The 57,671-nt window shown below is 34.8% G+C and carries 48 protein-coding genes (2 of these 48 cut by a window edge); 42 read left to right on the top strand and 6 right to left on the bottom strand.

Features of this window, described 5'->3' with window-relative positions:
- On the top strand, positions 1-232 hold the 3' portion of the coding sequence (locus J4O15_RS11925) for a hypothetical protein (protein ID WP_208100928.1). The gene continues 281 nt to the left of window position 1, outside the view; only the last 232 of its 513 coding nucleotides appear in the window; its start codon lies beyond the left edge, outside the window; it ends in the stop codon at positions 230-232.
- A 76-nt stretch (positions 233-308) separates the two neighbouring features.
- On the opposite strand, the gene J4O15_RS11920 is transcribed toward J4O15_RS11925, so the two are convergent.
- Positions 309-1,154: a Rossmann-like domain-containing protein gene (locus J4O15_RS11920; protein WP_009218845.1), complete on the bottom strand. Its 846-nt coding sequence runs from the start codon at positions 1,152-1,154 to the stop codon at positions 309-311.
- Between the two features lie 514 nt (positions 1,155-1,668).
- On the opposite strand from J4O15_RS11920, the gene ung reads away from it, so the two are divergent.
- The 10 genes from ung (at position 1,669) to J4O15_RS11870 (ending at position 14,190) form a co-directional block, all read left to right on the top strand.
- Complete coding sequence (gene ung, locus J4O15_RS11915; RefSeq protein WP_009218844.1) at positions 1,669-2,346, top strand: uracil-DNA glycosylase; 678 nt, start codon at positions 1,669-1,671, stop codon at positions 2,344-2,346.
- A gap of 23 nt (positions 2,347-2,369) precedes the next feature.
- The gene (locus J4O15_RS11910; RefSeq protein WP_208100927.1) at positions 2,370-3,209 is read left to right on the top strand and encodes an undecaprenyl-diphosphate phosphatase; all 840 of its coding nucleotides are present in this window, start codon (positions 2,370-2,372) and stop codon (positions 3,207-3,209) included.
- Positions 3,210-3,349: 140 nt separating this feature from the next.
- Positions 3,350-5,086 carry an ABC transporter ATP-binding protein gene (locus tag J4O15_RS11905; RefSeq protein WP_208100926.1) on the top strand — a complete coding sequence of 579 codons (1,737 nt, stop codon included), beginning with the start codon at positions 3,350-3,352 and terminating at the stop codon, positions 5,084-5,086.
- Positions 5,076-6,806, top strand: coding sequence for an ABC transporter ATP-binding protein (locus J4O15_RS11900; RefSeq protein WP_208100925.1), 1,731 nt, complete (start codon positions 5,076-5,078; stop codon positions 6,804-6,806). Before J4O15_RS11905 ends, J4O15_RS11900 begins: the two co-directional genes overlap by 11 nt.
- Positions 6,807-6,820: 14 nt before the next feature.
- Positions 6,821-8,686: a TIGR03960 family B12-binding radical SAM protein gene (locus tag J4O15_RS11895; protein ID WP_208100924.1), complete on the top strand. Its 1,866-nt coding sequence runs from the start codon at positions 6,821-6,823 to the stop codon at positions 8,684-8,686.
- On the top strand, positions 8,670-9,395 hold the full coding sequence (locus J4O15_RS11890) for a TIGR03936 family radical SAM-associated protein (protein ID WP_243762061.1): 726 nt from the start codon (positions 8,670-8,672) through the stop codon (positions 9,393-9,395). The genes J4O15_RS11895 and J4O15_RS11890 overlap by 17 nt, the downstream gene beginning before the upstream one ends.
- Complete coding sequence (locus J4O15_RS11885; RefSeq protein WP_208100923.1) at positions 9,370-10,386, top strand: ribonuclease E/G; 1,017 nt, start codon at positions 9,370-9,372, stop codon at positions 10,384-10,386. Before J4O15_RS11890 ends, J4O15_RS11885 begins: the two co-directional genes overlap by 26 nt.
- 174 nt (positions 10,387-10,560) lie before the next feature.
- Complete coding sequence (locus J4O15_RS11880) at positions 10,561-12,159, top strand: MBL fold metallo-hydrolase RNA specificity domain-containing protein (protein ID WP_208100922.1); 1,599 nt, start codon at positions 10,561-10,563, stop codon at positions 12,157-12,159.
- A gap of 11 nt (positions 12,160-12,170) precedes the next feature.
- Positions 12,171-13,238 (top strand): FAD:protein FMN transferase, encoded by a 1,068-nt coding sequence (locus J4O15_RS11875; RefSeq protein ID WP_208100921.1) that lies wholly within the window; start codon positions 12,171-12,173, stop codon positions 13,236-13,238.
- A 160-nt stretch (positions 13,239-13,398) separates the two neighbouring features.
- The gene (locus tag J4O15_RS11870; RefSeq protein WP_208100920.1) at positions 13,399-14,190 is read left to right on the top strand and encodes an SseB family protein; all 792 of its coding nucleotides are present in this window, start codon (positions 13,399-13,401) and stop codon (positions 14,188-14,190) included.
- A 92-nt stretch (positions 14,191-14,282) separates the two neighbouring features.
- On the opposite strand, the gene J4O15_RS11865 is transcribed toward J4O15_RS11870, so the two are convergent.
- Complete coding sequence (locus J4O15_RS11865; RefSeq protein WP_009218834.1) at positions 14,283-15,644, bottom strand: citrate/2-methylcitrate synthase; 1,362 nt, start codon at positions 15,642-15,644, stop codon at positions 14,283-14,285.
- 375 nt (positions 15,645-16,019) lie between these two features.
- Here J4O15_RS11865 and J4O15_RS11860 point away from each other — a divergent pair, with 375 nt between their 5' ends.
- From J4O15_RS11860 to J4O15_RS11825, 8 genes are all read left to right on the top strand, one after another.
- A complete protein-coding gene (locus J4O15_RS11860) occupies positions 16,020-17,126 on the top strand; it encodes a substrate-binding domain-containing protein (RefSeq protein ID WP_009218833.1) in 1,107 nt (368 codons plus the stop codon).
- 70 nt (positions 17,127-17,196) lie between these two features.
- Positions 17,197-18,705, top strand: coding sequence for a sugar ABC transporter ATP-binding protein (locus J4O15_RS11855; protein WP_009218832.1), 1,509 nt, complete (start codon positions 17,197-17,199; stop codon positions 18,703-18,705).
- Between the two features lie 11 nt (positions 18,706-18,716).
- Positions 18,717-19,703 carry a galactose/methyl galactoside ABC transporter permease MglC gene (locus J4O15_RS11850; protein ID WP_009218831.1) on the top strand — a complete coding sequence of 329 codons (987 nt, stop codon included), beginning with the start codon at positions 18,717-18,719 and terminating at the stop codon, positions 19,701-19,703.
- A 71-nt stretch (positions 19,704-19,774) separates the two neighbouring features.
- Positions 19,775-19,933, top strand: coding sequence for a hypothetical protein (locus J4O15_RS11845; protein WP_243762059.1), 159 nt, complete (start codon positions 19,775-19,777; stop codon positions 19,931-19,933).
- Positions 19,933-20,196: a Txe/YoeB family addiction module toxin gene (locus J4O15_RS11840; protein WP_009218829.1), complete on the top strand. Its 264-nt coding sequence runs from the start codon at positions 19,933-19,935 to the stop codon at positions 20,194-20,196. Before J4O15_RS11845 ends, J4O15_RS11840 begins: the two co-directional genes overlap by 1 nt.
- Before the next feature lie 80 nt (positions 20,197-20,276).
- Positions 20,277-21,833: a DNA/RNA helicase domain-containing protein gene (locus tag J4O15_RS11835; protein WP_009218828.1), complete on the top strand. Its 1,557-nt coding sequence runs from the start codon at positions 20,277-20,279 to the stop codon at positions 21,831-21,833.
- Between the two features lie 459 nt (positions 21,834-22,292).
- On the top strand, positions 22,293-24,446 hold the full coding sequence (locus J4O15_RS11830) for a DEAD/DEAH box helicase (RefSeq protein WP_208100919.1): 2,154 nt from the start codon (positions 22,293-22,295) through the stop codon (positions 24,444-24,446).
- Between the two features lie 5 nt (positions 24,447-24,451).
- Positions 24,452-25,141 (top strand): DUF2290 domain-containing protein, encoded by a 690-nt coding sequence (locus J4O15_RS11825; protein WP_009218826.1) that lies wholly within the window; start codon positions 24,452-24,454, stop codon positions 25,139-25,141.
- A gap of 122 nt (positions 25,142-25,263) precedes the next feature.
- On the opposite strand, the gene J4O15_RS11820 is transcribed toward J4O15_RS11825, so the two are convergent.
- Positions 25,264-26,109 carry a TraX family protein gene (locus J4O15_RS11820; protein WP_208100918.1) on the bottom strand — a complete coding sequence of 282 codons (846 nt, stop codon included), beginning with the start codon at positions 26,107-26,109 and terminating at the stop codon, positions 25,264-25,266.
- A gap of 20 nt (positions 26,110-26,129) precedes the next feature.
- On the bottom strand, positions 26,130-27,077 hold the full coding sequence (locus tag J4O15_RS11815; protein WP_208100917.1) for an AraC family transcriptional regulator: 948 nt from the start codon (positions 27,075-27,077) through the stop codon (positions 26,130-26,132).
- A 320-nt stretch (positions 27,078-27,397) separates the two neighbouring features.
- Here J4O15_RS11815 and xylA point away from each other — a divergent pair, with 320 nt between their 5' ends.
- The 13 genes from xylA (at position 27,398) to J4O15_RS11750 (ending at position 43,081) form a co-directional block, all read left to right on the top strand.
- A complete protein-coding gene (gene xylA / locus J4O15_RS11810) occupies positions 27,398-28,726 on the top strand; it encodes a xylose isomerase (RefSeq protein ID WP_208100916.1) in 1,329 nt (442 codons plus the stop codon).
- A gap of 43 nt (positions 28,727-28,769) precedes the next feature.
- Complete coding sequence (locus tag J4O15_RS11805) at positions 28,770-29,969, top strand: substrate-binding domain-containing protein (protein WP_208100915.1); 1,200 nt, start codon at positions 28,770-28,772, stop codon at positions 29,967-29,969.
- A gap of 100 nt (positions 29,970-30,069) precedes the next feature.
- Positions 30,070-31,632, top strand: a complete 1,563-nt coding sequence (locus J4O15_RS11800) for an ATP-binding cassette domain-containing protein (RefSeq protein ID WP_208100914.1) — start codon at positions 30,070-30,072, stop codon at positions 31,630-31,632.
- Positions 31,633-31,635: 3 nt separating this feature from the next.
- Positions 31,636-32,793, top strand: coding sequence for a sugar ABC transporter permease (locus J4O15_RS11795; protein ID WP_208100913.1), 1,158 nt, complete (start codon positions 31,636-31,638; stop codon positions 32,791-32,793).
- Between the two features lie 54 nt (positions 32,794-32,847).
- On the top strand, positions 32,848-34,017 hold the full coding sequence (locus tag J4O15_RS11790) for a MalY/PatB family protein (protein ID WP_208100912.1): 1,170 nt from the start codon (positions 32,848-32,850) through the stop codon (positions 34,015-34,017).
- Positions 34,010-35,425: a Na+/H+ antiporter NhaC gene (gene nhaC, locus J4O15_RS11785; protein WP_208100911.1), complete on the top strand. Its 1,416-nt coding sequence runs from the start codon at positions 34,010-34,012 to the stop codon at positions 35,423-35,425. The genes J4O15_RS11790 and nhaC overlap by 8 nt, the downstream gene beginning before the upstream one ends.
- A 120-nt stretch (positions 35,426-35,545) precedes the next feature.
- Positions 35,546-35,941: an Asp23/Gls24 family envelope stress response protein gene (locus J4O15_RS11780; protein WP_009218817.1), complete on the top strand. Its 396-nt coding sequence runs from the start codon at positions 35,546-35,548 to the stop codon at positions 35,939-35,941.
- Positions 35,941-36,456 carry a Gx transporter family protein gene (locus J4O15_RS11775; protein WP_208100910.1) on the top strand — a complete coding sequence of 172 codons (516 nt, stop codon included), beginning with the start codon at positions 35,941-35,943 and terminating at the stop codon, positions 36,454-36,456. Before J4O15_RS11780 ends, J4O15_RS11775 begins: the two co-directional genes overlap by 1 nt.
- Before the next feature lie 106 nt (positions 36,457-36,562).
- Positions 36,563-37,816: a GTP-binding protein gene (locus J4O15_RS11770; RefSeq protein ID WP_208100909.1), complete on the top strand. Its 1,254-nt coding sequence runs from the start codon at positions 36,563-36,565 to the stop codon at positions 37,814-37,816.
- A gap of 14 nt (positions 37,817-37,830) precedes the next feature.
- Positions 37,831-38,772, top strand: a complete 942-nt coding sequence (locus J4O15_RS11765) for a TIGR03943 family putative permease subunit (protein ID WP_009218814.1) — start codon at positions 37,831-37,833, stop codon at positions 38,770-38,772.
- 7 nt (positions 38,773-38,779) lie between these two features.
- Positions 38,780-39,187 carry a cytidine deaminase gene (gene cdd / locus J4O15_RS11760; RefSeq protein WP_009218813.1) on the top strand — a complete coding sequence of 136 codons (408 nt, stop codon included), beginning with the start codon at positions 38,780-38,782 and terminating at the stop codon, positions 39,185-39,187.
- Between the two features lie 43 nt (positions 39,188-39,230).
- On the top strand, positions 39,231-41,276 hold the full coding sequence (locus J4O15_RS11755) for an SH3 domain-containing protein (protein WP_208100908.1): 2,046 nt from the start codon (positions 39,231-39,233) through the stop codon (positions 41,274-41,276).
- Positions 41,277-41,320: 44 nt separating this feature from the next.
- Positions 41,321-43,081 (top strand): cadherin-like beta sandwich domain-containing protein, encoded by a 1,761-nt coding sequence (locus J4O15_RS11750; protein WP_208100907.1) that lies wholly within the window; start codon positions 41,321-41,323, stop codon positions 43,079-43,081.
- A gap of 128 nt (positions 43,082-43,209) precedes the next feature.
- On the opposite strand, the gene J4O15_RS11745 is transcribed toward J4O15_RS11750, so the two are convergent.
- Positions 43,210-44,682: a DUF1846 domain-containing protein gene (locus J4O15_RS11745; protein ID WP_009218810.1), complete on the bottom strand. Its 1,473-nt coding sequence runs from the start codon at positions 44,680-44,682 to the stop codon at positions 43,210-43,212.
- Positions 44,683-44,995: 313 nt separating this feature from the next.
- Between J4O15_RS11745 and nox the strand changes: the two genes are divergently transcribed.
- Both nox and J4O15_RS11735 read left to right on the top strand, forming a co-directional pair.
- The gene (gene nox / locus J4O15_RS11740) at positions 44,996-46,330 is read left to right on the top strand and encodes a H2O-forming NADH oxidase (protein ID WP_208100906.1); all 1,335 of its coding nucleotides are present in this window, start codon (positions 44,996-44,998) and stop codon (positions 46,328-46,330) included.
- 123 nt (positions 46,331-46,453) lie between these two features.
- Positions 46,454-47,410: a DUF4300 family protein gene (locus J4O15_RS11735; protein WP_208100905.1), complete on the top strand. Its 957-nt coding sequence runs from the start codon at positions 46,454-46,456 to the stop codon at positions 47,408-47,410.
- 123 nt (positions 47,411-47,533) lie between these two features.
- Here J4O15_RS11735 and J4O15_RS11730 read toward each other — a convergent pair whose 3' ends face one another.
- Positions 47,534-48,553: a LacI family DNA-binding transcriptional regulator gene (locus J4O15_RS11730; protein ID WP_208100904.1), complete on the bottom strand. Its 1,020-nt coding sequence runs from the start codon at positions 48,551-48,553 to the stop codon at positions 47,534-47,536.
- 208 nt (positions 48,554-48,761) lie between these two features.
- On the opposite strand from J4O15_RS11730, the gene J4O15_RS11725 reads away from it, so the two are divergent.
- The 8 genes from J4O15_RS11725 to J4O15_RS11690 form a co-directional block, all read left to right on the top strand.
- On the top strand, positions 48,762-50,210 hold the full coding sequence (locus J4O15_RS11725) for a glycoside hydrolase family 32 protein (protein ID WP_208100903.1): 1,449 nt from the start codon (positions 48,762-48,764) through the stop codon (positions 50,208-50,210).
- A gap of 12 nt (positions 50,211-50,222) precedes the next feature.
- Positions 50,223-51,524 (top strand): ABC transporter substrate-binding protein, encoded by a 1,302-nt coding sequence (locus tag J4O15_RS11720; RefSeq protein ID WP_208100902.1) that lies wholly within the window; start codon positions 50,223-50,225, stop codon positions 51,522-51,524.
- Between the two features lie 65 nt (positions 51,525-51,589).
- Positions 51,590-52,459 carry a carbohydrate ABC transporter permease gene (locus tag J4O15_RS11715; protein ID WP_208100901.1) on the top strand — a complete coding sequence of 290 codons (870 nt, stop codon included), beginning with the start codon at positions 51,590-51,592 and terminating at the stop codon, positions 52,457-52,459.
- 8 nt (positions 52,460-52,467) lie between these two features.
- A complete protein-coding gene (locus J4O15_RS11710) occupies positions 52,468-53,295 on the top strand; it encodes a carbohydrate ABC transporter permease (RefSeq protein WP_208100900.1) in 828 nt (275 codons plus the stop codon).
- Positions 53,292-54,701 carry a glycoside hydrolase family 32 protein gene (locus J4O15_RS11705; protein WP_208100899.1) on the top strand — a complete coding sequence of 470 codons (1,410 nt, stop codon included), beginning with the start codon at positions 53,292-53,294 and terminating at the stop codon, positions 54,699-54,701. The genes J4O15_RS11710 and J4O15_RS11705 overlap by 4 nt, the downstream gene beginning before the upstream one ends.
- Positions 54,702-55,072: 371 nt before the next feature.
- Positions 55,073-55,666 (top strand): DUF1653 domain-containing protein, encoded by a 594-nt coding sequence (locus J4O15_RS11700; protein ID WP_208101298.1) that lies wholly within the window; start codon positions 55,073-55,075, stop codon positions 55,664-55,666.
- Complete coding sequence (gene uvrC, locus J4O15_RS11695) at positions 55,667-57,502, top strand: excinuclease ABC subunit UvrC (protein WP_208100898.1); 1,836 nt, start codon at positions 55,667-55,669, stop codon at positions 57,500-57,502.
- Positions 57,503-57,556: 54 nt separating this feature from the next.
- On the top strand, positions 57,557-57,671 hold the 5' end (the start) of the coding sequence (locus J4O15_RS11690; protein WP_009218799.1) for a Dabb family protein. Its footprint extends 179 nt past the window's final position; 115 of the gene's 294 nt are visible here — the first part of the coding sequence; it begins with the start codon at positions 57,557-57,559; its stop codon lies off the right edge, out of view.

Genomic DNA, 57,671 nt, shown 5'->3' with positions numbered 1-57,671 from the left:
TATATGGATTATCTGTATGACATGGAATATGGTTGATTTAATGGTAGTTGACTGGTTATTTATCTGCTTATTTTCATGTAAATACTTTGTTTTACCGGGAACTGAAGACTGTAAGGGGAATAAAAACTATAAGTTTCACGCTATAGGATTTGTAAAGGGAATATTTGCAATGAGTATTCTCTCAGTTATCTGCTCGCTATTTTCTTATCTTATACTAAGATTTTGTTTTTAAGTATAGAGGACTGTTGAAAAAAATGCCCATACAGCCTAAATTGCTGTATGGGCATTGAACCTTGTGAAAGAGCTTTTTAATTAATCTTTTTTAATTCATATAAATTCATCAATTCAAAGGTGTTAAAATCAGGTATCGGTGCAAATGAGCAATCGAGGTATTGTTTACTGTCCTTTGCACTCATGCTGAAAATATAATTATATCCCGCTTCAAAAAGATAATCAGGTGACAACTCGCTGCTTGGACCGTATATACCCTTAATCTTTGCATTCTTGCAGGTATTTAATATATCAAGATAGGAGTTATTAACTAAAGTGGAGCCTGTCATTATTATGATATCCAGATTTTCAAGTACATCCTTATGATTCAGTGCATCGTCTCCGAGATGGAAGTATATATTCTTCGGATAGACTTCCGTATTATTTTTTGAAATATGATAGCTTAAAATCTGCTTTTCAGGTGTCAGGTCAAATGCATGGAATTCCTTGCATTTATTAAGGAAAAACTTTAGATAAACTCCATAACCGATAAGTCCTACCTTCATATCTTTGACATCATATCTGAAATTAAGTCCCTCACTACGCTCTATACCTCTATCCTTTAAAAGTTCTACACTGTTAAGAGGCTTGCTCATTAAACTGCTGAGCACTACAAGCAATGTTCTGACTGTTTCATCCTCCATTATTAAAAGTTCACTTATACACTGATCAAGAGGCTTTCCCAAAAGATTTTTTATTATAGCTTCATATTCATTAATAGGCTTTTCCTTGCCGATTCTAAGTGCAAAACTTATATTTTTATTATTATCCAAAGCCATTGCCCATTTGAATCCGAAAACAAATTCCTCCAAATTAGGCATAGTTATATTATATTGTTTGTAAAGAGCAAGGTTGATTTCAAGTATTCTTTGTATATCCTTCATAATTCTCCTTTATACTATAAAAACAAACCAACTGTTATTTCAGCGGTTTTCAATTCTTTGTAACAAACTTATTATATGTTAAAGAATTTCATTTGTAAAATGGTAATATTGCATACAGCATGCAAAAATACCGAATAATACTTAAAATCGTATAAAATACTTGATAATATATAAGTATTTTATATAATATAAATATGAGATAGGGGATAAAATATATAATTAACCGCAAATTGCTTAAATATAAGTGAAAAACTTTGTAGAATATTTTATTTAAAAAATAAGAATAAAGATGATATATGGGGCTGTATACAATATGGACTCCATAAAATTCCTTTTAAATAATAATAATCAGATAAAATATTTAATTTGCACAATTTAGCTTACTTTAAAACCTTGTATAGGATAATTAGCTATGATAGAATAGATTATATAGTTTTGTGTATGACCTATTTTTATGAAAGTGGACATATATTTCAGATAAATCTTTCAATAAAGCAAATATAGGGGTAATTATATGAGTGAATTAACCGGGGAGTGGAAAGAAGTACTTAGTGGTGAGTTTAAAAAAGCTTATTATAGGAGCTTATATGAGTTTGTAAAAGAAGAGTACGGCAAGTATACTATATACCCTCCCGCAGATAAGATATTTGAAGCTTTACATCTTACAGCTTTATCGGATATAAAGGTAGTGATTTTGGGACAGGATCCGTATCATGGTGATAATCAAGCCCATGGTTTATCTTTTTCGGTTCCGCCGTCGCAAAAAAGGATTCCGCCGTCCCTTGTAAATATTTATAAGGAACTTCAGGATGATGTGGGTACATATATACCTAATAACGGAAATCTTTTAAAATGGACAAATCAGGGTGTATTTTTATTAAATACGATATTGACCGTAAGAGCGCATAAGGCTTTTTCGCATCAGGGGAAGGGTTGGGAAAACTTTACCGATGCCATCATAAAAATAATAAATGATACAGATAGACCTATAGTTTTTATGTTATGGGGCAGTGCAGCCATATCAAAGTCAAAGATGTTAAATAATCCTAAGCATTTGGTATTAAAGACGGTGCATCCAAGCCCACTTTCGGCATATAGAGGATTTTTCGGTTGTAAACATTTTTCAAAGGCAAATGAATTTTTGATTAAAAACAATATATCTCCCATTGATTGGCAGATAGAAAATATTTAGAAGATAAGGTAGGAAGAATCAGTATGAGTATACTAGAAATACTAAAGGTCATAATTATCGGTATTGTAGAGGGTATAACAGAATGGCTACCAATAAGCTCCACCGGACATATTATTCTGGTTGAGCAGTTGTTTATGCTTAATGCCGGTGAGGAATTTAAGGCTATGTTTGAAGTTGTAATACAGCTTGGAGCTATTTTAGCCGTGGTTGTATTGTATTTTAAAAAGCTTAATCCTTTCAGCAAGGGCATTAATACCAAAAAGATGTATCTTACCATTGAACTTTGGAAAAAAATAATTGTGGCATGTATTCCGGCGGCTATGCTTGGTCTGTTAATAGATAAATGGGTGGAGGCACATCTGCGTAACGGTTTTGTTATCTCCATGGCTCTTATTATTTACGGTATATTATTTATTATGATAGAAAATTCCAATAAAAACAGGGTGTATAGTATCAGAAGTATACATTCAATAGACTATCAGACCGCATTATTTATCGGATTTTTCCAGGTACTTGCACTTATACCGGGTACATCCAGATCCGGTGCAACCATTATAGGCGGTATGATTTTGGGGGCGACCAGATCCGTATCGGCTGAGTTTTCCTTTTTCCTGAGTATTCCTATAATGTTTGGGGCAAGTCTTTTAAAACTTGTAAAGTTCGGTTTCCACTATACTGCTGTAGAGGTGTTATATCTGATAATTGGAATGAGTGTTGCCTTTTTTGTATCACTTTTTTCTATAAGCTTTTTATTAAACTGGGTAAAGAAAAATGATTTTAAATTCTTCGGTTATTATAGAATCGGACTTGGTATTATAATAGTGGTTTGGTATCTTGTATCATCTTTGATGAGTATGAAGTAAAATAAACACTTTGACTTTTATCTTAAAATCAGGGCATATATTTATTATGAGCTTTCATTATAAATATATGCCTTTTTCTTTGACATTCGGGTAAAAAAGAATTATCATAAATAAATTGTATATAGACTGATAGGAGGAGTATGCTAAGATTAGTCAGATATTTAAAAGATTATAAAAAGGAGTCGGTTCTTGCTCCATTATTTAAATTTTTAGAGGCGGCATTTGAACTTTTGGTTCCGCTTGTAATAGCAAAAATCATAGATGTCGGCATTGCAAACAAAGATTCCGACTATATTATAAAGATGGGTATTTTGCTGGTAAGTCTGGCTGTTATAGGACTTTCATCAGCCATTGTTGCTCAGTATTTCAGTGCAAAGGCTGCTACAGGCTTTGGAACAAAACTCAGGGATGATCTATTTGCTCACATTTTGAGCTTTTCACATGCAGAAACTGATATACTTGGAAGAGATACTTTGGTAACCAGAGTGACAAATGACAGTGATCAGGTACAAAACGGTGTAAACAGATTTTTCAGATTGGTTCTCAGATCTCCGTTTATAGTGGCAGGGGCATTTATAATGTCCTTTAATATTGATGCTAAAATGTCAATAATTGCATTTACCGTTATAGTGATTTTAGCGATAATAGTGTCTGTTATAATGTCTAAAAGCATCGGTCTATATAGAAATGTACAACGAAAGCTTGATAAGGTGCTTGGAAAAACAGGAGAGAATCTTTCAGGCATCAGGGTCATTCGTGCTTTTTCAAAGGAAGAAAGTGAAGTATCAGAGTATAATGACGCTACAAAGGATTTGTATAATGATCAGGTTATGGTCGGTAATATATCCGCACTGTTAAACCCTCTTACATATGTGGTGGTTAATTTAGGTATAGTTGCCATACTGCAGGCAGGTGCAATACAGGTAAATATCGGAAACTTAAGTACAGGTCAGGTTGTCGCTCTTATAAATTATATGTCACAGATTTTGGTGGAGCTTGTAAAGCTTGCAAATCTTATAATCCTTTTAGCAAAAGCAAGTGCCTGTGCAAAGAGAATAAATGAGATATTTGATATAAAATCATCTATAAAAGGTGGAAAATTAAAACTTGAAATAAATAATTTTGAGGGAGATATTATATCATTTGAAGATGTCGGCTTTGCTTATCCTAAGTCAAAGCAGGAAGCACTTTCAGATATAAGCTTTTGTATAAAAAAAGGGGAAACGATAGGTATTATAGGAGGTACTGGCTCAGGTAAGAGTTCACTTATAAATCTTATTCCAAGATTTTATGATATCAGCAGAGGTAAAATAAAACTTGCGGGAAAGGATATTAAGGAGTACAGCATTGAGTCTATAAGAGAAAACATAGCTTTGGTGGAACAAAAATCAAGACTGTTTCGAGGCGATATAAAAAGTAATCTGCTGTGGGGAGATAATAATGCATCCGAGCAGGAATTATATGAAGCTGCGACTATCGCACAGGCTGTGGACGTTATAAATTCCAAAGAAAATAAGCTTAATTCCGAGGTTGCAATGTATGGCAATAATTTCTCGGGAGGACAAAAACAAAGACTTTCAATTGCAAGAAGCCTGGTTAAAAAAGCCGGAATACTGATACTTGATGATTCATCATCCGCACTGGATTATGCTACAGACTCAAGACTCAGAAAGGCAATAAAACAGATAAAAAATATTACAACATTGATTGTAAGCCAAAGAATCGTATCTATAAAAAATGCAGACAGGATAATTGTACTGGATGACGGAAAAATAGTAGGCATCGGTACTCATGATGAGCTTTTAGAGTCTAATTCAATATACAGGGAGATATATAATTCACAGATTATGTCAGAGGAGGATTCAAATGAAAAATAATAAAAATACATTGAAAAGAATTTTGAATCTTCTGTTTCCATATAGATTCAGGATTTTTATAAGTTTATTACTGGCTGTGGTAATTGTACTTACAACACTTTATCTGCCGATACTTACAGGTAGGGCGGTAGATACCGTTATATCAAAAGGCAATGTAGATTTTATAAGGCTTACCAAAGTTATAATAACCATGATTATAATGATGTTTATAACTTCCCTATCACAATGGTGTATGACTGCAATAAATAACGGTGTAGCATATCATATGGTAAGGGATATAAGAAATCAGGCTTTCAAAAAAATAATGAAGCTTCCTATATCCTATGTGGATTCTACAAGTCATGGTGAGATTATAAACAGGATTATAAATGATGTAGATCAGTTTTCGGAAGGTCTTTTGATGGGATTTGCACAGTTTTTTACAGGAATCCTTACTATAATACTTACTATAATTATATTGTTTACTATAAATGTGTATGTTACTTTGGTGGTGCTCTTGGTTACACCTATTGCAATGCTTGTTGCAGGTTTTATTGCAAAAAATACCTATAAACATTTTAAGTCACAATCTGAAAAAAGAGCGAAAATGACAGGAATTGTGGATGAAATGATTGCGGGACTTTCTACTGTAAAAAACTTTAATATGGAGAACAGCATAAAGGAAGAGTTTAAAGAATCGGATGAAGAGCTAAGAGTGGCAAGTCAGAATGCAATATTTATCTCAGCTATAGCTTTTCCGGCTACAAGATTTGTAAATTCACTTGTATATGCAGGGGTTGCTATTTCAGGTGCATTGCTTGCCATTACAGGTAAAATGAGTGTAGGGCAGCTTACATCGGTACTCAGCTATGCCACACAGTATACAAAACCCTTTAATGAGATATCGGGAGTAGTGACTGAACTTCAAAACTCATTTGCCTGTGCAGCCAGAGTTTTTACACTTATTGATGAGGAGGAGATTCTTCCTGATAAGGATGTAAATAATATAATAAGTGATGTAGACGGAAATGTGGAAATGGAACATGTCTATTTCTCCTATGATAAGTCAAAAAAGCTTATTGAGAATCTGAATCTAAATGTAAAAGCAGGACAGAGAATTGCAATAGTGGGACCTACAGGCAGCGGAAAGTCCACTATAATAAATCTTTTGATGCGTTTTTACGATATAGACAGCGGAAGTATAAGAATTGAAGGAAAAAATATAAATGATGTAACAAGGAAGTCTATAAGAGAAAATTTCGGCATGGTATTGCAGGAAACTTGGCTCAAAAACGCCTCTGTCAGAGATAATATTGCTTTCGGCAAACCTGATGCGGACTTTGAGGAGATAGTTGCCGCAGCAAAAGAAAGTTATGCGGACAGCTTTATAAAAAGATTACCTAAAGGTTATGATACCATAGTCAGTGAAGGCGGAGAAAATCTGTCGGCAGGACAAAGGCAGCTTTTATGCATTGCAAGAATAATGCTTGTACTTCCGCCAATGCTGATACTTGATGAGGCTACATCAAGTATTGATACAATGACCGAGGCAAGAATAAGTAAGGCATTTGATAAAATGATGACAGGAAGAACAAGCTTTGTGGTAGCACACAGACTTTCAACCATAAAAAATGCGGATATGATACTTGTACTTAAGGACGGACATATAATAGAGCAGGGAAATCATAAGGAGCTTATGGAAATGAAGGGCTTTTATTATGATTTAAACAATGCGGTATAAAGAAAGAGGAATATATGAGAAAATTGGCACTAAGCGATGATATACTGCTTAGCGTAGACAAACCGGCAAGATATATAGGCGGTGAGTTAAATTCAAGAGATAAAAAGATAGAGGATATAGATATCAGATTTGTTATGTGCTTTCCCGATGTTTATGAAATAGGGATGAGTCATATAGGTATGCAGATACTTTATGATATGTTAAATAGAAGAGAAGATACATTTTGTGAAAGACTTTTTTCTCCATGGATGGATTTGGATAAAATAATGAGAGAAAAGAACATACCTCTTTTCAGTCTGGAAAGTCAGGAGAATGTAAAGGATGCAAACTTTTTAGGCATCACTCTACAATATGAGATGTGTTATACAAATATATTGCAAATACTGGAGCTTTCACATATTCCGATATATGCAAAGGATAGAGGAGAGGAATATCCTATAGTAATAGGTGGCGGTCCTTGTTCATACAATCCCGAACCTTTGGCTGATTTCTTTGATATATTTTATATCGGAGAGGGTGAAGTGGTATATGATGAATTGCTTGATTTATACAAGGAATGTAAGAAGAATAAACTTTCTAAACATGAATTTTTACTAAAGGCATCAAATCTTGACGGTATGTATATACCGCAGTTTTATGATGTAAGTTATAAAGATGACGGTACAATAAAATCATTCATACCGAAGTATGAAAATGTACCGGATGTTGTGCACAGAGTGGTGGTACAAAATCTGGATACAGTTTCCTATCTTTCAAAACCTGTAGTACCCTTTATTAAGATTACTCAGGATAGAGTGGTGCTTGAGATAATGAGAGGATGTATAAGAGGTTGCAGATTTTGCCAGGCGGGAAATGTGTATAGACCTCAGAGAGAACATTCACTTGAGTATCTTATAAATTATGCTAAAACCATGCTTGATATCACCGGAGCGGAGGAGATATCACTCAGTTCTTTAAGCTCAAGTGATTACAGTCAGTTGGATAAATTGCTTGATTTCCTGCTTGAATATACTAAGGACAGGGGAATTAATATCTCACTTCCTTCTCTTAGAATAGATGCATTTTCACTGGATGTAATGAGTAAGGTTCAGGATGTGAAAAAAAGTTCTCTGACCTTTGCCCCTGAGGCGGGTACACAAAGACTTAGGGATGTAATAAATAAGGGAATTACCGAGGAAGATATTCTTGACGGCTCGATGGAGGCGTTTAAGGGAGGATGGAATAAGGTAAAGCTTTATTTTATGCTGGGACTTCCTACAGAAACGGATGAGGATATTAAGGGAATACCTCTTCTTTGTGAGAAAATAGCGGAGAACTATTATTCTATACCTAAGGATGAAAGGAACGGCAAGGTATCTATTACGGCAAGTTCATCATTTTTTGTACCGAAGCCTTTTACTCCGTTCCAATGGGCAAAGATGGAAACGGAGGAGGAGTATCTAAGAAGAGCGCATCTTGTAAAGGATACATTTAGAGAGCAGCTGAATCAAAAAAGTATGAAATATCAATATCATGATGCAGAGGTCACCTTACTTGAGGGGCTTATGGCAAGAGGTGACAGAAAAATTGCGGATGTAATAGTAAATGCATATAAAAACGGTGCTCTATATGATTCATGGTCTGATCAGTTTAATATTGAATACTGGCAGAAGGCATATGAGCAAAGCGGTATAGATCCGACCTTTTATACTTTGAGAGAACGAGATATTGATGAGATATTCCCATGGGATTTTATTGACTCGGGAGTAACAAAGAACTTTCTTATCAGAGAATGGGAAACCGCGCATGAAGATAAGATTTCGCCAAACTGCAGACAGCAATGTCTTGGATGCGGTGCAAGGAAATATAATGGAGGTGTTTGCTTTGAAGGTGAGAATTAAGTTTGAAAAGACGGAACAGATGCGTTTTATCGGACATCTTGATTTGATGAGATATTTTCAAAAAGCTATGCGAAGAGCAGATATTCCGATAAAATACAGCGAGGGATTTTCACCTCATCAGATAATGTCCTTTGGTGCTCCTTTAAGTATGGGAGTATCCGGACTTGGTGAATATATGGATATAGAGCTTAAAGAAGGTAGCCATATTTCCTCAAAGGAAGCTATAAAAAGGCTTAATGATATGATGTGCACGGGAATGAAGGTTACAAAATTTTTGCAGATACCGGATAATTCAAAGCCTGCAATGGCACTTATGGATACGGCTGATTTTAAGGCTGAGTTTAAATCAGAGGTAAGTGAAAATGATATAAAATCAGCCATTGATAAGCTGATGTCAAAAGAGTCTATTTTGCTTACAAAAGTTTCTAAAAAGAAAAAGAAAAATCAGTATGGAAAATTTGTAGAGGTTGAAACCACATCGGTTATAGATATAAAGCCATATATATATAAGCTTGAAGTTATAGATAATGGTGTATTTATGCATCTATCACAGGGAAGCACAAATAATATAAAGCCGGCAGCCGTAATGGATTTTTTATATGAAGAGGGTTTAACGGCTGCAAAAAAGAATGAGTATTATTTATACAGATTAGATATGTATACTGATGAGGGGAAGTCTCTGGATGAGTACGGATGTGAAATTATCTAAGCTTTTAATTACAAGGTATAAAAATAAACTTTTTGCCATATCCTATGAAAACAATAAGCCGAATGAAATAGAATATATTGAGGAAAATTCTTTACTTGGCAGTATTCATATAGGTAAAGTAAAAAAAATAGCCCCAAATATAAATGCCGCCTTTGTAGAGATAGAGTTTAATTCAGGGCGTCAAATGGTGTATTTTGATATGGCTGAATTAAAGTATTTGATATTTGCCGATGAAAAAGAGCATAGTAAATTATGTGAGGGAGATGATATTTTAATAAAGATTTCAAAACTTCCTATAAATAACAAACTGCCAGGTGCGACCGCCAATTTATCCGGTATTGAAAGTGAGATATCGGATAAAATAATGGCAAAGAAAAACTATATAAAGGCTCCGGGTATGCTCTATGCAGGTTCACAGGATTATATTGATATCATAAAGGACAGATTAAAATATTGTGAGTTTGATATAGTTACTGATATTGCAGAAGTTTATGAAGGGATAGTTGAGTTCTTTTCTGAGAATAATAAGGAGCTGTTAAAGAGAGTAAGACTTTATGAGGACAGTATGATAAGCCTAAATAAGCTGTATTCAATAGATACTCTTTTTGGTGAATTGTTAAGCAAAAAGGCATGGTTAAAGGATGGAGGTTATCTTTATATAGAATCAACGGAAGCATTGACGGTGGTTGATGTAAATACCGGAAAAAATGTTCAAAAAAAAGATGCAAATATAGTAAAGCTTAACACCAATCTTGAGGCGATAAAGGAAACGGCAAGGCAGCTCAGACTTAGAAATATTTCAGGCATTATTATTATTGATTTGATAAACACTACCGATAAATCAGAGATAGATTTGATTTATCATACAATGAAGGATTATCTAAAAGAGGACAGACTTAATACTGTAGCAATAGATATTACAAAGCTGTGTCTTTTTGAGATAACCAGAAGAAAAAGAAAACCAAGCCTTGAAGAAATAATGAAAAAATAATTATATATTCCACTTACATATTTTAAGTATTGTATAACAGTATGGATTATAAACAAATATTGTCGTATAATAATTTTAAAGTTGACTAAAAATAATTATAAAAGTTATAATAAAGTTAGGCTCGTATAACTTTTATGATCACCGGCTTGCCGGATTAAGTGTGAAGGGGAAGATATGAAACTAGAATTTATTGGTGCGGACCATGAGGTTACAGGAAGTTGCCATTATGTAGAGGTTGGGGATAAGAAGTTTTTGGTAGACTATGGTATGGAACAGGGAATAAATGTGTATGAGAATGCACCGCTCCCCGTATCGCCGGCACAGATAGATTATCTTTTTGTGACACATGCTCATATTGATCATACCGGAATGATACCACAGCTTGTGGCAAGAGGTTTTAAGGGAGAGATTTATTCTTCAAACGCAACAATGGAGCTTTGTAAAATAATGCTTAGAGATTGTGCGCATATACAGGCTGAGGAAATAAAATGGAGAAACAGAAAGGCTGAAAGAGCCGGCAGACAAAAAGAGGTGCCTATCTATGAGATGGCTGATGTTGAAGAGAGTATAAAGCTCTTTAGAGGTGTAGGCTATAATCAGAAAATAGATATTGATGAAAATATAAGTATAAGATTTATAGATGCGGGGCATATTCTTGGTTCGGCATCTATAGAGGTATGGCTTAAAGAGGGCAATGAGAGCAGAAAAATCGTATTTTCGGGAGATATAGGAAACTTTAATAAACCTTTGATTAGAGATCCGGAATATATAAAGGATGCCGATTATGTTTTGATGGAATCCACCTATGGTGACAGATTCCATGAAGCGGATGCCGACCATGTTGCAGATCTTGCAAAAATAATCGAGTATACATTGGAGCGAGGGGGAAATGTGGTGATACCTGCTTTTGCGGTAGGTAGAACACAGGAGTTGCTTTTCTTTATGAGACAGATAAAACAAAATAATCTTGTAAAGAATTTTCCGAATTTTCCGGTTTATGTGGACAGTCCTCTTGCAATAGAGGCTACGAATGTATTTAAGGACAATCTGCTTGAATGTTATGATGAGGAAACCAAGGCGTTGGTAGAAAGCGGCATAAATCCGATTGCTTTTCCAAACTTGAAAATGACTGTAAGCAGTGATGAATCCATGGCTATAAATATTGACAAATCACAGAAAGTTATTATATCGGCATCGGGTATGTGTGATGCCGGAAGAATCAGGCATCATTTAAAGCATAATTTGTGGAGAAGTGAATGCAGCGTGGTATTTGCGGGATATCAGGCATTTGGCACACTTGGAAGAGTATTGCAGGACAATGTTTCGGAAGTAAGGCTTTTTGGAGAAAATATATCCGTAAATGCACATATTGAAACTTTAAAAAGCATCAGTTCACATGCGGATAAAAACGGTCTTATACAGTGGATAAGTGCATTTGAGGAAAAACCGAAGGAAGTATTTATAGTTCACGGTGATGACAGGGTATGTGAGAGTTTTTCAAATGAACTTAAGAATAAATACGGTATAAATGCATCCGCACCATTTTCAGGATCGGTATTTGATCTGATAACAGGTGAGTGGATAAAGAAGACAAAGGGTGTACCTGTAGCTGTAAGAGAAGTAAAAGAACAGGAGAGCAGCGTTTATTTAAGATTGCTTGGAGCAGGTGAAAGACTATTAAGAATAATAAAGGATAATAAACATGGTGCCAATAAGGATTTGGCAAAATTTGCGGATCAAATAAATGATCTGGCAAAAAAATGGGAAATCTAGTAGGAGACAATGTGAAAAATTTTAGTAAAAAAACGGTAATAGCTGTTGCAGCGGTGGTTTTTGTGTTGCTTGTAATAGCGATAGTGGGAAAGCACACAAGTACAAAATCCATAGCCAATAATTTTGATCTTTCAACAGATAAAAAAAACAGTGATGAACCTTTGACCGATACAACATTTGCACTTGATACATTTATTACAGTATCCATATATAATGGCGGTGATGAGAATATATTAAAAGAGTCCTTGGAGTTTATCAGAAACTATGAGATGATTTTCTCCGCAACAAATGAAGCTTCCGAGCTTTATAAATTAAACCATAGAGAAAAAGGTACTATGAGTGTAGAGGTAAGTGATGAGTTGGCTTATCTTATTGACAAGGCTCTTTATTACAGTGAAGTGTCAAATGGAGCATTTGATATTACAACCGAGCCTTTAAAGGAATTATGGGATTTTAATGCAGAAGAACCGGAATTGCCGAGTGATGAAAGTATTGCAAAGGCTTTACCTAAAGTGGACTATAAAAAGATAAGTGTAGAGGGAAATACTGTAAACTTTATGTCTGATGATACAAGAATAGATTTGGGTTCCATTGCGAAAGGATATATAGCGGATAAAACCAAGGAATATCTTTTAAGTAAGGGTGTGGACAGTGCCATTATAAATCTTGGCGGAAATGTCCTATGTATAGGAAAAAAGCCGAATGGAAATAATTTTACAATCGGTCTGCAAAAGCCCTATGCCGACAGAAATGAAACCGTGGCACTGCTTACAGTGGATGATGAATCGGTAGTATCCTCAGGAGTTTATGAAAGACATTTTGTAATAGACGGTAAGAACTATCATCATATTTTAAATCCGAAGACAGGTTATCCCTATGACAACGGACTTGTGGAGGTAAGTATATTGACAAAATCCTCTACAGAAGCGGATGCACTCTCTACCACATGTTTTTCGCTTGGAGTGGAAGAGGGAGTAAAGCTTTTGGACAGTTTACCGGATACATACGGATATTTTATCCTTTCCGATTACAGTATAGTATATTCAGAAGGTGCTAAGGAACAGCTTGTCAATGATTAAATTATTTTAAAAATATTTTAATAAGAAATACGGATTTTTTTGCTATAATATAAAAGTTTACAAATTCTATATTTGTGCTATATCCGATAACTAAATATTTGACTTTGATAGTCAAAGAGTATATATTAGTTTGAAGATAAATAATTTTTTGGAGATTAAAATGGATAGAAGAGAAGTATTGGCAAGTATTCCAAAGGCGGTAAATCTTTATATGATTCACTCTGATTTTACTAGATTGCCATTCGTTTATTGTGATGATGAAAGTTTTGATGATGTAGCTTTTTTATTTGATATAAAGGAAAATGCAGAAAAAAAATCTAAGGAATTATCAGAAAATAAGCAAAAGAATACTGTGGTGGAACTTAATCAGGAAGGTGTATTAAGAGCCTTTACACATATGCTTATAGCAGGTGTGAATGCAATTAAATACAATTATCAGGGAGAAGATTTTATAATCCAGCTTGATGAAATTGTAAAATTATCGGATTTCAGTGAGCTGCCTCCTGAGCAAAGACCTATAGAGAACAGAACATTGCAGCTTACAATGCTTTATTTCAGCCAGGAGATAAGAGCAAATCTTGACAATCCGAATACACCTGAAATCCATGAAATGGAAGAAGAGATGATGGTGAATATTTTAAAGGCAAGATTCCTTGTACCTGTAAGAGAAACACAGGTTGACGGCGAAACTCAGATGCAGATGCTTATGTTAAAGATAGGTAATGGTGGCGGAAGTATGATACCTGTATTTACAGACAATATAGAGTTTGACAAGATGCCAAATGATGATACGGTTAAAAAGACTATAATAGATTCCAAGAATCTTATTAACTTCCCGCTTCCTCCCGAATGTGAGGGATTCCTTATAAATCCTATGGGAGTCAGCCTTCCGCTAAGCTCATCTATATTAAATAATTTAAGAAATATGGAAATAACACCGGCTGAAAAATAATAACTTAAAAAATAATAATTTATTAAAGCCGTCGTTTAAAGATTTAGCCCCATATAGCTGTGATTTGCTATATGGGGCTGTGTATTTATAAATTATTCTCTGTTTTTTATATCAATATAATTTTCACGCTCTTTTACTGCCATATATGCAGGTCTTATAATCTTATCGGTATTTATAAGTTCCTCAATTCTGTGTGCACTCCATCCGACTATTCTTGAGCAGGCAAATATAGGTGTATAAAGCTCCGTTGGTAAATCAAGCATCCCATAAACAAATCCGCTGTAGAAGTCTATATTTGCACTGACTCCCTTATATATATGCCTTTCATTGCCTATTACCTCCGGTGCAAGTCTTTCCACGGCACTGTAGAGTTTAAAATCATTATGTTTATTTTTTGCATCGGCAAGCTGCTCAACATATTTTTTGAAGATATTGGCACGAGGATCGGAAAGTGAGTATACCGCATGCCCCATTCCATATATCAAACCGGCCTTATCAAAAGCTTCTTTTCTTAAAAGTTTTAAAAGATATGCTCTGATTTCATCCTCATCATTTATATCACGAATATTTTTCTTCATATCTTTAAACATCTCAACAACCTTTATATTGGCACCGCCATGCTTCGGTCCTTTAAGTGAACCGAGGGCTGCGGCTATTGCAGAATATGTATCGGTACCTGATGAGGTTACAACATGGGTTGTAAATGTGGAGTTATTACCTCCGCCATGCTCCATATGTAAAACCATTGCCAAGTCAAGAACCTTTGCCTCAAGATCGGAATATTTTTTATCCTCTCTAAGCATCAATAAAATATTTTCTGCAGTGGAGAGATTATTTGATGGACGATGTATATACATACTTTTATCTCTTATATAGTGATTATAGGCATGGTAGCCGTAAACACACATCATAGGGAAGGTGGAGATAAGGTTTATACATTGTCTGAGTACATTTGAAAGTGAAGTATCATCAGCCTTTGTATCGTAGGCATATAATGTAAGCACAGATCTTGAAAGTGTATTCATCATATCCTTACTGGGAGCCTTCATTATAATATCCCTTGTAAAATTCTTCGGCAATGATCTTTGCTCACCAAGTAAGCGGATAAAATCTTTAAGCTGATTTTCGGTCGGAAGATTTCCAAACAACATAAGATATGCTATTTCCTCAAATCCGAAACGGTTTTCTTTTAAAAATCCGTCCGTAAGTTCATGTATATCTATACCCTGATATCTTAATTCACCGTCACAGGGAATCTTTTCACCGTTTTCTTTTTTAAAAGATGTTATTTCGGAAATACGGGTAAGTCCGGCTCTGACTCCTTCGCCTTTCAGATTTCTAAGCCCTCTTTGTACATCGTATTCTTTATACAAAGACTGGTCGATAGTTAAATTTTTACGGCACTTTAAGGTCAGATCCTCTATTTCCTTTGTAATTCTTTGATTGTAGCTCATATTTTCCTCCTTCTGATATTAAATAAAGTTAATACAATGTACAAAGGTATGCACTTATATAAAAAGTACAAGTATTATAATTATACATTATTTTAAGGAAAAATTGAATTAAAAAATTATATAAACTTGATAAATAATGATTTATGAAAAAAATGAAATTTATAAAAATGAAAAAATGTACATTTTTAGTAATGATTATGTATTAGGTTTTTTTGTGTATCAGATGAAAACATATAATAAAAACAGGAAAAATTTCCCTGAAAAAAATTCAATAGAAAAAATTCAATAGAAAGAGTAAAAATATTCTCTGTAAAATAATCGTAAACAATATTAAAATAAGCTTACAAAATGGAACAGAACAAAGGGAGGAAAAAAATGAAATTGTTCAAAAAATTAATGGCATTATCAGTAGCATCTATATGTGCTATTTCATTAGCAGCATGTGGAGGTTCAAAACCTGCAGAGACAACAGCTGCAAGCAGTGAAGCAAAGGAAGAAAGCAAGGCGGCTGAGAGTGTTTCAGAGGCGGTAGCGGCTACAGGTAAGGATGCAAAGGACATCAAAGTAGGCATTTCAATTTACAAGTTTGATGACAACTTTATGACATTATACCGTAATGAGCTTGTTAGATATCTCACAGAGGAAGTTGGAATTCCGGCTGAGAATGTAGTTGTTCAGGACGGTAAGAATGATCAGGCTGAGCAGACAAACCAGATCAACAATTTTATTGCAACAAAAGTTGACGTTATGATTCTTAACTTAGTACAGTCATCTTCAGCACCTACAGTTACAGATCTTGCTAAGGAAGCAGGAATCCCTGTAGTATACATCAACCGTGAGCCGGATGAGGCAGAGGAGTCAAGATGGGCAGCAGACGGTATCAAAGCTACATATGTAGGTGCAGATGCTCGTCAGTCAGGAACATTCCAGGGTGAAGAGATTGCAGAACTTGCAAACAAGGGCGATATCAATGGTGACGGAACTGTTAAGTACATTATGATCCAGGGTGACCCTGAGAATATCGATGCTCAGTACAGAACAGAGTATTCGGTTAAGGCACTTACAGAGAAGAGCGGTTTAAAGGCTGAGGAACTTCTTATTCAAAGAGGTGACTGGGATCAGGCTAAGGGACAGCAGATTGCACAGGATGCACTTACACAGTATGGTACAGATGTAGAAGTTATTTTCTGTAACAATGATGCTATGGCACTTGGTGCACTTCAGGCTATCAGTGCAGCAGGCAGAAAAGTAGGCGAGGATATCTATATAGTAGGTGTTGATGCACTTGCAGAGGCAGTACAGAATGTATCGGAAGATAAGATGACAGGTACAGTATTTAATGACTTTATCAGCCAGGCACAGGCAGCAGCAAAGGCAGCTGTTTCATTCACAAAGGGTGAGAAGGTAGATACAAAGATTCCTGTAGATTATGTAAAGGTTACAAAAGAGAACGCAGCAGAGATATTGGAACTTGTAAAATAATAAAAGCAAATATTATGTAAACATCTTTCGGGTGTGCTGTTGCACACCCGATTTTTGAAAGGAGCAATGGATGTCAGAGTACAGATTGGAAATGAAAGGGGTTTCAAAAAGTTTCCCCGGTGTAAAAGCACTAGACAATATCCATCTTAATGTCAAACCGGGCAGCGTACATGCTCTTATGGGTGAAAATGGCGCAGGCAAGTCCACACTTATGAAATGTCTGTTTGGAATATATACAATGGATACCGGTGAGGTCTATGTAGACGGAGAAAAAATGAATATATTAAATCCTGATGATGCACTTCATAAGGGATTGGCAATGGTTCATCAAGAATTGCAGCCGGTACCGGCAAGATCCATTGCGGAAAATATGTTCCTTGGAAGATATCCCACAATAAATATAGGACCTCTAAAAGTAGTAGACCATAAGAAGATGGAAAATGAAGCCAATAAATGGCTTAAAGAAGTAAAACTTAATGTAAATCCAAATGCATTATTACAGACACTTTCTATTTCACAGATGCAGTCTGTGGAAATAGCAAAAGCAGTTTCAATGGGCGCAAAGATTATTATCTTAGACGAGCCCACATCATCACTTACAGAAAATGAAGTAAGCGGATTATTTAAAATAATAAGAGAATTAAAAGAAAAGGGAGTATCCCTCATATATATTTCACATAAAATGGCTGAAATAAGAGAGATAGCCGATGATATAACCATCATGAGAGACGGAACCTATGTAGGTACATGGGAAGTTAAAGATATCAGTGACGGTGAGATCATAAGACAGATGGTTGGTAGAGAACTTTCAAATATCTATCCTCCAAAAGATGATTTAGAAAAAGGTGAAGTTATACTGAAGGTGGATAACCTTACAAGTATACATGAAAATATATTCAGAAACTGCTCATTTGAACTTAGAAAAGGTGAGATACTCGGATTTGGCGGACTTGTGGGTGCAGGCAGAAGTGAGCTTATGGAAGCAATCTTCGGGCTTAGAAGTATTAAATCCGGAAAAGTATATATGAAGGGCAAGGAGCAGACAATAGCAAGACCTAGAGATGCTATAAAAGACGGACTGGGAATGATTACAGAGGATAGAAGAGGTACAGGTATTCTTGGTTGCCTTTCAATAGCTGATAATGTGGCTATCTCCTCACTTAATAATTATCTTGTGGCAGGTATTGCACTGGATGACGGTAAGATTAAGCAGGTAGTGGATGAGAATGTAAGCAAATTGAGCATAAAGACTCCAAGCAATAAGACATTAATACAGTCTTTATCAGGAGGTAATCAGCAAAAGGTTATCATAGCAAGATGGCTTGCAAACAATCCGGATGTGCTTATAATGGATGAGCCTACAAGAGGTATAGATGTAGGTGCAAAGTATGAGATATATCAAATAATGATAAACTTGGCAAAACAGGGAAAGGGCATCATAATGATTTCTTCCGAGATGCCTGAGCTTATTGGAATGTCTGATAGAATAATTGTTATGTGCAATGGTGAAATTACCGGTGAAGTATCAAAAGAGGATGCTACACAGGAAAATATCATGGCATTAGCTACAAAATTTTAGGAGGAATACTTATGAATGCAAAATCTTTAGATATAAAGAAATTGTTATTGGATAATGGAATAATAATAGTTTTACTTTTACTTGTTTTATTTACGGGTATAATGAAGGACAATTTCTTTTCAGCAAGTAACTTAAGAAATGTTTTGGTTAATGTGGCTCCAAGAGTAATCATTGCCTTCGGTGTTTCAGCATGTCTTATTACAAAGGGTACAGATCTTTCAGCAGGTCGTCTTGTAGGACTTTCCGCCTGTGTTGCAGGTACTCTTTTACAGAACAAGGACTATGCAGGAAAAATGTTTCCAAATCTCGGTGATATGAATATTTTTGTGGTACTCCTTATCGCTATAGCTATATGTGCGGTATTTGGATGCATTAACGGAATAGTTATAGCACATTTAAATGTTCCTGCATTTATCGGAACTCTTGGAATGCAGCTTATAGTATATGGTGTATGTCTTGTTTATACAAAGGCTGAGCCTATAGGCGGATACAGAAATGCATATACAGCAGTTGCTACAGGAAACTTTTTAAAGATACCTTATCTTTTCATCTATGCACTGGTTATCGGACTCATCATGTGGTTTGTATTTAATAAAACAAGACATGGTAAGTATATGTATGCAATAGGTGGAAACGAGGCGGCGGCAGAGGTTTCCGGTGTTAATGTAAAGAAGACAAAAATACTTATCTATACATCAGCAGCAGTGCTTTATGCAATCGCAGGTTTCCTTTTGGGAGCAAAATCAGGCGGTTCATCTGTAAATATGGGTGCTTCATATGAGCTTGAGGCAATCGCGGCTTGTACCATCGGTGGAGTATCTGTAAACGGTGGTATCGGTAGAATATCAGGTTGTGTAATCGGTGTTTTAGTTTTCGAGTTATTGAAATCCTCAATGCAATTCCTCGGAATCAAGCCGGATTTCCAGTTTATAGTGCAGGGTGTTATCATCGTTGTCGCTATAGCACTTGATATAAGAAAATATATACAGAAGAAGTAATTGATTAAAATATAAAACTCCATTTACACCCCTTATATGTATGATATAATGATACATATAAGGGGTGATTTTTGATTGATGTGAACAAGGTAATTGACAGTGAGAAAGACTATATCGGATTGGCAGAAACATTATACTTGTCATCAATTCCCGGTATGAAAGAAAAGATAGTTGAAGGATTGAAGACTCACATAGAGGATTGTATACCTGAAGATCAGGTGGAGTGGTAATCTACTCTATTGTTTATACTAAAAAAGCGGTAGGTGATATTCACAATTTAAAATCTGCAAAGCTTGATGATAAGGCTAAGGCATTGATAGAATTAATAAGGAATGATCCATATAAGACTCCGCCTTCATATGAGAAATTACAAGGAGATTTGAAAGGGGCATATTACCGTAGGATAAATATAAAGCATAGGCTTGTTTACGAGGTATATGAGGAAGATAAAATAATTAAAATTATCAGTTTGTGGAGTCATTATGATTTTTAATAAAACAATTTCACATATATTCAAAATAACAATATAATATATTAATCAAGATTTGATGAAAGATATAGTAGGTGGTTAGAATGAGGGCAATTAATTTATTTAGTTTAACCAGAGAAATAGATAGGAATATTTTACAAAAATATGAAAGACTATTATCCAATAGAGACAAATATATACAAATACGTGATGAAGAAGTAGATATAATTAAAAAAATTGTTGATATTTTTCGTAAACAAAAACTAGAGAACTTTGTTTATGAAAATTGGTTTTATTCTTTTACAATACCTAATATAAGTAAGGAGTTTGATTTATTAAAAGTAGGTTTTGATAATAAAATAATAAATATTGAAATTAAAAGTCAAGAAGTTGATCAATTCAAGATTGAAAGGCAATTATGTCAAAATAGATACTATCTTTCGCACATAGGGTCAGAAATTTATAGTTTTACGTGTATGTTGGATAATAATTGTGATTTGAAAATTTTTAGATATGATAAAAAGCTTAAGGTATCAAATATAGATGAGTTGCTGGAATGTGTTAGAAAAATAGAAGATGCAGTGGATAGTAATATAGAAGATTTATTTAAACCAAAAGATTACCTTATCTCACCATTTAATGAAACTGAAAAGTTTGTAAAAGGGGAGTACTACTTGACTGGTCAACAAGAACAAATAAAAAATGAAATTATTGATAATATAACAAATGAGAAAATGCTATTAGGCATTCAAGGAGGAGCTGGAACAGGCAAAACTTTATTGCTTTATGATATAGCTAAAACTCTTTCTGCAGATTTTTCGGTAGGTATTATTCATTGTGGAAATCTAAATAATGGGCATAATTGTTTGAATAATGAATTTAAAAAAGAAAATATGAATATATCTATAATCTCTGCTAAAAAGATAACAGATGACTCAATATATAAATGTAGTGATTGGTTGAAGCACTGTGAAATAATTTGCATTGATGAAACACAGAGGATATATGAAAGTACACTTAAATTTATTTTAGAAACTTATGATAATAAAGGAACAAATATTAAAGGAATTATTTTTTCTTATGACCCAAAGCAGAAGATGTCAAGAAGTGAAATTGCAAATAATAATCTTAAAATTATAGAAGCCAGAGGTTCTAAGGAGTTAAAGTTGTTGGGAAAAATTAGGACTAACACCGGAATATATTTTTTTATAAAAAATATGATGGATTTAAAAAAGGAAAATAAAACTGTTTCATACACAGATATAGATATTGTATATGCAGAGGATAGGGAAGATTTTGTAAAATTAAGAGACTTTTATGTATATAAAGGATATACCTTTCTAGCATATACTCCCGCAAGCAAAAAATATGATAATGATTCTAATAAATATTTAAAGCAAAATAGTTATAATTATAAGTCATCACATGATGTAATTGGGCAGGAGTTTGATAAGATAATTATTTTAGTAGATAATAATTTTTTTTATAATTCAAAAGAAGAATTGGATGGGAAAGGACATCCTAATGAAGATTATTTGTTTGAAAGATTATTATATCAAAATATAACACGTGTAAAAGAAAAATTATGTATAATTGTACTCAATAATAAAGATGTATTTGAAAAGTTGATTGAGATAAAAGAAAAAAATTTATTTGGGTAGTTTTGGGCTTAGTAAGCGGTAATCAATTATCAGTAAAGCATAGAGAATATGAGCTTATTGCAATTATGAAGTTACCGGAGAATGTAGCATAGAACCTGATTGTTTATCGTTATATGAATTTTGTGAAAATATACTTATATCAATGTTAAACAGAGTGGGAAGCAATTCAGAGTTGTTCTGATGATATATTAGGTAGTTATGAAACTAGCTAAGCTTTTTCACAATTAAGTTAATAATTTTTATATATTTGTAAGATTTAAAGATATCTGCTAAAGACAGATGTTTTGTGGTATTATAGTAATGTTTCCTTTTGGGATGTGACTTATTTTTTTGCAAATCCATTATATCACAAACCGAGAGGAGATTTTTATATTCAGTAACAAAAAAGTGTCATATTTATACGGCTTTTGGCATTTCGCAAACGCCTAAAATCATAAAATTAATAAAAGGAGAATTGTTATGGTAAATATAATTATTGGATCAACGCCAAAACCATTAGCCAGTGAAGAATTAAAAAAATATTTTCAAATGGATAGTGACTTAGAAGGATATTTATATATAGGATATCCGATAATAGGAACCGTAGAAGGGGCATACCCAATAGATGCATTATGGATTTCTAAGGAAAAGGGATTGGTTATTTTTAATTTAGTTGAAAATAAAAATATTGAAGGTTATGAAGAGATCCAAGATGACTGTGCCAATAAAGTTGAATCCAAATTAAAAGGATATAAACAATTGGTAAAAAAAAGACAATTATGTGTTGATATAAATGTGATAACATTTGCTCCATTTATTGGAACGTTAAAAGAGTATAATAAGGATTATCCTTTATGTAACGCTAATACCTTGGCAAAATGCATTTCAAAATTGGAATGGAAAGAGCAAGAGCATTATAATGACCTGGTTTCAGTTTTACAAGCAATTTCAACTATTAGAAAAGGTAAGAAGAGAAGAGAAGTTTTAAATGCTAACTCTAAGGGTGCTAAGCTAAAAGCGTTAGAAGACTCTATTGCTAATTTAGACAACAGGCAAAGTCAAGCGGTAATAGAAACGGTTGAAGGAGTACAAAGGATACGCGGATTAGCCGGATCGGGAAAAACAATAGTACTTGCGTTAAAAGCAGCTTATTTGCATGCTCAGCATCCTGACTGGAAAATAGCCATTACATTTAATACAAGATCGTTAAAAGGACAATTTAGACGATTAATTAATACATTTTATATAGAACAAACAAATGAAGAGCCTGATTGGGATAATTTGCAAATTATGCATGCGTGGGGCTCTCCTGGCGGTGGAGATCATAAAGGGATATACTATATTTTTTGTGCATTGAACAATGTGCCATATAGAGATTATAGCACAGCTAGAAATAGATTTGGTTCATCAGATCCTTTTGGAGAAACATGTAAAAAAGCATTAGATGAAGCAAAATCAAATGTCATGGAGATATTTGATGCTGTGTTAGTTGATGAAGCGCAAGATTTTTCACCAAGCTTTTTGAGGATGTGTTATGAGATGTTAAAGAACCCTAAAAGATTGGTTTACGCATATGATGAGTTGCAGAATTTAAGAACACAGTCTCTACCATCACCGGAAGAGATATTTGGTAATTTTGAAAACGGAACACCGAAAGTAAAATTTTATACTCCTGAGGAAGGAAAACCACAACAGGATATTATTCTTGAAAAGTGCTATAGAAATTCAAGACCGGTATTGGTGACAGCACATGCATTAGGTTTTGGAATATATAGAGAGAAGGAGACAAATTCAAAAACAGGGTTGGTACAAATGTTTGAGCAGCATTCTCTATGGAGGGATGTTGGATACAAGGTAAAAGAGGGAATTTTGGAAGATGGAAAGCATGTTGTTTTGGCAAGAACTGCATCAAGTAGTCCGGAATTCTTAGAAAAGCATTCTGATATTGATGATTTAATTAAATTCAAATCCTTTAAAAGTCAAGAAGAACAGAATAAATGGGTTGCTGAGCAAATAAAAATCAATTTAGTAGCAGATGAATTAAGAACAGATGATATTATTGTGATTAATCCCGATCCGTTAACTACAAAATTAAATGTAGCTACTATTCGAGCCATGCTTTTTGAAAAAGACATCAATTCTCACACTGCCGGAGTAGATACCACACCGGATATATTTTTTTTGGAAAACAATGATTCAGTTGTATTTACCGGTATTTATAGAGCTAAAGGAAACGAAGCAGCAATGGTGTATGTTATAAATGCTGAATCTTGTTATAATTCTGATTATGATTTAGCTAAGAAAAGGAATCAGTTATTTACAGCTATAACAAGAAGTAAAGCTTGGGTAAGAGTTTTAGGTGTTGGAGAAGATATGGATAAATTAATTGATGAATATAAAAAAATAAAGTCTCACAATTATACTTTAGATTTTATTTATCCGGAAAAATCTCAAAGAGAAAAAATGAATATTGTTAATCGAGATATGAGTGCAGCGGAAAAAAATAAAGTTCAGAAAAACAAAACAAATATAGAAAATTTAATTATGGAGCTTGAAAATGGAGAAATTTTCCCGGAAGACTTGGGAGAAGAACAGATTGCTCGTCTTGAAAAATTGTTAAAAAGAGGTGAGTAGTTCAAATGTTGACTGCAAAAAAAATTTATACACAAATAGAAAGAATAACAACTGATATAATTAGAACTGGGCTTTGTGATGATCAAAATTTCCCATCAATAAGGAAATATTCAGATGAAATTGAAGAGGTTGGTGTGAACACTTATGACAATAATATCTTTTTAAAAAGTATTCCATATAAAGACATGTATTTGGAGTTATGTACTAAAAGAACGTTCAATATAAAGATGATAGATGGAGCTTTAATACAGATGCAATATAGGTTTAGAAAAAATAAAATAGAGAGTCACCGATTGGCTTTTTTCCCAGCACCTGATTTAGAGATATTTCAAAACGAACCGGATTTTTATTTGGAAGATGAAATTTATAGTGATATTTTAGACAAGAGAGTAGTTTCTGTGCCTTTAAGATTTGATTTTGATGATGGAAAGGATAGTTATGGTAAGAAGATAAGCCGCCCTATTATTCATCCGGTTTCGCACTTAACTATAGGTCAGTATAAAAATTGCAGGATACCGGTATCATCTGCATTGACTCCATATCAGTTTTTAAAGTTTGTTATTATGAATTTTTATAACACTGCTTATACTTCATATAGTTCTCACTTTGCTGAATATAAGGATTGTTTTGATACGACACTATACCTTGAAGAAAAAGAGATAGTAAATGTATGTACACCTGTTTATAAAAAATAAAGTATCTTCGAATTAATACAAGGGTAGTAATCTGTTTTAATTTTTATAATTATTCACCAAACTAATAAACATCCCTTTATAATATATGAGTAAAGGGATGTAATTTAATAACATTATAATTTTCAGAAAATATTTGAAAACAACAAGTATGTTAAATACAGTAATATTAAATGTACCGGATAGAACAAATACATCAAATATTTAAATGTTTTGCTTATATGAGTCTTCTTATTATTAAAGAAGAAAGTGAGGAATACTCCGACATATACACCTACTGTGTTTACTCTCATTGTAGGCAATGCTCTCATAATATCATTATTTATTTGCAACAAATGGAATAATAGCGGAAGTCTGCATATGATTATAATAAATATCCAAATAAATACTTTTTTTAATATACTTACATCCCTTAATAAATAGAACATAAAAATATATATTATGTATACATAACCTCCTTCTGTATTCAGTATATAGGAGATTAATGCCGCAGCTATTATTGGAGTGAGCCTTAGTATTATATTTTTATCTTTTAATTTTTCATAAAAATAAAGTGCAACAAGACCGAGCCCCAATGTAAACATAATATTTAAGTCGATTTTATAAAAAGAAGTTACCTCAAGTTTACTAAACCCTGAAGCATATTCTTCAGATTGCATAAAAAGTATATATGGTATCTGTGAAAGCAATGCAAATGTAAATACTCTTAAAATATACTTTTTTATATCCTTCGTATACCTGAAACCCACAGTGATACAGAACATAAAAATAGGTGCCGCCAATCTTCCTACATATCCCATAATATCTGGAACTCTGTCTATAACAATATCACTTATAAGTTCTTCTTTGCCGGGAAATAAAATTGCCAAACTATCAGCAATTGCAACCCACATTTGCCAGGGTATAATTCTTGGGATATGGTCGATTAACATTGAAATGATTGCAATTATTTTTAGTCTTTTAGTATTCATTATAATTCCTCCGATAAAAATCATTCCTCTAAACTTTCCTTATAATACCTTTCAAGCACCGACATAAATTTACTCTGTGATATATGATTTTGCACTGTCATATAGGGTTGGTCGGTTAGGGGGAGTTCTATTTTGTCCATATTCTTTCTATAGAATTGAATATCCATCCCCATCTTTTCCTTAAACAATCTGTTGAGATACCTACTGTCTGAAAAGCCGGATTCACAGCATATATCACTGATTCTTAAGTTTGTTTTTGTAAGCAGCGAAAATGCATGATCAAATCTGATATTGTTTAAGTATGTTGTAAAATTCATTCCTGTCATTTTCTTTATAAAATGAGATATATAATAAGTGGATAATGATTCCAAATCTGCAATATCGGATAATGATATATTTTCTGAATGATGTTCAAAAATATAGTCTGTGATTCTTTGTAAATGCTTTGCTTTTGAACGACTCTGCTTGGTGCTGTGCTCATCTATGATGGGATTTGCTATCTTGCTGAGTTGATATATTATATCAAGTGCCTTGGCACCTGCGCCCATCTCGGTAAATGGCAAATCACTGGCATAGCACATGGCACATTCAAAAATAGTCCTATATAAATTATTATATTCCTTGTTAAAGGCAATATGATTCTTTTTATATATTATATCAGGTCCAATATTCTTATAAAGCGCATGGTTTATTAAAAATATCACTATTTTATTATGGCTTTTATTGCTGTAAAATGAATGAGGCTGATATCTGTTTACAATATAGATATCATTTTTTTTGAGACTGAATACCTCATTGTCGATTACAAGGTCAATATTTCCGTCAAGGAGCATACCGATTTCAAGATCCGAATGACAATGTACGCTTCTTGAAAGTATTTCAATCAATAACATAGCCAAAGAGTTGGTTTTTGTATGTCTGATGATCTCATATTCTGTTTTAGTATTTTTATTGATTTCCAAATCCATAATACAAATTTCCCTAAGTAAAATATAATAAAATTATCAATTATATAGTTAATAAATAGACAAATAAATATTTTTCAGATATGCATTTGTCTATCAAATTGAGTATATTCTATAATATATATTATTTCAATATATAAATAGCAATATTAACATTATAGAATAACAAGATTATCTACATTTGAAGTAATAAATCAGTTATTATAAAAAGCACAAAGGAAATCGTTATAAAATACATACAATAAAATATTGGTAACAGCAAAGTCAAAATTTTTTTGGCTTTAATATCATACTTTTATTGCAATTTGAAAGGAGACATATTTATGAAAGAATTTTTCCCGGGAATATCACCTGTAAAGTTTGAAGGAAGTGAGAGCAAAAATCCGCTAAGCTTCAAATACTATGATGCTAAAAGAGTGATAATGGGCAAGACAATGGAGGAACATCTATCCTTTGCTATGGCATGGTGGCATAATCTTTGTGCATCAGGAGTGGATATGTTCGGACAGGGTACTGCCGATAAGGGTTTTGGCGAAAGTTTCGGTACTATGGAGCATGCAAAAGCTAAGGTGGATGCCGGCATTGAATTTATGAAAAAACTCGGAATAAAGTATTATTGCTTCCATGATACAGATATCGTACCTGAGGATCAGGAAGATATAAATGTTACAAATGCAAGATTGGATGAGATCACAGACTATATCTTGGAAAAGACGAAGGGAAGCGATATAAAATGTCTTTGGACAACCTGCAATATGTTCGGAAATCCCAGATTTATGAACGGTGCGGGAAGTTCAAACAGTGCGGATGTATTCTGTTTTGCAGCTGCACAGGCAAAGAAGGGACTTGAAAATGCCGTAAAACTTGGAGCAAAGGGATTTGTATTCTGGGGAGGTCGTGAAGGTTATGAGACACTTCTAAATACAGATATGAAGCTTGAAGAGGAAAATATAGCAACACTCTTTACAATGTGCAGAGATTATGGACGCAGTATCGGTTTTAAGGGAGATTTTTATATTGAGCCAAAACCCAAGGAGCCTATGAAGCATCAGTATGATTTTGATGCCGCAACCGCCATAGGCTTTTTAAGAAAATACGGACTTGATAAAGATTTTAAATTAAATATAGAGGCAAATCACGCTACACTTGCAGGTCATACATTCCAGCATGAGCTGAGAGTTTCTGCAATTAACGGTATGCTTGGCTCTGTAGATGCAAATCAGGGTGATACTTTACTTGGATGGGATACAGACCAGTTCCCTACAAATATTTATGATACTACATTTGCAATGTATGAAATATTAAAGGCAGGTGGCTTAAGCGGAGGATTAAACTTTGATTCAAAGAACCGTAGACCAAGTAATACAGCTGAGGATATGTTCTATGGATTTATAGCAGGAATGGATACATTTGCACTTGGACTTATAAAGGCTGCACAGATTATTGAAGATGGAAGAATAGATGAGTTTATTAAAGAAAGATATTCAAGCTACAGTGCAGGTATAGGAGAGAAGATAAGAAATAAGTCAGTGACTTTGGAAGAATGTGCCGAGTATGCCGCAAAGCTTAAAAAGCCTGAATTGCCCGAATCAGGAAGACAGGAATATCTTGAAACAGTAGTAAATAATATATTGTTTAATTCAAAATTGTAAAATTATCCGATAAAAATAATCGGATTTAGAAAAGGAGGAATTTATGAAAATGAAGAAATTATTTGCATTTGTGATTGCCGGCATGTTGGCTTTTTCCCTGACAGCATGTACGGATGGAAATGAGCCTGCAACATCAAAGGCTGAACAGTCACAGACGGAGAGTTCCAAAGAAGAGGGAAGCTCTGAAACTACAGAGTCAAAGGGTGGAAAGATAGGTATATCAATGCCTACAAAATCACTTGAGAGATGGAATCGTGACGGTTCATATCTTGAAAAAGAGTTTGAGAAGGCAGGATTTGAGGTTTCACTCACCTATTCGGACAATAAGATTGACCAGCAGGTTAAGGATATTGAGGGACTTATTGCAGATAAGGTGGATTTACTTGTAATAGCCGCAATAGACGGTGAATCACTTGCACAGGTTTTGGCTGAAGCAAAAAACCAGAATATTCCTGTTATTGCCTATGACAGACTTATTATGAATACTGATGCAATATCATACTATGTATCATTTGACAATTACACTGTAGGAAAGCTTCAGGGAGAATTTGTAGCTGAGAAGCTTGGTCTTGCAAATGCAGGAGATAAAAAGTTCAATATAGAGTTTACAGGAGGAGACCCTGCAGATAATAATGCGACCTTCTTTTTTAACGGTGCTATGGATGTTATAAAGCCATATATTGAAAGCGGAACAGTTGTGGTACCTTCAGGTCAGACAGCATTTGAGCAGGTCGGAACAGCGCAGTGGGATACTTCAAAGGCTTTATCAAGATTCCAAAATATTCTCGGTTCATACTATTCAGACGGAACTCAGCTGGATGCGGCGGTATGTTCAAACGATTCTACAGCACTTGGTGTTACACAGGCTATACAATCAGACTATGCGGGAAGCAATGAGATAATAATTACAGGACAGGACGGCGATGAAGCAAATCTTGCAAATATTATTGACGGCAAGCAGACAATGACCGTATACAAGGCTGTTGCAAATGAGGCAATAGCAACACTTAATCTTGGTGAGGCTATATTAAAAGGGGAAAAGCCGGATGAATCATTGATCAAAAAATCAGGCTGGAGCTTTGATTGTACATATGATACATCATCATATAATAACGGCTCTGCTGTGATACCTTCATATCTTTTGGTTCCGGTAACAGTTACTAAGGACAATATTCAAAAGGAATTGGTTGATACAGGATATTATACAATGGGAAGTGACGGATATCCGCATCCGGTACAGTAAATATTGATACTCCAGGTTTTATCAGCAGTACAGCGTTGGAGGTAAAGACATTTGCCTCCAATATCATAACATTGGCATATTTATCAGAAAGGCGGATATATTGAAAGACTGTATTTTGGAAATGAAAAATATTACAAAGGAATATCCCGGAGTGAAGGCTTTAGATAATGTCAATCTACAAATCAAAAGAGCCGGTATACATGCCTTGGTAGGAGAAAACGGTGCGGGAAAATCAACGCTTATGAATATTCTCTCCGGTACCATACCATATAATGAATATTCCGGTCAGATTTTTTATAATAATCAAGAGTGTAAATTTCAAAAGATACATGACAGTGAGAACCTCGGTATTGTAATAATACATCAAGAGCTTGCACTTATTCCGGAGCTTACAATTGCCGAAAATATGTTTCTTGGTAACGAAAGAAAAAATAAATTCGGTGTTATAGATTGGAATGAGACATTTCATCGGGCTGATATAGCTATGAAGGCTGTGGGGTTGAATGAAAATACACATTCTCTTATAAAGGATATAGGAACAGGTAAGCAGCAGCTTGTAGAGATTGCAAAGGCTATATCAAAAGATGTAAAACTTTTGATACTGGATGAGCCTACATCATCACTTAATGATGAAGACTCAAGGATGCTGCTGGATATGCTTATTCGTTTTAAAAAAGAAAAGGGAATTACATCCATTATTATTACACATAAGTTGCAGGAAGTGGCATATGTGGCGGATGAAATAACCGTGCTCAGAGACGGAATGACTATAGAAACCATAGACAATGCGAATCATTGTATAAATGAAGAACGAATAATAAAAGGTATGGTAGGGCGTGAGCTTGAAGACAGATATCCTCAAAGAGAACATAAGATAAGTAATGAAATTATGTTTGAAGCCAGAAATTGGACTGTATATCATCCTATATATACTGAAAAATGTGTAGTTGATAATATAAACTTTTTTGTAAGAAAAGGTGAGGTCGTGGGATTTTCGGGATTGCAGGGAGCAGGAAGAACCGAACTTGCAAAATCACTTTTTGGAAGAAGCTATGGAAGTCATATTTCAGGTCAGGAATTTATTGCAAATAAGGAGGAGGTCTTTCTTAAGAGTTCCAGAGATGCCATAGTAAACGGTCTGGCATATGTAACTGAGGATAGAAAGACTGACGGATTGATACTTTCTGAAACAATATCAAAAAACACCACTTTGGCAAGAATGGAAAAAATAGCCGACAAAAGAGGTGTGTTGGATGTTGCAAAAGAAAATATGGTGGCAAAAGATTATGTAAAGGCAATGAAAACAAAGACTCCATCTGTTTTGCAAAAGGTGGGAAATCTTTCGGGAGGGAACCAGCAAAAGGTTCTATTGTCCAAATGGATGTTTGCCGAACCTGATGTTTTGTTTCTGGATGAGCCTACAAGAGGAATAGATGTAGGTGCAAAATATGAAATATACTCCATTATCAATGATATGGTCAGTCAGGGTAAATCAGTGGTAATGATTTCATCAGATCTTACGGAACTTTTAGGTATGTGTGACAGGATTTATGTTATGAATGAAGGAAAGATAACCGGAGAGTTCAGTGCAGAAGAAGCTACACAGGAAAAGATAATGAGTACAATCTTAAAGTCGGATTGTACACCGGTTGACAGGAGGTAAAAAGTGAATGCAAATAAATTTGTAAAAAAATATACTATGGTACTTGCACTTTTAGTTGTGTTTGTATTCTTTACATATCTGACAGGTGGAAGACTTCTTCTTGCACAGAATATTTCAAACCTGCTGTTGCAAAATGCATATGTGCTTATAATGGCTTGCGGTATGCTTCTTTGTATACTTACCGGAGGAAATGTAGATCTCTCAGTAGGATCGACTCTTTGTCTTTCAGCTGCACTTTCAGCTAAGATGCTGAGCATGGGAATAAATCCTTTAATTGCCATATTATCATCTGTTACAGTGGCATGTATTATCGGTGTATGGCAGGGATGGCTTATAGGATATATACATATACCTCCTTTTATATGTACATTGGCAGGTATGTTTTTATTCAGGGGTATAGCCAGAGTTATTTTGGATTCAAAGACTGTTGCTATAATGGATAAAAGATTTTTAAGCCTTTTTACATCATATATACAAATACCCGGACTTGATGTAAACCAAAGAGTTATTTCATCAATGGCTGTAGGAATACTTGTAGCTGTAGCTATTACCGCCTATACATTTATTTCAGAGCGTAATAAGATAAAAAAAGGTTATGAGAGTGCAAGTATAAAGGCAACAGCAATAAGAGTGGCTATATTTGATCTTGTAATATTATTTTATGCATATAAGCTTATGAGTTATAAGGGTATACCTATAATGCTTATATGGATACTTGTAGTAGTTGCAATATTTGCCTTTGTTACAAGCAAAACAGTATTCGGAAGATATTTTTATGCAGTGGGAGGTAATGAAAAGGCCACCAGACTTTCAGGAATAGATCCGAGGAAGGTTTATTTCAGGGCATATTTTCTTATGAGTCTTTTGGCAGGACTATCAGGGCTTTTGGTAGGAGCGCGTATAGGTTCTGTAGATGGAAATATGGGAAGCTCATATGAAATGGATGCTATTGCATCCTGCTTTATAGGAGGCGCTTCAGCTTACGGCGGTTCTGGAACGGTACAGGGAATAATGATTGGAGCCATACTTCTTGGAGTAATAAATCAAGGTATGTCAATACTCGGTCTTCCGGATCAGTTCCAATATATTGTAAAAGGTGCCGTACTCTTAGGAGCGGTAGTATTTGATGTGGTTTCCAACCATAAAACAGGAAAATCATAAAAAAAGGGGGTTATTATACATATTTGTATATGAAAACTTGGAAAGGGGGATTAGGTGTTTGACAATATAGTTTCCAGAAAAAATACAAATTGTGCGAAATGGGATGAAATAATAGCTGAGTGTGGAGTGGATGATTTGATACCTCTTACAGTGGCAGACATGGATTACAGAGTAGCACCTGAAATCATAACAGCTGTTATAGAGGCTGCTAATCATGGGATATACGGATATACAAATGTTAGCGATAAATATATAGAATTGTCAAAAAAATGGGCGGAAAACAATTATGGCTTCAGACCGGATAATGAATGGATAGTTTACTGTCCAAGAATAATTCAGGCAATATCTTTGATAATACAAAACTATACGAAGACAGGAGATAGAGTTCTGGTATTTACACCACTGTATGATCCTATTCAAAATGCTGTACGTATCAATGATAGGGAACTGATAGAATGTTCATTACAGTTAAAAGATGGACATTATGAGATAGACTTCACAGATTTTGAAGAGAAGATAAAAAGTGGGGTAAAAATATTTATTACAGTATCACCTCATAATCCTGTCGGAAGAGTGTGGACAGAAGATGAAATAAAAAAGACTGTGGAAATATGTAAACGCCACAATGTACTGATAATATCTGATGAAACGCATGCTGACTTTGTGTGGAAAGGGGAATTTATATCTTATGCATCTTTTTATGATATGTATGAGAATATAATAATAGGTTTATCCACATCAAAAAACTTTAATATTGCAGGACTTGAAGCCAGCAATATAATTATCAAAAATGGGGAGTTGAGAACTTTCTTCAAAAAACTTCTAAGACAGGGTGGAATACATAATCCAAGTTATTTTTGCATACCTGCTGTTATAGCAGCTTACGAATATGGTGAAGAATGGCTTAATATTGCAAAAGAAAAAATAAAAGAGAATATGGGTATTATAAAAAGCTTCTTTGAAAATGACATGAAAGGATTTAAAGTAATTGATTCGGAAGGAACATTTCTGTCATGGGTTGATTACAGGGAGCTTAATATTACAGAGAATAAATTTAAAGAGCTTATGATAGAAAAATCACATATAGCATTTTCACTTGGTAGCGGATATGGAGAAGACGGAAGAGGATTTTTTAGAGTAAATGCAGCTCTACCAAAAGAACTGTTGAAAGAAGCTTTATTCAGATTTAAAAATAATATAAACTGGGAGATGTTTTATGAGTAAGACAAAGAGAAAACCTACAGTACTTCAAGCATTGTTTCCTATACTTTCAATGCTTATAATACTTGGTGTAGGAATTGCATTTTTAGATTTACCTGCTGAGCCATTGATCGTTTTGGCAGCAGTGGTATCAGGTATACAGGCAATTTTTCTAGGATATTCATATGATGATATAATGAATGAGATAGCAACCAAGATCGCAAAGGTTTGGGGGGCATTGTTAATTCTTATAATCGTGGGATTTATGATCGGTTCATGGATGCTTGGCGGCACTATACCGATGCTTATATACTATGGACTAAAACTTATTAGCCCTAAATATCTTGCACTTACAGCATTTTTACTTACAGCTATAGTATCTGTCCTTACAGGTACATCATGGGGTTCAGCCGGAACTATTGGAGTAGCCTTTATGGGTGTTGCAATAGGAATGGATGTAAACCTTGCATTAGTTGCAGGTGCTGTAGTTTCAGGTGCATATTTTGGTGACAAGCTTTCACCTCTTTCAGATACTACAAACCTTTCATCTGCAGTTTGTGGAGTAGATCTCTATGAGCATGTTTACAATCAGATGTGGACTACGGGAAGTGCTGCTATTTTGGCTATAATATTCTACTTTATCATGGGACAAGTAGGTGCGGTAAAAAATGTTGTAGTACCTGAGACTATAAATATTCTTACAGGTACATTGGACCAAATGTTTAGCTGGAATATTTTATTGTTGGTTCCGCTTGTAATAGTACTGGCAGGGTCTATTACAAAGAAGCCTACAATTCCTGTTATGCTTGTAGCATCAGCAATTGCTCTTATAAATGCGGCTGTTTTCCAAGGGGCAGACTTAAAGAGTATAGTAGATGTTACATTGAACGGATTTAATGTAGAGATGATAGGAATGACTAAGGATGAAGTTGCACCGGAACTTATAAGGCTTCTTCACAGAGGTGGTATGATGTCAATGATGAATACACTTCTTATTGCCGTATGTGCTATATCTTTTGCAGGTACTATGAGTGTTACCGGTGCTTTGGAAGTTGTTATTTCAAAGATGCTTGAAAAGATAAATTCAACATTTAAGCTTGTTGCATCAACAATAGTTACCTGTCTTATAATTACAGGTGTTACAAGTAATGGTCAGGTATCTATTTTGATGCCCGGCGAAGCATTCAGAGAAGTTTATATAAAGATGGGATTACATCCTAAGGTTTTATCAAGAACATTGGAGGATTCAGTGACTTGTACGGAATGTCTTATACCATGGACGGCAGCCGGTGCGTATATGGCTACAACTCTTGGTGTAGGAACATTAAATTATCTGCCATACGCTATTTTAAACTATTCAGGAATGATTTTTGCTCTGGTATGGGCTCTTACAGGTATAGGAATTGCAAGAGCCGGTAAAAGTGAAAAATAATTGAATATCTTAGAAGATAAAATATCGGGTGAACAAAAGTCACCCGATATTTTGTACTTCTCTTTTAATTTTACACAATATTTGATATAATCAATAATCATAGAATATAAGGAGGCTTTTATGGCTGATACAATGGATATAAAAGAAAATTTTGAAATTGAAACAAATGAAACAGGAAGGCTTGGAGAGGTAAAGATTGCCGATGAGGTGGTAGCGGTTATTGCCGGTATTGCCGCAACAGAGGTAGAGGGTGTAGACTCTATGGCAGGAAATGTTACAAAGGATATTATGGGTAAGCTCTCAGGAAGCAAGATGGCAAAGAGCATGAAGGGTGTAAAGGTAGAGATAAATGAGGACAAGGTTTGTGTGGATTTATCTGTAAATGTAAGTTATAACTATAATATACCTGAGGTAAGTGAGAAGGTACAAGAGAGAGTAAAGAATGCTATTGAGAATATGACAGGACTTACAGTACTTGAAGTAAATATTAAGATAGCATATGTTGTTGCAAACTAATGAGGAATTTTTCAAGTTTATATATAAGAAAAATAGCATCTGTCGGAATGTTGACAGCACTTGCAATGGTACTTGGCTTTGTGGAAACTTTGATACCTATAAATTTGGGTATACCGGGTATGAAGATCGGTCTGGCAAATTTGATAGTTATCATTGCATTTTACTTGTTCGATATAAAGACCGGTGTAATTGTTTCACTGCTTAGAATCGTACTTATAGCTATGACATTTGGAAATGTATCAATGATGATTTATTCGATTTCGGGTGCTACACTAAGTTTGCTTTGCATGATTATCGCAAAACAAATCAAAGGTTTTTCAATGGTTGGTATAAGTATTATAGGCGGTATAATGCATAATGTAGGACAGATAATATGTGCGGCTGTTGTTGTAAGAACCAATGGAGTTTTTACATATCTGCCTGTACTTTTGATTGCGGGTGTAGTAAGCGGAATGCTTATCGGTATAGCAGCTTCACTTGTTATAGTGAGAGTTAAACCCTATATACGCAAATAGATGTTTAAAAGCTGTAAACAGTTTATCAGAAAATTTGTTTCAGTAAAAGTTGCAAGCTTGATTTTGAATCGGGCTTGTTTTTTGAGGATTTTAGAATGGAGAAAATATGGTAAATACAAAAATTGATGTAGTCTCAGGATTCCTTGGAGCAGGAAAAACTACATTTATAAAGAGACTTGTAGAGGGTAACAAGGATAAGGGAAAGACTATAATAATTGAGAATGAATTCGGTGAGATAGGTATTGACGGAGGATTTTTAAAAAATTCAGGCATAGAGATTAAAGAGATGAACTCGGGCTGTATATGCTGTTCTCTGGCAGGAGATTTTGAGGCATCACTTAGAGAGCTTTTATCTATGTATGAGCCTAACAGGGTTATTATAGAGCCAAGCGGAGTCGGAAAATTATCGGATGTGTTAAAGGCAATCTCGGATGTGGAAAAGGATCTTCATGTAGAATCAAATTCTGCTATAACAGTGGTGGATGTAAAAAAATGTAAGATGTATATGAAGAATTTCGGAGAGTTCTTTAATAATCAGATTCAATTTGCAAATACTATAATACTTTCAAGAACAGATCTTGTGGATAATAAAAAGATAGAAGAAGCTGTGGCACTTATCAAAAATATAAATCCTGATGCAACTATAGTTACAACTCCTTTAGATAAATTAAGCAATGAAAAAATAGAGGAGCTTTTGTCAAAGCCTATTGATTTAAAGAATGAATTACTTGAGGAATTGGCAAGGGAACATTCACATCACCATCATCATGAGGATAATGGGCATCACGACAGCCACGACCATCATGACCACGACGAACATTGCGGTTGCCATGAGCATGATCACCATGAGCATCACGAACATACTGACAGCCACGATCATCATGACCACGAGCATAACCACGACGAACATTGTGGTTGCCATGAGCATGATCACCATGAACATCACGAACATACTGACAGCCACGACCATCATCATGACCACGACCATCATGAACATGATGAAAACCACAACCATCATCATGACCACGATCATCATGACCATTGCGGTTGCGGTCATGACCACCATGATCATCACCATGCGGATGATATATTTGACAGCTGGGGTATGGAGCAGGTGCCGGCAATCAGCGAGGATAAATTAAAGGATATCTTAAACAGCTTTGAGGATGAAGAAAAATATGGTGTTGTACTCAGAGCAAAGGGTATGTTAAAGGATATTAACAGCGATGACTGGTTCTATTTTGACCTTGTTCCGGGCGAGAGTGAGATTAGAAAAGGTGATGCCGAATATACCGGAAAGGTATGTGTTATCGGTGCAGGATTGAAAATAGAAGAATTAGGGAAGTGTTTTAGAGCTTAAATAATGGAGAGGTTATGGAAAAACTACCTATTTTTATTATAAACGGTTTTTTGGAAGCCGGTAAAACACAATTTATGAAATTTACAATGCAACAGGAGTATTTTCAAACCGACGGAAATACTCTACTGATTGTTTGTGAAGAGGGTGAGGAAGAGTATAGTAAGGAATTACTGGATGCTACTCATACCACTGTGAAGTATATAGAGGATTTATCTGATTTTACCAAAGAGAAAATGGAAGAATTTACAAAAGAGGTAGATCCTGAAAGAGTTCTTATAGAATGGAACGGTCTATGGGAGCAGGATAAAATACAAATACCTGACAGCTGGTATGTAAATCAGATGATTACAGTATACGATACCTCTACACTTGATCTATATATTAAAAATAAAGATTTAAAGGCATATATGGGAAAGATGCTGAGAGATTCAGAACTGGTTATATGTAACAGAGCCGATGATATTGATGAGGATATCTTAAGCACATATCATCTTCAGATAAAGGCTATGGCACCTAATGCAGAAATTATTTTTGAAGGTGAACATGGAGAAATAACCGGAGATTTCAGTATAAATTTACCATATAATCTGGATGAGCCGAAACTTATTATAAAGCCTGAATACTATGGTATATTCTATGTGGATGCCATGGACAGAACGGAAAAATATGACGGAAAAGAAATTGAGTTTGTGGCTCAGGTTGTCAGACCTGATGGGATAGGTGAGGATGTACTTATTCCGGGCAGAAGGGCAATGACATGCTGTGAGGCGGATATCCAATTCTTAGGTTTTGTATGTAAATATAAGGGTGCAAAGAATTTTAAAAATAAGGATTGGGTTAAGATTAAGGGTAAAATAAAGTATGAAATGAGTCCGCAATATCGTGCAAAGGGACCTGTAATATATGCAAATGATATAGTACTTACAGGACCGATAGACGGATTGGTTCAGTTTTAGGAGAAATATGACAGATCTGGAATTGTTGGAAGAAGCAAAAAAAGCAAGAAAAATGGCGTATGTTCCATATTCAAAATTTAAAGTCGGTGCCGCGCTTATGACAAAGTCGGGTAAAATCATACATGGATGCAATATTGAAAATGCAGCCTACAGCCCATGTAATTGTGCGGAGAGAACAGCCTTTTTTAAGGCGGTGTCGGAAGGAATATATGATTTTTGCAAGATAGCGGTTGTTGGAGGGATTAAGGACGCAGATACATTATGTACTCCATGTGGAGTTTGCAGACAAGTGATGCAGGAATTTTGTAATCCTTTGGAGTTTGAAATCATAATGTCTGATGGTGGAAAAGTAAAATCTATGAAACTGGGAGAATTACTGCCATTTGGATTCGGACCGGATAATCTAAAAGGATAGTTTTAAAACCGCATAGATAAAAATGATATATTGGGAAGGTTTAATGAGGAAGACATTATTAAATAAATTTATTTTGGTGACTGCAATGGGTACAATACTTGTCAGCGGAGTCGGAAAAAATATTTTTATAAAAAATATTAATGCATTCACAACAAAAAAAGGTACTGTAGATGTAACCGGCCTGAATGTAAGATCAAGAGCGGGAACAGGAAACAATACCATTGCTACATTACAAAGAGATACCGGAGTAACGGTGCTGGATGAAGTAAACAGTGACGGTATGTATTGGTATAAGATATCTTTTAATGACGGATCAGGCGATAAGGAAGGGTATGTAGCAAAAAACTATATAAAGACTGAAACAACGGCTGTATATTCAATCGATAAGAACTTTGAAACTGAGATAGGGGATTTCCCGGAGAGTTATAAAAACAGACTTAGAGCTCTACATGCGGAATATCCTAATTGGAAGTTTGTTGTGCAAAATGTGGAAATTTCATGGGATGAAGTGATAAAGAATGAATCTGTTGTAGGTGTAAATCTTGTAACAAAGTCAGCTAAATCATCCTGGAAGTCAACTGCAAAGGGAGCATATAACTGGAGCAATAATACATGGCCGGGATTTGATTCCAACGAATGGGTGGCAGCCGGTGAAAGCATTATAAAATATTATATGGATCCAAGGAATTTCCTTGATTCGACAAATATATTTCAATTTTTAGGTCATGGTTATACTACCGGAGAACAGAACGAAGAAGGTGTGGAAAAAATGCTTAAGGGTACTTTTATGGAGAGTAAATCAAGCGTAAAAACCACAATAGCTCAAACTGCCGCAAGCAGTACACCGGCTGAAAGTACAAAGACTGAAAGTGAGCAAACAGAAAGCGCAAAGTCTGAAAGTTCACAGGCGGTAGTTACGCAGGATCAAAAAAGTACATATACAAAAAGTACTTCTGTAGGTTTTTCAACGGTAGATTCACCGGATAATGAAAAAATCATTGAGGATAAGCCAAATTCAGCTAAGGAATATGTGAGAGTTGATGCACCGATTGCCCCTTCAAACAAAAAAGATGTATCCGAAATTTCGCCGGTTGAAGAAACTACTGTGGGAGATAAGGACAGCGGTCCGGGTTATATGGAGACTGCGGCAACCACAGTATATGAGAGTACTACAGAATTTAATGATACGGAGCATGGTCCGGGAGTGGTAAATATTGACAGCATAAAGGAAAGCTTAAACAGTGCTGAGAATATACATGCATCAAGTGAAGCGACTTTATCCACAGAAAATGCCAATGCACTTTCAAACGGTACTACATATGTGGATATGATTATGGATGCGGCAAAAAGTTCCGGAGTAAATCCATATGTTATAGCCGCAATGCTTATACAGGAGCAGGGTGTTAAGGGAAGCTCGGGACTTATAAGCGGCAGCGGAGGTATTTATAATTTTTTTAATATAGAAGCATATAAATCCGGAAGTCAGTCTGCAACAAGCAGAGGTCTTGCATGGGCAGGAAGCGGAAATTCATATCTTCGACCGTGGAATACCAAAGCAAAGTCTATAATAGGCGGTGCAATGTTCTATGGAAGTAATTATGTGAAATCGGGACAGAATACTTTTTATTTAAAAAAGTTTAATGTTCTTGGAGAAAATAAATACAAACATCAATATATGACAAATATTGAAGGTGCAAAGAGTGAAGGTGCTATGCTCTCCAGAGCATATTCGGAGGAGGACAAAAAAGGAAACTTTACATTCTATATACCTGTATATAGAGATATGCCCGAAGTGCCTGAGACAATGCCTAATGGGGACGGAAATCCCAATAACAGATTGTCATCGCTAAGTGTAAGCGGATATAGTATAGAACCGGGATTTAGCAGTGATAATTATTCTTATACATTGAATTTACCGTCTAATATATCAAATATCAATATTAACGCAATTTCTTCAGATGTGAATGCAAGTGTAGTAGGTGGTGGAAATATCGAATTGAAAAATTCGGATTCGACAGTTGACATAATTGTTACGGCTCAAAATGGAACCAAGGAAAAATACAGCATAAATATAAAGAGAGGAAATTAATACTGTAGCTACATTTTATGTAGGATTAATGTCAGGGGATCAAGATGAAATATTTAAAAAAGCCTAATGTAAATATTATAATACCTTCTTTTTTAATTACACTGGTGTTTTCGATTATATTTGTATTTAACACATTTGCTATGGGTATCAGCATAAGCTTTGCAGATGTGAATGCAACAGTGGGTGATGAGGTAAATTTAGTAATGACTCTTTCATCGACAGATGGAAATATAGACAGTGCGAATATAATGCTCAGTTATGATGACAGTATATTGGAGTTCGTTTCAGGAACAAATGCACAGGGCGGTGCCGGAAGTATAAAGGTCACTTCAAATACCGGAAATGCCTCAAACAGTCAAAACTATTCTTTAAAGTTTAAGGCAAAGAATACCGGAAATGCTACTGTAGTAGTAAGTACATGGGAAGTATATGATACCGATTCAAAGATGGCTGTTATGCAATCACAGGGAAGCGGTAGAGTAAATATTAAGGAAGCTGAACAGACAACAGCTGAGGAATCTACAGTAGAAAAAAACAATGCAGTGGTTTCTACTGTTGCTGTTGATAAAAAGGATGCTTTATTATCTTCCTTAAAGGTGAGCCCGGGTAAGCTTGTGCCGGAGTTTAGCAGTAGTGTAAAAAATTATGATATGAGTATTGCCGGAAATATTTCAAATATTGCCGTTAATGCAAAAACAAGGCAGGAAGGGGCAAAAATTGTTATTACGGGAAATGACAATCTCGTAGTAGGAGTCAATGCCATAACAATAAAGGTAACATCACCTGACGGTTCTGCTGTAGAGAGCTATATAATAAATGTAAATAAGAGTGAAAATAAAAAATTACCGGAAGAATCCACCGTTGCACCGGAAGAACCTGTTCAAAGTGAAAGCACCGGTTCTGATATTATGCATTTGATTTCTACTGACAATGGCTTGAGATTAAACGGAATTGACTATCAGGTGTCGGATTCATTTGATAAAAATATGTTGCCTGAAGGTTTTGAAGAAGCAACATTTACATATAAGGGCAGGGATGTTAAAGCCGGAAAAATGAGAGAGCAGGATGTTTATATCCTATATCTGGTCGGAAATGACGGCTCGGGTGATTTCTACATTTATGATGATGAAACGGATACATGGGCGGTATATACACAATTAAGCACAAATCCAAAGAGTATCACTATAATGCCTACTGATGAAGATCTTGTCGTTCCTAGGGGATTTGTTGAAAGTATAATAAATATCAATGGTAAAAAGATTCGTGGATGGATATGGAGCGGTGATAATGAGAAGAGATACTGCGTTGTATATGCCATGAATTCTGACGGAAGAAAAGATTTCTACAGATATGATATGGAAGAAAGAACCATACAAAGATATTTTGCAGATCCGAATGTGGATACCGGTGTAACAACCGAAGAGTATAATATATTAGAAAAGAAATATAATCAAACCGTCGAATGGCTTAGAAATATAATTGCTCTTTCAGTTATACTTGGCATATTTATATTCGTTTTATTAATGCTTGGTACTTCAAAGAAAAAGAAAGTATCAAAGACTGTACATAAACCTGCAAAAAAGAAAAACAAGAGTAATATAACTCCTAAAGTGGATTTGATACCGGAAGAAGAAATGAATGATGAAAGCCCTCTTGAGTATATGCCTCTCAGTCAGAAAAAAGAAGATGAAGATAAGGAAGAAGATGATGATATTGAATCAGATGATTTTGATGAGATTGATTTATCGGATAATTGGCTTCAGTCAGAGAAGGAATCAGAGGATTTTGAAGATCTGGATATTTAAAATACTAAAGATTATTTAATTAAATAGATATATTATATAGAATAATGTGTTAGTCAAATAAAAGAGCGGGGTAAAACCGCTCTTTTATCGTTTAAAAATATTTTAGTGAGTTGATTTTCACTCCGCTTTTACAGCTTTTTATTGCCGTATTTAGGTTCTGTGGTAAGTCCTATACCAAGCTTTCCCAATGTTTTTACATCTATTTCAGAAAGCATTACACTTGAATGCATTTGAAGCCCTTTAAGCTTTGGAAGTGAATTTAGAGCTTTTCTTGCATTTTCATCCGTAGCGGCGGAAATAGAAAGTGCTATAAGAGCCTCGTCTGTATGAAGTCTGGGATTATTACCTCCAAGATAAGTGGTTTTTAACTCCTGTACAGGTGCAATAACACTTGGGGAGATAAGCTTTATCTCATCATCCACACCGCTTAAAGATTTTAATACATTTAAAATAAGTGCGGCACTTGCACCGAGAAGTTCTGAAGTTTTACCCGTAATAAGTTCACCTGTCTCAAGTTCTATTGCCGCAGCAGGCATATTTGTGGCTTCCGCTTTTAAAAGTGCGGCTGAAACGACCTTTCTGTCATCAATACTTGTCTTTGCCTGTTGCATTATAAGCTCAAGCTTATATATTTCATCAGCCTTACATTCGCCTTTTACAAAGCGACAAATAGAATTATAATATCTTCTTATAATTTCCTGTTTACTGGCTTCCTTACAGATTTCATCATCTATAATACAGTTTCCGACCATATTTACGCCCATATCCGTGGGAGATTTATAAGGACATTCACCGAATATTCCCTCAAAAATTGCCGTAAGAACAGGGAAGACTTCAATATCTCTGTTATAATTTACCGTTGTTTTGCCATAAGCTTCCAGATGGAAAGGATCAATCATATTTACATCATTCAAATCGGCTGTTGCGGCTTCATAAGCAAGATTCACAGGGTGCTTTAGAGGCAAATTCCATATTGGGAAGGTCTCAAATTTGGCATATCCCGCTTTTATACCTCTTTTATTTTCATGATAAAGCTGTGAAAGACAGGTAGCCATCTTACCTGAACCGGGACCGGGTGCTGTAACTATTACAAGAGGTCTGGAGGTTATTATATATTCATTTTTGCCATAACCGGCTTCACTTACTATATGAGCTACATTGCTTGGATAGCCGTCAATCAGATATAATCTGTAAACTTTTATACCGAGATTTTCCAATCTTTCCTTAAACTTATCGGCACTTTTTTGTCCGGAATACTGTGTTATACAAACACTTCCTACAAAAAGTCCCTTTCTTCTAAACTCATCTATAAGTCTTATAACATCTGCATCATAAGTAATGCCATGATCCTCTCTGATTTTATTTATATCTATATCAATTGCAGAGATGGAAATGATAATTTCAGCCTGATCCTTTAATTGAAGAAGCATCCTTAGCTTTGAATCCGGCTCAAAACCCGGAAGAACTCTGGATGCATGATAGTCATCAAAGAGCTTTCCGCCAAATTCAAGATAGAGTTTATCACCGAAGCCTGCAATTCGCTCCTTTATATGTTCCGACTGTGTTTTTAAATACATTTGATTATCAAAACCGATTTTCATAATACGCCTTCCTTTTTTATATTGAACTCTCATACGAAATCAAAAAAACATTATATCACTTTTTTAGAAGGTATTAAAGGGAAGAAGCAAAAAGTACAGATTTTAAATACGATAAATAACATTATAGATAATATTTTTATGTATTAAATTTGACCTTTACAGTTTAATAATACTTGTTAAAAATTATAAAACATAGTACAATTTGTTAAAGTGATGTCAAAGAATAATATAGTGCCTGAATATAAATAAAATCACTATGTTTGAAAACATTATTAAAATAAAATATAAATTAAAATATAGTTTGGAGGAAGATATGAGCAAAATTGTAGTAGTTGGGGCAAACCATGCCGGCACTTGTGCAATTAATACGATTACAGGTTTTAATGAGGGAGATGAGGTAGTGGTATTTGACCAAAATTCAAATATCAGTTTTTTGGGATGTGGTATGGCACTTTGGATAGGCGGACAGATTTCAAAGCCTGACGGTTTATTCTATTCAGATAAGCAAAAGCTTGAATCTCAAGGTGCAAAAGTAAATATGAACAGTAAGGTCGAGAAGGTGGACTTTGAGAAGAAGGTCGTTTGTGCAACCTTGGAAGATGGCAAAAAGGTTGAAGAAAGCTATGATAAGCTGATACTTGCTACAGGTTCATTGCCTATAGTGCCGGCGATACCGGGAAGAGATTTGGAAAATGTTCAGATGGTAAAGCTTTTCCAGAATGCAAAAGAAGTAATAGATAAGCTTAAAAATACTGATATAAAGACAATTGCCGTTGTAGGTGCAGGTTATATCGGAGTGGAGCTTGCCGAAGCATTTGAAAGACATAATAAAAAGGTAATATTGGTTGATATTGCAAAGACTGCACTGTCAAGTTACTATGATGAGGAATTCAGTCAGTTGATGGATAAAAACCTTTCAGACCATGGAATACAACTTGCCTTTGGTGAAACTGTAAAAGAAATCAAGGGAAATGGCAAGGTTGAATCGATAGTAACAGATAAAAATGAGTATCAATGTGATATGGTTATTCTTGCAATCGGATTTAAGCCTAATACAGAGCTTGGAAAAGAATATCTTGAAACAATGCCAAACGGTGCATATATAGTTGACGATACTCAGGCAACAAGCATGAAAGATGTTTATGCTATAGGTGACTGTGCTACAGTGCGTTTTAATGCCACAGGAGAAAAGTCATATATCGCTCTTGCAACCAATGCTGTGCGTTCAGGAATTATAGCGGCATACAATGCTTGCGGTAAAAAGCTTGAGAGCATAGGTGTTCAAGGTTCAAATGCTATAGCAATCTATGATTTGAAGATGGTATCTACAGGAATTTGTGAGCAAAAAGCAAAGCAGCTTGGCATGGATGTTCTTTGTACTTCATTTGAAGACCTTCAAAAGGCTACATTTATAGAAACAACCAATCCTAAGGTAAAGATAAAGATAGTTTATGATGCAAAGACAAGAGTAATAGTAGGTGCACAGATGGCATCCACCTATGATATGTCAATGGGTATTCATATGTTCTCTCTTGCAATACAGGAAAAGGTAACTATAGATAAACTTAAGCTTTTGGATATTTTCTTCCTGCCACATTTTAACCAGCCATATAATTATATAACTATGGCGGCACTTTCAGCAAAATAAGATATATTTTTATATCAAGAAAGATTAACCTGTTTTAAAGAATAAATTCAAAATTTTATATATTATAAATCGGATTTAAGTGATATACTTAAGCGACTAAAAAAAGAAAGCAGGTTTTAATATATGAAAAAGCAATTATTGATAACAGGTATATGTGCGGCAATTGTATTGTCGGCATGTGGTAATAAAGGCGGAGCAAAGGAAGATACTACAGTTGCTGTTGAAAGCAGTGAGAGTATGTCTGAGGAAAGCTCAGGCAATATGATTGATGAGAGCAGTGCAGCTGTAAGCAAGGCAAAAATTCATTTAAAGTATTCAAATCTTGTAGACAGTGAAACAAGAGATAGAGTATCAAATGCATTAAAAAATGCAGGTCTTAGTGATGAAAAAATAAAAAACTTTTTTTCTGCTGTAGATGAGTATAATAATGCAGTCGGAAGTGAGAATCTTGTGCAGAGTATGACAACTATTGATGGGGCATTTCCTACATATGAACAGGATAAATTGATAGATGCATGGCTGTTAAAGGGTGGATATGTAGGAAGAAACTGTAGAATAACCTCATATTCCTTAATAGGTGATTTTGTAAATGTCGGAAACAAGACTCCGGGTGATACCACAATGTTATTTAATGATTTTGAGTCTATTGAAAATAAAAATATTTTTGAGGGTGATGATAAGTCAAAGTTTGATACATTATTCTCATATATTGATGTAACGAATACTCATGATACCAAAGTATTGGCTGAGGAAATAGTAAAATCATGGAAAGATAAACAGATTACTTTTGGTAATGATAAGATACATATAATATCTGTTTTTATGACCATGGATGACGGAATGAACAAGGTACAGGAATTCATAGGTCATACAGGTATTTTGGTTCAGGATGGAGATAAATATCTGTTTATTGAAAAGCTTGCATTTGAAATGCCATATCAGGTTGAGGAATTTGACAGCTTACAGGATGTAAATGACTATTTGATGGGATATTATGATAATGAGGCTGAAGGTCTCACCGCAAAGCCGATTATTTTCATGGACGGCAAAGTGATGGATGAATACAGGGTATTGGAGTAATATAAACTGAATTTGTTAAATTATTAAAGCATAAAAACTATAAAAAAGGACTTCCAAACCGGAGGTCCTTTTATAATGCAGAAAGCGGACAAAGACTTATTTATAAAGGCATATAGCTTATATTTACAGATGCTTTACACTCTGTCTGCGTAAAAGCTGATAGGACATTTTAAAGGAACTTCCCTTAAAAGATTCCGAGGAAAAATATTCAAGTAAGAGCTGTGCGGCTTTTACTCCGGTGTCAAAAGTGGCGTGGCGGATAGTAGTAAGAGAAGGTCTTATAGCTGTAGCCAAAATACTGTCATCAACTCCTGTTACAGAGATATGCTCAGGTACCTGTATATTATTATCATACATAAAATCAATAGCACCGACCGCAATATTATCACAGGCACAAAGCACTGCTGTAGGAAGAATAGAGGATTTTTCATATATCTGATTCATACCGGCATATCCGTCGGCAATGGTAAAAGATTCTTGAAAGCTGATAAGATCTTGTGATGTATTTAATGAACATTCCCTAAGTCCCTTCATATAGCCGTCATATCTTTTCTTTCCGGCGGATAAATCATGCAGCGGTCCTCCGATAAAAGCGATATTTTTATGCCCCATATTGTAAAGAAAATGTACCATATCACAGATAGCCTGCTGATTATCCATATTTACAGAGCTTATAGGAATCTTTAAGCCAAAATCTGGAATATCCTGACAGACATAGATTACAGGCTTATTATTTCTGTGAATCCAAAGCATATGTTCCTCAGGTATGTGGACATTTGCCATGATAATACCTTCTACCTGTTTGTTTTTTAAAACATCCAGAAAATGAATTTCTTTTTCAAGTTCTCCATTTGTTTCACATATAACCGTATTATATCCAAGGGGAGTTACAACACTGTTTACACCCTGCAAAATCCTGCCAAAAACATTATTTGATATATCAGGAAAGAGCACACCTATAAGTTTGTTTGATTTTTTATTATCCTTTTTTGCAGAGATATTAGGAGTATATCCCAGTTCCCTTATTGCCTCCATAACCTTAGTTTTTGTAGCAAGTGATACGGAATTGCTTTGGTTTATTACTCTGGAGATGGTGGAGATGGATACGCCTGCCGCTTTTGCCACTTCATTTATAGTAACCATATAAGCTCCTTTTATGGAAATAATAATGAAAATAAAAATAATTCTTTGAAAATCTATGAAAACAATATCATATTTGCATGAAAAATGCAAGAAAACACATACTTGCATAATCATTTATAAAAACTTTGGAGCATTTGCGAATAGGATATTTTTATTAAATAGTATAGTATAAAAACATAATTCGATAGCGGATAGGAGATGAGCTTATATGAAAAATATTTTCTACAAACCCGGGGATGGCTGGGTAGGGGATACCATTCCTTTTGCGCATGACGGTAAGTTTTATATTTTCTACCTTCATGATGAGAGAAAGGGAAATACAGAGGATGAGTATGGATATCGTACAAGCTGGAATCTTTTAATTACAGAGGACGGAGTAAATATTAAGGACTGTAAAGTAGTGCTTCCGGTAGGAGGTTACGAGGATGCTGATTATGCCTGCTATACAGGTTCGGTGATAGAGGGAAATGACTCTAAATTTCATATGTTTTATACGGCACAGAATAATTACAATCCTAAATATCACAGAAACGGAAGACCTCTACAATATGTTGCACATGCAATAAGTGAGGACCTTATACATTGGGAAAAACTGCCGGAACTGACATTCGGAGCGGATGAGTCAATATATGAACCTTTTGACTGGCGTGATCCATTTGTTTTTTACAATGAAGAAGAAGAATGCTTTGATATGCTTCTTGCCGCCAGATTACAGGGCGCAAGTGAGAAAAACGGAGGCTGTGTAGGACTTTGCAGATCATATGATTTGATCCATTGGAAGGCAATGCAGCCGTTTTATAATCCTAAATCATATATGACACATGAATGTCCGGATTTATTTAAGATGGGGGATAAATGGTATCTTATTTATTCCACCTTCTCTGAAAAATTTGTGACACATTACAGGATGGCGGATAAAATAAGCGGACCTTGGACAGCTCCTATAGAAGATACCTTTGATGCCAGAGCATTTTATGCGGCTAAAACAGCACAGGCAAAAGATGTAAGGATGGCATTTGCCTGGGTACCTACAAAGCGTGGTGACAGTGATTTCGGTCAATATGAATGGGGCGGAAATTTTATAGCACATGAAATAAAGCAGGACAAAGACGGCAAACTAAAGGTAAAACCTTCAAACGGTTTAATAAATATTTTTGAAAAAGAAATTACTGCAAATAATATTAAAGATATTGAAATAAAAAATGATGAGGGGGAAAAGGTATATGTAATTGAAGGAATGAAAGAAAATTGCCTTATAGAGGCGACTATAGAGTTTGGTGAAGGTAGCAGGGCATTTGGCATAGGCTTAAGGCAGGATAAGGACTTTGCAAACGGATATTATCTTAGATTTGAACCGTTTTATAACAGAATTGTGGCTGATATGTGGCCAAGGCGTATAAGCGGAGTCAATCAATGGTATGTGGACGGGGATAAACCTTTTATGGTGGAACTTGAAAGACCTTTTGACTATAAAGCCTTGAAAGGAAATAAAGTAAATATAAAAGTTTTTGTGGAGGGCAGTATAATCTGTCTTTATGTAAATGATACCGTGGCATTGACAATGAGAGCTTATTCCACAGAAAGAAAATATTGGGGATTTTTTGTAAAAGACGGAAGTATCAGGGTTTGTGATATTCATATGTATGAAACAAAATAAAGGAGAGAGATTATGTATAAGAAAATAGCAACAGTATGCCTCATAGCAGGAATGGTATTAACAGGCTGTGCGGGTAAGTCAGGGAGTACAACAAATTCATCAGAGGCGGCAAGTAAGGATGGTAATGTAAGAGAAATACATTATTTTTCTTCAAGATCGGCATCGGATGATACCATGGTTACATTGCAGGAGATAACGGATAAGTATAATGAACAGGGTGGAAATATAAAGCTTGTTATCGACAGCAATGCCGACAGATCATCTTATGATCAAAAGCTTCGTACAATGATTGCAGGCGGTCAGATGCCGGATATGTTTGATTTGGATGCAACTCCTTATGCGAGTGAGCTCGGGGAGCAGAATATGCTTACAGATATGGATGCTTTTCTTGAGGAGATAGGTGAAAAAGACAGCTATATTCCACTGGCATTAAATTATGGAAGAACTGCCGAAGGAAAATTATATACTTTGCCTCTTGAACTTTCTACCGAAATGATTTGGTACAATGTTGATATGTTTAAGGATGCAGGTATTGAGGCACCAAAGACATTGGATGAACTTTTAGAGGCATGCAAGGTATTAAATGAAAAAGGTTATACGGCTTTTGGAATAGGTGGAGGAGATGGCTGGCCGCTGCTTCGTCTGCTCGCAACATATCCTTTCAGACTGTCGGGAAATGAATATTTAAATCAGCTCTCATCAGGAGAGGCAAAGATGTCGGATGATGCGGGTATGAAGGCTGCAACATTTATGTCAGATATAGGAAAATATTTTCAACCCGGATTTTCCACAACCGATGTAGCTACAGGATTAAATCTTTTCTTAAGCGGAAAGAGTGCAATGTATCCTACAGGTACATGGGAATTAAATTATTTTACAGATAAAAACAGACCTGAGGGCTTGAATGTAGATTATTTTTATATGCCTACAATAAAGGATGCAAAGACGGAGGCAAATGATTACTGGGCATTTGGCGGTATAGGTCTTTCGGTAAATCCTAAGGTTTTTGATGATGAGTATAAGGATTATCTGACATTTATAGTTAAAAATTACAGCCCTGCTTACTTTGCTCATGAGCACCTTGCACCGCAAAAGGTTGAAATGGGAGATAACAACAGCTTTGATCCTTTATTCTTAAAGGTAATGGAGGATACAAATAATATCGGTTCCACTGCCGCAAGACCTTGGGATGTGGTATTAAGTGAGGATGTAATAGCAACAATCAATGATAATCTTCCGGGGCTTTGCATGGGAGAGGAAACTCCTGATGAATTTGTAAAAGCTGTAGATGAAGCTCTAAAAGCAAATAGATAAAAGTATATTTTAAGGGGCAAATATATTTTGCCCCAAATCGCATACATTGGAATATCGGTGATTTTATGAAGATTTTAAGAGATAAAAAAGCAATTGCCCTATTTTTGCTGCCTGCTTTTATTGTCTATTCTATTATAGTTATGATACCTATACTGGTTTCGATTTACTATAGCGCTCTTGAATGGAACGGTATAGGCAAAAAAACTTTTGTAGGCTTAAGTAATTATATAAAGCTGCTTGGTGACGGAGTATTCAGGCAGGCATTTTGTAATAATATAATTTACATTATTATTGTAATGGTATTGCAGCTTGGCTTTGGTTTTATTATAGCTGTTTTGCTTACATATTTAAAAAAGGGAAGAGGATTTATACAGACAGTATATTATATCCCCTCCGTTATAACGGTTATTGCCATATCACAATTATTTACAGGATTTTATTCGTATGAGCCTCTTGGACTTTTTAATATATTCAGAAAATTATTGGGGATGGAACCCATTGCCTTTCTAAGTGAATATAAAACCGTTTTGCCTGCGGTTGCATCCGTAGAGGGATGGCAGTATATAGGTATTTATATGATTATTTTTTATTCCGCATTGGTTTCAGTATCTCCTGATATATTGGAGGCTGCAAGAATAGACGGGGCGAGTGAATTGCAGATTCTTGTAAAAATAAGAATACCTGCAATAGCAAATGTAATTATGCTCTCATGTATATTAAGCCTTGTAGGTGCTTTAAGAGGATTTGCCGCACCTATGAATATGACAAAGGGCGGACCGAATCACAGATCTGAAATACTTGCAACGTATATGTATAAGAAGGCATTTACAAGCAGGGATTACGGATATGGCAGTGCCATTGCTGTAATAATTGTAATATTAAGCATATTGGGAGTTTTATTAATCAGCAAATATATGGACGGTGAAAACGAATAGGAGGATATATGAAAAGAAGTATTAGAAAAGTAATATATTGGTCCGTTATGATTTTATTTTTAATAATTCAGGGATATCCTATTATTTGGCTGATTATAGCGGGCTTTAGACCTAATATTGAGCTTTTGACGCAGCCTTTCAGTTTTCCAAAAAGCTTTACAATGGAAAACTTTATTAAAATATTTACCGAGAGCAATATTATTACTTATATAAAGAACAGTGCGATAATTTCTGTAATATCACTGGTATTTATAGTTTTAATAAGTTCAACGGCATCATTTGCCATTGCTAAAATGAAATTTATGGGAAGAAAAAATATATACAGATATTTTCTTATAGGTCTTACCATTCCTTATGCGGTTACATTGATTCCGCTGTTTACAATGTTTGCAAGAGTAGGGCTTATAAACACAAGAATCAGTGTTATATTGCCGCTTTTGGCATTTCAGCTTCCGGTATCAATAATGCTGTTTGTGAATTTTTATTCCTTTATTCCGGATGAGATTATAGAAGCGGCTGTTATAGACGGAGCAAATATTTACGGTATATATACAAAAATAATTATTCCACTGTCTTTAAATACTATAATGACAGTGCTTGCAATGAATTTTATTACAGTATGGAATGATTATACTTTCAGCCTTGTATTTATAAACAGTACGGAACTAAAAACAATATCCATAGGTCTTACAGATTTTATAGGACCGAGAGGTTTAAAAGACTGGGGCGCCACATATGCAGCCATATCAATGTCGGTATTCCCTACACTACTTATTTATTTTGGATTGAATAAAAAAATGACGGCAGGTATGACTTTGGGAGCGGTGAAATCATGAGTATAAAAGAATGTATTTTCAGACCTAAAAATCATTTTGCCCTAAAAAAAGGCTGGATAAACGATCCGAACGGTCTGGTATGGTTTCAGGGCAAATATCATTTATATTTTCAATGCAATCCATACAGTAATAATTGGGATAAAATGCATTGGGGGCATGCTACAAGCAGTGATTTGATACATTGGGATGAATGTCCACCTGTTTTGATTCCTGATGAGATATATGAAGATTATGATAAAGGGGGATGTTTTTCCGGTTCTGTAGTGGTTTTTGACAATAAAATATATGCTTTTTATACGGCTGTGGCATTGGTGGACGGTGCGGTTTTACAAAGGCAGTGCATGGCATATTCAAATGACGGCTATAATTTTACAAAGTATGAAAAAAATCCTGTTATTGAATCAATAGGTATTGATTTTCGTGATCCTAAGGTAATATTTCATGACGGATATTGGCAAATGGTCGTGGGAGGTTCGGACGGTGCGGCTTGTGATTTAAAAAGTCATGGAAGAATATATTTGTTTCATTCAAAAGATTTATTTAACTGGACATATAGCGGAATACTGTATGAAGCAAAAGACGGAGAGGGGACAATGTTTGAATGTCCGGATATTTTTGAAATAGACGGTAAATGGGTTATTACCGCTTCTCCTATGAATCGCACGGATTTTTTGCCGACAATATATATGGTTGGAGATATAAATTTTAAAAACTGTATCTTTTATCATGATTACACCAAAACACAGGATTTCGGACCTCATTATTATGCATCACAGGTCTATAAAGATAAGTTTGACAGAGCAGTTTCAATGGCTTGGATAGGGGGATGGGAATGGATGCCATGGATAAAGGATCACGGTCCTTCTACGGAAAACGGATATCGTGGTATTATGTCATACCCAAGGCTTATCGATATGGACGGTAATAATCTGAAAATGCAGCCATACAGGCAGGATTTAGAAGAGAAAAGCATTGAATACAGCCATAAAAGCAAATTATCCGACAGAGTTATATGTAATCTTTTGGATGAAATGTGTGATTATATTTATATACAGGGAAATATAAAAAGAGATAAAAACAGCACGGAGCTTAATTTTATAATTTTTGACAGTGAAGAAAATAAAATCATTATAAAGCTTGATTTTTTATTCGGAAATATTATCACTGATTTCAGTGAGGCTGATGAGCATATAAAGAGCGGGATAAGAATATATAAGGCTGATATACAGGAAAATCTTGATATAGATTTTGATATTATTAAAGACGGAAATGTTTTGGAGGTTTATCTTTTTGAAGGGAAATATAATTTTACTTCTATGATATATCCCTGTGATGGAAAAATCGGCATAGGTATAAAAGCCAAAGATGCACTTGTTACATATAAGTTTAATAATATTTCGGAGTAATAAAATCAGGGTGAACTATAAAGTGATCTCCCTACATATAAGAAAATATAATAGTAAAAACGATACTTTCCAAATCCTTTTAAGAGAAGAATTAGAGTATCGTTTTTTGATTTGAAAAAATATTTACTCGACTGCTTAATCCGAGTCTTGTTTTTACGAAAGAGTTAAACGGCTACAAGGATTGTAAAATTAAAAGTCTCAAGATATATAGTACCTGAACTGTGACTATTTTTAAATATGACTGTATATTTTTATAAGTTATTTGCATCAAATTATCATTCTGATATGATATAATAAAGTAGTTATTACAATAAAAACATATGAGGGTGATTGGTGATGGGAATAACAATAAAAGAAAAGAGGGTGATATAATGAGAGAAAATCCAAGAGCAGGAGAGTTTTATAAGCATTTTAAAAATAAACTGTATCAGATAATTGCTGTGGCGACACATTCTGAAAGTAAGGAATTATTGGTGATTTATCAGGCATTATATGGTGATTACGGGGTGTATGCAAGACCTCTTGATATGTTTTTAAGCGAAGTGGACAGAGAGAAATATCCGGATGTAAAACAAAAATACCGCTTTGAAAAAGTGGAAAATATATATGAGGAATCCATACGGATATCAAAAGAACTTGATAGTCTAAAAGAGAATAATTTTAAAAAAGAAAATACTTTTACCGAAATAACCCATGAAGAATCAGAACCGGATATTAAAAATGAGGAAAGTTCCACAGGTTTTGCCAAAAACTATTTTATAGATTTTTTGGATGCGGAGGATTTTGAAACCAAAAAGAAGATACTTATTGAAAACAGAGATCGTATAAGTGATAAGGAGTTGGACGCAATATATGATATCTATGGCTTAAGAAGAAAAAATATTGATATTGAAATAGATATCTCAGATATGATATCTTATCTGAATATGCAACAACATTATGAGGGGAAAAGACTAAGGAAGTAAATGGCATTTGTAATTGAAGATGAATTAAAGAAATTGCCCGGACAACCCGGTGTATATATAATGCATGATAAAAAAGATGAGATTATATATGTCGGTAAGGCTATTTCACTAAAAAACAGGGTAAGGCAGTATTTTCAGTCAAGTAAGGATAAGAGCCCGAAGATAAAGCAGATGGTCTCAAAAATAGAGAGGTTTGAATATATTGTTACCGATTCCGAACTGGAAGCATTGGTACTTGAAAATAATCTTATCAAGGAGAACAGACCAAGATATAATACAATGCTTAGGGATGATAAAACCTATCCATATATTAAGCTTACTGTAAAGGAAGAATATCCTAGATTGCAAATGGTCAGACAGATAAAAAAAGATAAAAACAGATATTTTGGACCTTTTTCAAGCGGAAATGCGGTAAGAGATACAATAAATCTTTTAAACAGAGTATATAAGCTTAGAACTTGCAGCAGAAATCTGCCAAAAGATATAGGAGCGGAGCGTCCCTGTCTTGATTATTTTATACATCAATGTGATGCACCATGTCAGAATTATATTTCAAAAGAGGATTATAATAAAAATGTGGTTGAAGCACTTAAATTTTTAAGCGGAGATTTTGATCCGATTATAAATAAAATAAGAGAAGAGATGGAGAGACTTTCATCGGAGCTGAAGTTTGAGGATGCCGCAAAGCAAAGGGATTTGCTCAATTCCGTACTTCATATTACACAAAAGCAAAAAATCACCTCTGATGATATCAAGGATAGAGATATTATTGCAATGGCAAGGGATGAAAGAGATGCCGTAGTACAGGTTTTCTTTATAAGAGAAGGCAAGATGGTCGGCAGAGAGCATCATTATATACAGGTGGCAATGGATGATGAGAAGGTGGATATACTGGAGAGTTTTATAAAGCAATTCTATGCGGGCACTCCATTTGTCCCAAGTCAGATAATGTCACAGTATGAGCTGAAGGATAATAATCTTATAACTGAATGGTTATCATCAAAAAGAGGCTCAAAAGTAAGTATCATTGTACCGAAGAAAGGTTCAAAAGAAAAGCTTGTTGAGTTGGCAAAGAAAAATGCAGAGATAGTGCTTACAAAAGACAGGGAAAAATTGCAAAGACAGGAAGCAAGAAGTGTCGGAGCGGTGAAGGAAATAGAAGAATTATTATCACTTTCAGGCTTAAGCAGAATGGAAGCTTATGATATTTCCAATATTTCGGGTGTTCAATCCGTCGGTTCTATGGTAGTATATGAGAATGGAATACCGAAAAAGAGTGATTATAGAAAATTTAAAATAAAAACAGTTATCGGACCAAATGATTATGCTTCAATGAAAGAGGTTCTTACAAGAAGGTTTGAAAACGGGATAGATAAAAATGATACCGGATTTAATAAATTACCGGATATCATACTGATGGACGGTGGAAGAGGACAGGTAAATATTTGTCTTCAAGTACTTGAGGAGTTCGGTCTTAATATTCCGGTTTGCGGAATGGTCAAGGATGATAATCACAGGACAAGAGGGCTTTATTATAATAATGTTGAAATACCTATAGATACACATTCTCAAGGATTTTTGTTAATTACAAGAATACAGGATGAGGCGCATAGATTTGCAATAGAGTATCACAGAAGTTTACGCTCAAAGACTCAGGTAAAATCTATATTGGATGATATAGAAGGTATCGGTACCGTGCGAAGGAAAGCACTTATGAAGCATTTTAAGGACATTGAAAATATCAAAAATGCAAGTCCGGATGAATTGATGTCTGTGGACGGAATGAATAAAAAATCTGCAAAGGCAGTATATGAATTCTTTTCAAATATTAAGTAAACTAAATGTTTGACTATATAGTTTAACATTAAAAATATAGCAAAAGGAGAATTTATGTTAAGACATATCGTAATGTGGAAGTTTAATGAGGGAATAAATATCCCCCGATTAGGTGAGGAGATAAAAACCAGCCTTTTAGAGTTATGTGGCAGAATGAGTGAAGTGGAGC

Origin of the sequence: Lachnoanaerobaculum sp. Marseille-Q4761, from assembly GCF_017565785.1 — a bacterium.
Taxonomy (GTDB): domain Bacteria; phylum Bacillota; class Clostridia; order Lachnospirales; family Lachnospiraceae; genus Lachnoanaerobaculum.
This window is presented reverse-complemented; position numbering and strand designations above follow the sequence as displayed.

Coding starts and splice junctions, on each gene's coding strand:
- J4O15_RS11830 (WP_208100919.1), top strand. CDS start 22,293: ATGGTAAATATAATTATTGGATCAACGCCAAAACCATTAGCCAGTGAA.
- J4O15_RS11775 (WP_208100910.1), top strand. CDS start 35,941: ATGAGGAATTTTTCAAGTTTATATATAAGAAAAATAGCATCTGTCGGA.
- J4O15_RS11835 (WP_009218828.1), top strand. CDS start 20,277: ATGAGGGCAATTAATTTATTTAGTTTAACCAGAGAAATAGATAGGAAT.
- J4O15_RS11745 (WP_009218810.1), bottom strand. CDS start 44,682: ATGAAAATCGGTTTTGATAATCAAATGTATTTAAAAACACAGTCGGAA.
- ung (WP_009218844.1), top strand. CDS start 1,669: ATGAGTGAATTAACCGGGGAGTGGAAAGAAGTACTTAGTGGTGAGTTT.
- J4O15_RS11905 (WP_208100926.1), top strand. CDS start 3,350: ATGCTAAGATTAGTCAGATATTTAAAAGATTATAAAAAGGAGTCGGTT.
- J4O15_RS11860 (WP_009218833.1), top strand. CDS start 16,020: ATGAAATTGTTCAAAAAATTAATGGCATTATCAGTAGCATCTATATGT.
- nox (WP_208100906.1), top strand. CDS start 44,996: ATGAGCAAAATTGTAGTAGTTGGGGCAAACCATGCCGGCACTTGTGCA.
- J4O15_RS11910 (WP_208100927.1), top strand. CDS start 2,370: ATGAGTATACTAGAAATACTAAAGGTCATAATTATCGGTATTGTAGAG.
- J4O15_RS11700 (WP_208101298.1), top strand. CDS start 55,073: ATGAGAGAAAATCCAAGAGCAGGAGAGTTTTATAAGCATTTTAAAAAT.
- J4O15_RS11715 (WP_208100901.1), top strand. CDS start 51,590: ATGAAGATTTTAAGAGATAAAAAAGCAATTGCCCTATTTTTGCTGCCT.
- J4O15_RS11705 (WP_208100899.1), top strand. CDS start 53,292: ATGAGTATAAAAGAATGTATTTTCAGACCTAAAAATCATTTTGCCCTA.
- J4O15_RS11750 (WP_208100907.1), top strand. CDS start 41,321: ATGAAATATTTAAAAAAGCCTAATGTAAATATTATAATACCTTCTTTT.
- J4O15_RS11880 (WP_208100922.1), top strand. CDS start 10,561: ATGAAACTAGAATTTATTGGTGCGGACCATGAGGTTACAGGAAGTTGC.
- J4O15_RS11820 (WP_208100918.1), bottom strand. CDS start 26,109: ATGAATACTAAAAGACTAAAAATAATTGCAATCATTTCAATGTTAATC.
- J4O15_RS11885 (WP_208100923.1), top strand. CDS start 9,370: ATGAGTACGGATGTGAAATTATCTAAGCTTTTAATTACAAGGTATAAA.
- cdd (WP_009218813.1), top strand. CDS start 38,780: ATGACAGATCTGGAATTGTTGGAAGAAGCAAAAAAAGCAAGAAAAATG.
- J4O15_RS11735 (WP_208100905.1), top strand. CDS start 46,454: ATGAAAAAGCAATTATTGATAACAGGTATATGTGCGGCAATTGTATTG.
- nhaC (WP_208100911.1), top strand. CDS start 34,010: ATGAGTAAGACAAAGAGAAAACCTACAGTACTTCAAGCATTGTTTCCT.
- J4O15_RS11780 (WP_009218817.1), top strand. CDS start 35,546: ATGGCTGATACAATGGATATAAAAGAAAATTTTGAAATTGAAACAAAT.
- J4O15_RS11755 (WP_208100908.1), top strand. CDS start 39,231: ATGAGGAAGACATTATTAAATAAATTTATTTTGGTGACTGCAATGGGT.
- J4O15_RS11725 (WP_208100903.1), top strand. CDS start 48,762: ATGAAAAATATTTTCTACAAACCCGGGGATGGCTGGGTAGGGGATACC.
- J4O15_RS11710 (WP_208100900.1), top strand. CDS start 52,468: ATGAAAAGAAGTATTAGAAAAGTAATATATTGGTCCGTTATGATTTTA.
- J4O15_RS11720 (WP_208100902.1), top strand. CDS start 50,223: ATGTATAAGAAAATAGCAACAGTATGCCTCATAGCAGGAATGGTATTA.
- J4O15_RS11815 (WP_208100917.1), bottom strand. CDS start 27,077: ATGGATTTGGAAATCAATAAAAATACTAAAACAGAATATGAGATCATC.
- J4O15_RS11865 (WP_009218834.1), bottom strand. CDS start 15,644: ATGAGCTACAATCAAAGAATTACAAAGGAAATAGAGGATCTGACCTTA.
- J4O15_RS11765 (WP_009218814.1), top strand. CDS start 37,831: ATGGAAAAACTACCTATTTTTATTATAAACGGTTTTTTGGAAGCCGGT.
- J4O15_RS11825 (WP_009218826.1), top strand. CDS start 24,452: ATGTTGACTGCAAAAAAAATTTATACACAAATAGAAAGAATAACAACT.
- J4O15_RS11730 (WP_208100904.1), bottom strand. CDS start 48,553: ATGGTTACTATAAATGAAGTGGCAAAAGCGGCAGGCGTATCCATCTCC.
- xylA (WP_208100916.1), top strand. CDS start 27,398: ATGAAAGAATTTTTCCCGGGAATATCACCTGTAAAGTTTGAAGGAAGT.
- J4O15_RS11895 (WP_208100924.1), top strand. CDS start 6,821: ATGAGAAAATTGGCACTAAGCGATGATATACTGCTTAGCGTAGACAAA.
- J4O15_RS11805 (WP_208100915.1), top strand. CDS start 28,770: ATGAAAATGAAGAAATTATTTGCATTTGTGATTGCCGGCATGTTGGCT.
- J4O15_RS11920 (WP_009218845.1), bottom strand. CDS start 1,154: ATGAAGGATATACAAAGAATACTTGAAATCAACCTTGCTCTTTACAAA.
- J4O15_RS11855 (WP_009218832.1), top strand. CDS start 17,197: ATGTCAGAGTACAGATTGGAAATGAAAGGGGTTTCAAAAAGTTTCCCC.
- J4O15_RS11850 (WP_009218831.1), top strand. CDS start 18,717: ATGAATGCAAAATCTTTAGATATAAAGAAATTGTTATTGGATAATGGA.
- J4O15_RS11900 (WP_208100925.1), top strand. CDS start 5,076: ATGAAAAATAATAAAAATACATTGAAAAGAATTTTGAATCTTCTGTTT.
- uvrC (WP_208100898.1), top strand. CDS start 55,667: ATGGCATTTGTAATTGAAGATGAATTAAAGAAATTGCCCGGACAACCC.
- J4O15_RS11770 (WP_208100909.1), top strand. CDS start 36,563: ATGGTAAATACAAAAATTGATGTAGTCTCAGGATTCCTTGGAGCAGGA.
- J4O15_RS11870 (WP_208100920.1), top strand. CDS start 13,399: ATGGATAGAAGAGAAGTATTGGCAAGTATTCCAAAGGCGGTAAATCTT.